This window comes from Edaphobacter acidisoli (genome assembly GCF_014642855.1).
In the GTDB taxonomy this organism is placed as follows: Bacteria; Acidobacteriota; Terriglobia; order Terriglobales; family Acidobacteriaceae; genus Edaphobacter; species Edaphobacter acidisoli.
In genome coordinates this window covers 2,534,339-2,592,009 of the sequence record NZ_BMJB01000001.1, presented here as the reverse complement: position 1 = coordinate 2,592,009, position 57,671 = coordinate 2,534,339, and the positions used below count along the sequence as shown (strand labels likewise).

Below are 57,671 nucleotides of genomic sequence, written 5' to 3'. Positions count from 1 at the left end.
AAGATGTGGCTATGCCCACGAACCTGGCGGCGGCTGGAACGACTTACTTTGCGGCCGCGGCACAGATGTCGGAGATGGCTCGCGCCAATGGCGGCAATGGTGTTGATCCCAAGACCGTACAGCCGAATGCTTACTGGGAACAACTGTTTGGCGCACTGGACGGGCAGGACATTGGGTTCGGGCCGGGTTGGACGGCAACACAGAACATCTATCAGCTCTACCAGGAAAATCTGTATAACGAAGCGAATGCGCTGTACGCGCTTGATATGCCGGACTCGTTGACAGGCGCTGGAATCAATCCGAATGGAGCGTATCCATCGAATCGCTTCTACCACGACCAGTTCTCTGCGCTCTATGCGTGGAGATCGATTGGCGCGTCAAACTACAACTCGCTGCAGGCGGTCTACCGGCAGCAGTTTGGGCTTGGGTTGCAGTTCGATCTGAACTATACCTACTCGAAGTCGCTGGACACGACGTCGCAGGCAGAGCGGCTGAGCAGTTCGGGTTCGACGAACTACGCACAGATCTTCAACACCTGGGAGCCGAACCAGCTCTACGGTGATTCGGATTTTGATGTGCGCCATCAAATCAACGCGAACTACGTCTGGAATCTCCCGTTTGGGCGGGGACAGCGGTATGCATCCGGTATTGGAAGGCTGACTGACGCGCTGATCGGAGGCTGGCAGACGACGGGGATTGTGCGCTGGACCAGCGGGTTTCCATTTGAGGTCAACAATGGAAACAACTTTCCGACGAACTACGATATTCAGGGATTTGCCACGCAGGTGGCGCCGATTCCTGGCGGACGGGGCAAGCTACAGCAGCGATTCGCCAATCCCAATGCTGTGTTTGCAGCGTTCGATTTCACCTTGCCAGGCTTCTCTGGAACTCGGAACCCGCTGCGAGGCGATGGGTATTTCTCCGTGGACTCGGGTTTGGGTAAGACTTTCAACGTGACCGAGCGCTACAAGCTGAAGACCGGCATTGAGGTCTTCAACGTAAGCAACAGCGTACGGTTTGATTCGCACTCGATTTCGGCGAGGGTGGACAACTCGAATGGCTTCGGCACTGCCAAGAATGAGCTGACGAACCCAAGGCTGGCCCAGTTTTATGCGCGGGTTCAGTTCTAGGTAAACCAGCGGAAGTTGAGTATATCGGGGGCTGCACGGATTTTCGTGCAGCCTTTTCTTTTTGTGCGGCAGCAGAGCCCTTTTATGACATGAATTATCCCAAAATTGAAGGCATATTTCGCATAAATCTGCCGGGTTTATGGGATAGCTATCACATTGTCCCATGGAGGTGCACAGTGCTTCGCTAGCGGTAACTTTATGATGAAAATGTCAAAATGTTGTTGACAATGCCTTCATCGAACGAGTACTTAAAGGGGACGATGTGGGAGCGCAATCATGCGTCTCACACGCGCTTCCTTCAAAAATCGGCCACGCAAGAAGCTTCAACCTATGTTTCGCTCAAAAGGAGTTGCCATGCAAAGAGCCACAAAAGCAACGCTAGGTTTCCTGTGCGCCATGATGACGGTCTGGGTGTTGATGACCGTCTCGGCGTATGCCCAGTCGGACGTGGGAACAATTACAGGCTTTGTGCGCGATCAGTCCGGCGCTGTGGTGCCGGGAGCGCAAGTAACGATCCTCAATGAGGCCACCGGCGAAAAGCATGCTGCTACGGCAGATGCGAGCGGGCACTATACGGTGACGAATTTGTCGCCGGCTGTGTACACCATGACGGCGGAGTCGAAGGGGTTCAAGAAGTTCACCAGCACGAGCAACAAGCTGAATGCCAGCACGACGCTTTCGCTGGATGCTGCGCTGGCAGTGGGCGCTGCGACCGAGACGGTGGAGGTGACGGCGACGGCGTCGGTGCTGCAGACCGAGTCAGGATCGGTGCAGAGCGAGGTGACTGGGCGGCAGATCTCGGACCAGGAGTTGAATGGCCGTAACCCGATCTACATGGGTTCGCTGCTGCCGGGGTTGCGCAGCGGCTCGACGCTGGGCGACTTCAACTTTGCGGTCGGCGGCGGCGTTCCGTTCCAGATCAACGGCGCCCGCACGCAGGATACGCTGGTGACGTTTGACGGCGCTCCCGCGGTGCGCACACGTGGCAGCGGCGCCATCATCGGCGTGGCCAGCGTGGATGCGACGGAAGAGATGCAGGTGCTGACGGCGGATTATCAGGCTGAGTATGGCGGCGCGGCGGGCGGCCAGGTGCGACTCGTGACGAAGAGCGGTACCAAGGACTTCCACGGTTCGCTGTATGAGTACCTCAGGAACTCGGCGATGAACGCCAACACGTGGTCGCGTAATCAGAGCGCTACGACGCGCTTTGCTTCGCCGTTCCGCTACAACAACTTTGGCTTTACGGCTGGCGGTCCGGTCTGGATTCCGGGCTTCCATGCGACCGATCCGCTTCGCAATAAGCTGTTCTGGTTTGTGAACGAAGATTGGATTCGCTATCGCTTTACCGATACGCAGACGCAGGCTGTTCCTACGATGAGGATGCGGTCGGGCGACTTCAGCGAACTGCTGAGCGCGAATTATTTTTATTCGGGAACGCATCAGATTTATGAGCCCTCGACGTGTCCGACGGTTGGGGCAGCGACCTGCGTAGCGTACACGGGCAACATTATCCCGAATGGTCTGAGCCCGAATGGCATAGCGATTATGAATGCCTATCCTCAGCCGACTCCGGGATATGTGTCCAACAGCAATCAGAACTGGATCGCGCAAGCGGCCCACCCGATCAACCAGCGCAAAGAGGTCATCAACGTTGACTTTGTGTTGAATGATCGTAATCACTTTCAGTACCGTCGGCAGGATGCGACGTATCTCGAGTATCAACCGTTTGATCAGGGATCTGGACTGACGGGGAAATACTTCAATCGGCCGAATCAGACGAACGTGCTGGGCTGGACCTGGACAGTGACGCCCACGATCGTCAACGAACTGCGCGGCACAGTGAGTATCGACCGCGTGTATATTCCAGTGAATGATTCCCTGCTTGGTTTCAATCGCCAGAAGCTTGGAATCAACTACCCGTATCTATTTCCGGCGGGCAAGCTGGAACCGAACAAGATTCCTACAGTGACCGTTCCCAACTTTTACGGCTTGGCTGGCGGCCCGTATCCTTCGCACTCGCAAGGACCGATCTATACGCTTTCGGACAGTCTCACGAAGGTTTGGGGGAACCACACGGTCAAGGGCGGCGTTTATATCAACTACCAGGGTGAAAACGACTTCGACCAGATCAACGTGTCGACCGTTCCAGGCGGCGCTAACAACCAGAACGGATCGTTTGTCTTTACCGATACGCGGAGTGGTCTTGGCGGAACGACTGGCATTGGAATGGCAAACCTCGCTCTGGGGCTAGCCGACAGCTATACGGAGATTGGCCCGAAGGCTTACACGGTCTGGACGGGTCAGCAGTATGAGTTCTTCTTGCAGGATTCGTGGAAGGTGACGCCGAAGTTCCATATCGACTATGGCGTGCGCTTCACTTCGATTACGCCGTACAAGCCTTCGTGGGGCAATTCGGTCTACTTCGACCCGGCTTCTTACAGCGCCAGCAGTGCACCTAAGGTTGATCCGAAGACGGGTTTTGTGATCCTGGGTACGGGCAACCCATACGAAGGCATGGTGATTCCAGGGTTTAGCCAGTTTCCAAGTTCGGCTGCGGCGCACGGTGTAATTGGCGCTGGTTCGAACTCGAATGCGTGCGACGGTGGATCGTGCAACGGCCTGTTCGCTCCGAAGCTTAACAAGGGCTACGTCAATGTTGAGAACACGTGGCAGCCGCGTTTGGGCATCGCTTATCAGGCCGATGAGAAGACGGTGTTCCGTGCAGGCGTGGGCGAGTTTGCGACGCGTATGGGCCTGCTGGACAACATCTTCCCCGGCGGCAATCCTCCATTCCAGCCGTTTGTGACGGTGGCTGCGGTTACAGGCAACCTGACCGGGATGGTAGACAATCCGGGTGCTTCGCTTAACTCGACTGTCGCGCCTTCCCTGACGGTGACGACGTTGAACAAAGACCTGAAGGCTCCGGTGCGATGGAACTGGAACTTCTCCATCCAGCGTGAGCTGCCGTTGAGCTCGAGCGTTTCAATCGCATACGTCGGTGCGCGCGGTACACATAACTGGCGCGTCATCGATATCAATCAGCCTACGATCGCTGCTGTCCAGGCGAACATTGTCACCAAATACAACGTGAACTACATCCGGCCGTATCCGGGCTACGCTGAAATCCAGCAGGAGCAGAGCAACGGCGGTGCAAAGTACAACTCGCTGCAGGCCTCCTGGAACCGTCGCTTTACCAACCGGTTGATGTTCGGAGTGAGCTATACGTGGTCGAAGAGCCTGGACGACAGCTCGAACTACCGCGACATCGTTCCTGATAGCTACAACACGACCAATCTGTGGGGGCCGTCGGAGTATGACACCCGTCACATGGTCGTCATCAACTACCTGTATGCCCTGCCATTCTTTGTCAATCAAAATGAGCTGGCTGGCAAGTTGCTAGGCGGCTGGCAGTTGAGCGGAAGTGCGCAGTTCCAGACGGGTGTTCCGTGCGGTATCGGAACCAACAATGACTACGTTGGTATGGGCGGCGAGGTAGGCAGCTTCGGCTGCGGCTCGGAAGGCCAGTTCTGGGTGATGAATGGCACGCCGCGTATCTCGAAGACGTTTGCGGGATATCCGGGGCAGAGTGGAAAGTACTTCTCGACGACCAATCCGGATGGTTCGGCAATCTTCACTGCTCCTCCATCTGGAACGTTCAACCTGCAGAAGGGCGTGCGTGACTCCATCTACCAGCCTGGATTCCAGAACTGGAACATCGCGCTCAAGAAGAGCTTCCCCATCAATGAGAGGAGTGGCTTCGAGTTCAACGCCGAGGCCTACAACTTCATCAACCATCCGAACTGGTCTGGTCCTAACCTCAGCCCAACGTCTGGGCAATTCGGCGAGGTGACGGGCAAGTCGACCAGCAACCCCCGTAACCTGCAACTTGGCTTGCGGTATAAGTTCTAACTGCAACTATCTATCGAGGCCCTTCTCCAACAGCGAAGGGCCTCATCACTTCACAACAGAATTTTCATGGCGGACTTCCGGTTGCGGGAGTCAGTGGGTAAGACATCATGCGATTTGTGGGCTCTTTGCGTTCCAAGGATAAGGCTCGTTCCGGATTCCGTGCAGCGAAGGTATCGGCGATCGTGGCCGCGTCGGCTTTGCTTGCGCCGGCGATTGGTCAGACGATGAAGGCGCCGGACATTACGACGACGCCAACGTTGTATGTGGTGCCGTATGCGCACCTGGATACGCAATGGCGGTGGGAGTTTCCGCAGACCATCAGCGAGTATCTGCTGAAGACGATGCGCGTGAACTTCGACTACTTCGATAAATATCCGCACTATGTTTTTAACTGGACAGGCGCGAACCGCTATCGGCTGATGAAGGAGTACTATCCCTCGGACTATGCGCGGATGCAGAAGTATGCTGCCGAGGGGCGGTGGTTTCCGGCGGGCTCGTCGGTGGAAGAGGGTGACGTGAATCTGCCGAGCGCGGAAGGTATCTTCCGGCAGATTTTGTATGGCAACGACTACTTCCGCAAAGATTTTGGCAAGGCGAGCAATGAGTTCATGCTGCCGGATTGCTTTGGATTTCCGGCTTCGCTGCCGAGCATTCTGGCGCATGCGGGAGTGAAGGGGTTTTCGACGCAGAAGCTCAATTCGGGCTGGCAGCCGGCTGCGCAGGTGGGCGGGTCTGACTCGCCGGAGCAGACGCCGGAGGGAATTCCGTTCAATGTGGGCCGCTGGATTGGCCCGGATGGAAACACCATAATCGCTGCGCTCAATCCTGGTGGCTATGGCAGCAACGTCTACACGGACCTGAGCAAGGAGCCGACGGCGCAGGTGATCTCGGCACCGCAGCTTACCAGCGAGGAGCGTGCGCGGCTGACGCCGCAGCAGTTGCGTATGCTTGCGCGTCCGCGCCAGACGGAGCCGGATTGGGTGAAGCGCATCGATCTCGACGGCAAGGTGACGGGTGTTTATGCGGACTATCACTACGTTGGCACGGGCGACGTTGGAGGCGCGACACAGGAGGCGACGGTCAAGCTGCTTGAGGCGATTGTGACGAAGAGCGAGACGGTGCTGCCGACGCCTCCGCGGTTTGCGTTTGCGATGGGCGAGGTGCCGAAGGCGCAGGAGAATGGCCCGATGGTGCGCGTGGGCGATGGGCCGGTGCATGTGATTGAGTCTGCCGCCGACCAGATGTTCAACGATATTACGCCTGCGATGGCGACGCGGTTGCCCTCTTACAAGGGCGACCTGGAGCTGATTAATCACTCGGCGGGCTCGCTGACTTCGGAGGCGTATCACAAGCGTTGGATTTTGAAGAATGAGATGCTTGCCGATGCAGCGGAGAAGTCGTCGGTCATGGCGGAGTGGCTTGGTGCGAGGCCGTATCCGATGGAGCGGTTGAACGATGCGTGGATGCTGGAGCTGGCTGGGCACTTCCACGATATCGGAGCGGGAACGGCTACGCCGCGCGCGTATCAGTTTGCGTGGAACGATGACATTATTGCTGCGAACCAGTTTGCGGGAGTTCTGGATAGTGCCACGGAGGCGGTTGCCTCTGGACTGAATACGGATGTTAAAGGCACTCCGGTTGTGGTCTTCAATACGCTGAATGTTGAGCGTGAAGATCTGGTTGAAGCGAAGGTGGATTTCCCGAATGGGCTGCCGAAGGCTGTGCGTGTGACGGGTCCGGATGGGAAGGATGTGCCCGCGCAGATTGAGGATGGCAAGGTGTTGTTCGTCGCGAAGGCGCCTTCGGTGGGGTATGCGGTTTATAGCGTTGCTGCTGCGGAGAAGGCGGAGCGGTCTGGGCTGAAGGTGACGAGTTCTTCGCTTGAGAATGCGCGCTATCGCGTGCGGCTCGATGCGAATGGTGATGTTGCCAGCATCTTCGACAAGTCGCTGAACAAAGAGTTGCTGGCTGCGCCGATGCGGCTGGCCATCTCGAACGATGTGCCGACGATCTATCCGGCGTGGAATATGGACTTCAATGATGAGCAGGCTGCGCCGCGGGCGTATGTCTCGGGCCCGGCGAAGATTCGCATTAAGGAGAATGGTCCGGCGCGCGTCTCGATTGAGGTCACGCGCGAGACGGAGGGTTCGCGGTTTGTCCAGACGGTGAGCCTCGCCGCTGGAGATGCCGGCAATCGTGTCGAGTTTGGCGACGTGATCGATTGGCGGACGCTTTCGGCTAATTTGAAGGCGGTCTTTCCGCTCACGGCCTCGAACGAAGATGCGACCTATAACTGGGGTGTTGGTACGATCCAGCGTCCAACTGCGATGGAGAGGCAATTCGAAGTGGCCTCGCATCGCTGGATTGATTTGACGGACAAGAGTGGCACGTTTGGCGCGACGATTCTTACGGATCTCAAGAATGGTTCGGATAAGCGTGACGACCATACGATTCGCCTGACGCTGCTGCGTTCGCCAGGGATGCACGTCTCGCCGAATGGACGTCCTTCGAACTATAGCGATCAGTCGAATCAGGACTGGGGGCATCACGAGATTCTTTATGGGTTGGCTGGGCATGCTGGCGACTGGCGCTCGGCGCAGACGGACTGGCAGGCGTATCGGCTGAGCGATCCGATGATTACATTTGCTTCTCCGAAACATGCAGGCGCGCTTGGCAAGGAGTTTTCGTTGATGCACCTGAGCAACTCGCGCGTGCGTGTGCTGGCGCTGAAGCGTGCCGAGGCGAGCAACGAGGTCATTGTGCGGATGGTCGAGTTGAGCGGGAAGCCTGCCGATGATGTGCGTGTGTCGTTTGTCGCTCCGGTGAAGGGTGCGCGTGAGGTGAATGCGCAGGAGCAGCCGCTGGGTTCGGCGACGGTTGACAATGGTGCGCTGGTGGCGTCGTTTACTCCGTATCAACTGCATACGTTTGCTGTGACACTGGATGCGCCGCAGGCACAGCTCGATACCGTTCATTCGCAGCCTGTGGCTTTGCACTACGATCTCGCTGTTGCCAGCAATGACGATACAAAGACAGTGGGCGGAGGCTTCGATGGCAAGGGCAATGCGATGCCGGCGGAGATGCTGCCCGCTGAGATTCACTATCACGATGTGATGTTCCATCTTGCGCCGGCGAAGACGGGTGAGCCGAACGCTGTTGTCGCGCATGGTCAGACGATTCAGTTGCCAGCGGGGCACTTCAACCGTGTCTACATTCTTGCCGCCGCTACGGGTGGAGACCAGAGTGCTGCGTTCCGCGTCGGGAGTCGCTCGGTCAATCTCACGATTGAAGATTGGGGAGGCTTTATCGGCCAGTGGGACACGCGCGAGTGGAAGCCTACGGATGAGCGCGATTGGGCCATCTCAGCCAATCATGCCGTGTGGCCCGCGCCTGATGTTGCGGAGCGCGAGCGGCGTGCGCCGTCGCCGCGGTATCCCGAGGACTACATTGGCCTGACGCCGGGTTACATCAAGCCTGCAAACCTCGCGTGGTATGCGTCGCATCATCACACGGCGGATGGGCTCAATGAGCCGTATCAGTACTCGTATCTGTTTGCCTACTCGATTCCACTGAGCGGCAGCGAACACACGCTGACGTTGCCTGATAACGACAAGGTTCGCGTGCTTGCTGTTTCGGTTGCGGATGAGAATCCGAGAGTGACGCCGGCAGCGCCGCTCTACGATACGCTTGGACGCACGGAGCCGACTGGCAAGTTGGAAGCAGCCCTCCCGTAGTTTGATTTGAATTTTCCCCTGGGCCTTGCTGTACGCTTTGAGCGTGTGGCAAGGCCGTTTTTAGTTGTTGCCGGAAGTAGAGGAGTCGAGCTGTCCGGCGAAGTAGCTTTCGCGGAAGCGTATGCGGGCGTCGGGGTAGTCGGGCACGTGTACGCGGATGCTGTGCATGCCGGGTGATGGTTCGCCGTTGGGGCCTGGCTGTGGCGTGAAGCTGAGCAGGTAGTAGTTGTGAACGTGGTTGGTGAGACGGTTGAGGCCCTGCTCGAAGCCCTTCTGCGTGGTGAAGTTGATGTACTCGCCGCCGGAGAGCGCGGCCAGCGTGTGTGCAGCGTTTTTCTTGAGCGCGTTGATGGCCATGACGAGCAGGCCGATTGGGCCGCTGCCGCCGCCGTAGCGGAGATCGTTGAGCACTTCGGTTTTGCCTGGGCCGAAGGCGACTGCATCCACGATGGTGTTGGTGCGGCCGAGCATGGCGATGACCTGCGCGGGTTTGGTGGTGCTGCCATGATCGCGCGTTTCGCTGATGAGGAGGATGGCGTGGCGGTTGTGATCGTTGCGCGCTTCCAGCATGCCGGTCGCGTAGGATACGGCGTCGTAGGTGGAGGCGTCGGGGTCGTTGTCGCAGGGCTGAATGCGTGAGAGCGCGCTGGCTGTGTGGTCGGGGTTGCGGGTGAAGCCGTCGACGAGCACGGGTTTGCCGCCGTATTCGACGACGGCGACTTCGTGTGGCGCGCCGCCGACCATGGCGTTGATCAGCGTGCTGAGCCCGCCGAGTTTCGCGTACTCGAAACCTGCCGAGCGGCTGCATTGCACGACGACGACGAGTGAGAGGCCGAGCGAGTCGGTGTCCTGATCGAGGTGGATTTTTTGGGGAACGCCGTCGTCTTCGACGACGAACTGGTTTTCCTTGAGGGTGTAGAGTACGTCGCCGTGTCTGGTCTCGACAGTGGTGGGGACCAGCACGATGTTCGACTGGGTGCGGAGCGTGTAGCCGGGGTTCTGCGCCAGTGCAGTGGAGGTGAGTAGCAGCAGGACAGGCAGGATGGGCCGCATGGGGAAAGTTTAGCTGAAATACGAGACGCTCAGGATTTCGAGCGCGCTGCGTTGATAAAGGCGGCGAGCTTGCTTGGGTCTTTTTTGCCGGGGGTGGATTCGACTCCGCTGGCTACGTCTACTCCCCACGGTTTCAGGCGCGAGATTGCTTCGGCTACGTTCTCCGGGCGGAGACCGCCGGCGACGATTAGCTTGAGTGGCCTCGAGTTTTCGGCGAGCGTGGCGCGGGCTTGCTCCCAGTCGAAGGTGATGCCGGTTCCGCCGGTGGCTGCGCCTGCTTTTGAGTCGATGAGGACGCGGTCTGCGATGTTTTCGCTCGCGATTTCGCGGAGTTGTTTTGCTACCGTGGTCGAGTTTGCGTCGTCCGCGTCTACCTTCCAGTGAACTGTCTGGATGATCTTCACTTCGCCGTGGAATAGATCATGGAGACGGCGAGCCAATGCGTGGTCGGGGTTGCTGTGGAGTTGGATAGCGTTGAGTCCGGCGGTGCGGACGGCGCGTGCGATCTCTTCTGCGTCGAGTGAGTCGAAGACGCCGACACGCTCGACGCTGGTGGGAAGATGCGGCGTGATGGCTGCGACCTGTTCGGCTGTGACGCGGCGTTTGCTTGGTGCGAAGACGAAGCCTACTGCGTCTGCGCCTAGCTGGGCGGCCAGTTGCGCGTCTTCAAGGTTGGTGTTGGCGCAGATCTTGATCCACATGGCTCAACCTGCCTGTGGTGCGCGCTCGCGACTGAGCAGATGTGCGAGCGCTTCGCCGGGGTCGGGCTGGCGCATCAGCGATTCGCCGATGAGGAAGGCGCTGTAGCCGGCGGTGCGAAGTGCGTTAATTTCTTCGGGCGTGCGCAGGCCGCTTTCGGCCACGAGCGTGACGTTGGACGGGGCGATTGCTGCGAGTTCGTGGAGCAGCTCGGGGTGCATGGTGAAGGTGCGGAGGTCGCGGCTGTTGACGCCGACCAGGGTGAAGCCGAGCGAGAGTGCGCGGTCCATCTCTTCGCGGTTGTGCGTCTCGCAGAGTACGTCGAGCGCGTGAGTGCGCGCTTCTTCGCCCAGGGTGCGGAGTTCGGTGTCGGAGAGCGCGGCGACGATGAGCAGGATTGCGTCTGCGCCGGATGCGCGCGCTTCGAGCACCTGGAAGGGATCGACCGTGAAGTCTTTGCGCAGGCAGGGAATCTGGACGGCTGCGGAGGCAAGTTCGAGATTCGCGAGCGAGCCTTGAAAAAACTTTTCATCGGTCAGAACGGAGAGCGCGGCGGCTCCTGAGGACTCGAGTGTGCGGGCGAGTGCGGAGGGGTTGAAGTCGGCGCGGATGAGGCCCCTGGAAGGCGATGCCTTTTTGATCTCGGCGATGATGGAGGGGCCGGTCTCGGCGACCTTTTTTAGGCCCGCGGTGAATCCTCGCGGCGTGCGTGCGGCGGCCTTCTGCTCGAGAGCGCGGTGGTTCGCGGCGGCTTTGCGGGCAGCGACTTCGATGCGCGTGTTGGCGACGATCTCATCAAGCCGGGTGGGCATGATGCTATTTTACCGGCTGGGCTAGTTCTGCGCCGGTGTGGCGGTGACGATGGCGTTGCCTGCGGGCACGTGGTACATCTCGGAGAGCTGGTGTTTGTAGACATCAATCGGTGGCAGCAGGGCGCGGGCGCGTTCGTGGTCGAGCGAGCCGGGGTCTTCGACGCCGTACATGGCGAGCGAGCCGTTGATGTATTTGAACTGCGTTCCATAGCGCTGGAGTTTGCCTTCGGAGACGAGTTCTTTGTCCACCACCAGAGCAAGACTAGATGGGTCGATTTTTCCGGCGTCGGCGAGTTGCTCAAGCTGGGGCAACATCTGCCGTTGCCAGGCGTGATCGGGACTGTGGGTAAGGACCAGCATGGCTGCGTTGGAGGCGTCGATGCCGACCATGGAGATGGTGGGCCAGCCTTTTTGCTGGACGATCTGCTTCAGCTCGGCGGTCAGATCGGCGTCGGTTGCGGGCAGCTTCTGCACCATTTCATGTTTGCTTGCGGTGGAGGGCGCGAAGCCGCGGGCGGCCTGGTCGGTGGCGCGCATCTGCATCAGCTGAGTGCGCAGTGCGGCGTCGGTGCCGTAGCCGTTCTTCTGGATGAGTTGTTGGCGGCGGGCTTCGATGGCAGTCTTCCACGCAGGCTCGGGTGTGGCTGGCTTGCTTTGTGCCGCGAGTGGGACAGTGATGGCGGCGAGTGCGACGAGGGCGGCAAGGCGTGGGTGCATGATGACGTATTCTAACGGTGTTGCCTGTCTGGAACGCGCGGCTTCTTGTGAGAGGTGCCGAGTGTGGAACCGCTGGGCCTGGAGGGTGTATTGGCCAAAGACTATTTTGCTGTGTTCGATCTGCCGGTGAAGCTGGGGATTGATGTGGCCGCGCTGGAAAAGTCGTTCTATGCGATGAGCCGGCGGCTGCATCCGGACCGCTTTGCCTCGCGGCCGGTTGAGGAGCAGGAGGAGGCGCTGGCTGAGTCGTCGCTGCTGAACGATGCGTATCGCACCCTGAAGGACCCGGTTCTGCGGACGCAGTATTTGTTGAAGCTTCAGGGGGTGGAGCTGGAGGAGCAGTCGAAGGCTGCGACGGATGCTGCACGTTCTACGGGTGTCGAGAAGAAGCAGGTCGTCCCTCCGGAGCTGCTGGAAGAGGTCTTTGAGCTGAACATGCAGTTGCAGGAGATGCGCGCGGCGAAGCAGATGGGTGAGGACGATCCTGACCTGCGGTGCGATCTTGTGGCGGCGAAGGAGTCGTTCGACAGGAAGATGGCCGAGACGCAGCAGGAGCTGGAAGGGTTGTGGGCTGCGTGGGACGCGGGTGTCGATGCTGGGGACGAGGCGGCGAAGGCGCGCGCGAGGGACGCGATGGTGGCTCTCCTTAATAAGAGGAGCTATCTTCGCAACCTGGTTCGCGATGTGAATGACGCGCTTGAGGCTTAGCTACTCGCTGGCTGCGAGGCGCTCGATCTGCTGCAGGTGGTTGATGTCGTGGCCGGCCATGGTTTCGACGATGGTCCAGAAGGTCATGGTTCCGCGCTCAGGGTGGGTGATGGGCTGGCGGCGGTCGGACTCGGTGACGGATGTGAGGAAGCGCAGGTTCCAGTTGCGTGCGGCCTGGAAGAGGGCGAGCGCTGAGGCGGTGTCGTAGGCGGCGTAGCGTGTGGCCCAGCGTTCCTGGTCGAAGGGCTGAATGATGTGGTGGTCTTCGGCGAGTGTCTGGCGGAGGCGAAAGCTGAAGACCAGTTCGCAGTCGGCCAGGTGCGCGAGTATCTCGCGAATGCTCCATTTGCCTGGTGCAGGTGTGCGGTTGAGTTGCGCTCCCGACAGGTTCGCAGTGAGGGCGTGAAGCTTTTCTGCGGTCGAGGTCAAGACCGGAATGGGGTCCTGACCGCCGAGGAACTGCGCATAGGGGTTGAGGTCCATGTTGACGACGGTATCACGGTAAGTGGCCGGGGGCTAGGGCTTTGGCGGTTCCCAGGGATCGTAAGTACCGATACTGAAGAGATGGCCCTCGGGGTCGCGGCAGGTGAAGGCGCGGCCGCCGTAGTCCATGTCGCGGATGTCGAGGACCATGGTGGCTCCGACGGCTTTGGCGGTGGCGTAGACGGCGTCGGCGTCGGGGACGACGAGGTAGATGCTTTGGGTATTGCGTAGCCCGACTTCGCTGGGGTGGACCATGAGGTGAGCGGTTTCGCCCCCGTTATCTGCGGAGCCGAGCATGATCATGCCGCCACCGAGGGTAAGCTGCGCGTGCATGACGGTCTTGTTGTCGGGGCCGAGGTAGACGGCGTTCTTCTCGAAGCCCAAGGCGCGGACGAGCCAGTCGATAGCAGCGAGAGCGTCGCGGTAGCGGAGGCTGGGAATGACGGTGGATTTGGCTGCGGTTGTCAATGATGCCTCCCGGTGCTTCGAGTGTCACGATTGTAGGACAATAGAAAGATAAGGATAAAGGGATTTTGAGATGGCGGAAGAACGGGTTGTAGGAATTGATCTGGGCACGACGAACTCCCTGGTGGCGTTCATGCAGGGGGATACGCCGACGGTGATTCCGGGCGAAGACGGCGACAGGCTGGTGCCGTCCGTGGTGGCGTGGACCGGCGATGGCGTCGTGGTGGGCAATGGCGCGCGCAAGACACTGATCGAAGATGCGGCAAGCGCGGTCTATTCGGCAAAGCGGCTGATGGGCCGTGACATCGCCGACGTGCAGGATGAGCTGAAGCTGTTTCCGTTCCGGCTGGCCGACGGATTGAAGCCGGGCGAGGTGCTGCGGGTGAATGTCGGCGGGCAGGTGCTGACGCCGCCGGAGATATCGGCCCATGTGCTGATGCAGCTTAAGAAGAACGCTGAGCGGTTCTTTGGTGCGCCGGTGACGAAGGCTGTGATCACGGTGCCTGCTTACTTTAATGATGCGCAGCGGCAGGCTACGAAAGATGCGGGGCGGATCGCGGGCCTTGAGGTGCTGCGTCTGGTAAATGAGCCGACGGCAGCAGCGCTGGCTTATGGGCTCGACAAGAACCGCGACGGCTTGATTGCTGTCTACGACTTTGGCGGCGGGACATTCGATATCTCCATTTTGAAGCTGCATGAGGGCATCTTCGAGGTCATTGCCACCGGCGGGGATACGCACCTGGGTGGCGACGATATCGACAACCTGCTCATTCGGATTGCGCTCGATGACATCGCGGGCGACCTGGGCGAGGATGTGCGCGCGAATGGCGAAGCGGTGCAGGCGATTCGCAAGGCCGTGATTGATGCGAAGATTGCGCTCTCGAGCGCGGACGTGGCACGGCTGGATGTGGCGCTGCCTTCTGGCAAGCGGTACACGCGCGAGATTTCGCGGACGCAGTTTGAGGAGTTGATTGCTGGTGTGATTGCGCGGACTGCCGGGCCTTGCAGGCAGGCGCTCAAAGATGCAGCGCTATCGCCAGAGCAGATTGACGAAGTGGTGATGGTCGGCGGCTCGACGCGGATTCCTGCGGTGCGTGCTTTGGTGGATGACCTCTTTCGCCTGAAGGCGCGAGGTAAGAAGCCGCACACGGAACTGAATCCTGATGAGGTCGTTGCGCTGGGCGCGGCGGTGCAGGCGCAGATTCTTGCCGGCGGCTCGAAGAAGACGGAAGACCTGCTGCTGCTTGACGTTACTCCACTCTCGCTCGGCATTGAAGCATTGGGCGGCGTGGTGGCGAAGATTATTCAGCGCAACTCGACGATTCCCGCGAGCGCGACGGAGCACTTCACCACCGGCGTGGACGGGCAGACGAATGTTGCTATTCATGTGGTGCAGGGCGAGCGCGAGATGGCGAAGGACTGCCGCTCGCTGGCGCGGTTTGACCTGAAGGGCATTCCACCGATGGTGGCTGGGCTGCCGCGCATCGAGGTGAAGTTTCTGATCGACGCGAATGGCATCCTGCATGTTTCGGCGCGCGAGCAAAGGAGCGGCAAAGAGGCTGAGGTCGAAGTGAAGCCGACATACGGGTTGACCGATGAGCAGGTGGAGTCGATGATTCTTGCCTCGTTCGATAATGCAGAGGAAGACCTGCGCGAGCGGCAGGTTGTTGAAGCGAGGAACGAGGCTGAGACGATTCTCGCTGCGGTAGCAAAGGGCAGAGGTCATGCAGTCTGGGCGATGCTTTCGAGCGACGAGGTTGCGAAGATCGAACGTGCCGAGACTTCCTTGCGCGAGACGATGAAAGATGCGGATTACAAGGTGATTCGTGCTGCGATCGAGCAGCTCGACCAGGCAACGCGCCGCTTCGCCGAGTTGATGATGGACTCGGCTGTTACCGGCGCGATGAAGGGCAAGACGATGGAGTCGGCGGGCGCGGACATGGGTGAAGGGCCTTCGGCGCCGCATCCGTTTGCGAAGGCGCAGATTGAGAGCACGAAGAAGTAGCGTTGCGATTCAGGAAAGAGTGAAGATAAAGATATGTCTGAGACAAACAACACTGAAGTCGATCTGTCGAAGCCCGTTGGCGAAGGCATGGTGCGGGTTACATTTTTGCCTGAAGGCAGGACGGTTGAGTTTCCGTTTGATTCGCTGCCCTACGATGGGCACGGCGAGCCGATGTCGTTTCTCGATGTGGCGGAAAACTACGGGATCTTTCTGGACCATGCCTGCGGCGGAGTTTGTGCGTGCACAACCTGTCACCTGTGGGTGAAGGAGGGCGAATCCGGTCTCAGCGAGGCCGAGGACAAAGAGCTCGACCGCATGGAGACCGCTGCCGACGTGCAATTGAACTCACGGCTCGGTTGCCAGGCCGTGATTGAGAAGCCCGGCGCTTATGTTGTGGAGATTCCCAAGTGGAATCGTAACTATGTGCAGGAAGGCAAGCCTGCTCATGGGCCTGGAGCGTAAGAGCGAAGATTTTGCCGAGAGGAGTTTGCGATGCCGCGTGAGATTGATTGGATGGATTCGGAAGAGATCGGGATTCTGTTGCAGGAGAAGTATCCGGAGATTGAGCCATACTCGGTGCGGTTCACGGACCTGCACAAGTATGTGACTGGTTTGCCAGGGTTCGTGGGCGACCCGGCGAAGTCGAACGAAGGCATTCTGGAGGCGATTCAGAGTGCGTGGAATGAGGAGTACGAGGACGCGAAATAGCTCTGTCTGACGGCCCTCCGGGCGAGATGTCTGTCATCTGGCTGTGAAATAATCGCCGGACAGCAGATACGCGCGCTGGCTGGAGTCCGGAATTCGGCGATGCACCTTGAACTCTTCACGGTCCTTATCTTTGGCGGCGCAGTTATCGCAGGGCTGCTGGGCGCGTTGACGGGACTTGGTGGCGGTGTCGTTCTCGTTCCGCTCCTGACGGTTCTCTTCCATGTGGACATTCGCTATGCGATTGGGGCTTCGCTGGTGTCGGTCATTGCGACCTCATCGGGTGCTGCTGCGGCGTATGTTCGCGAGGGGTTTTCGAGCGTTCGTATCGGGATGTTTCTGGAGATGGCGACTACGGTTGGCGCAATCTTCGGAGCGTTCCTGGCCGGTCGTGTTCCGACACGCGCTCTGGCGATGATCTTCGGTGTCGTGTTGATCTATTCGGCATGGCTTTCCTGGCAGCAATCCCGCCGGAAGCAAGAGGTGGATCATCCTGAGAGTCCGTGGTCGGATCGGCTTCGCCTCTCGGGTAGCTATCCCGACGGCTGTGGCGGGGAGCAGCATTACAAGGTAGACCGTATCACTGCGGGCTTTGCGACGATGTTTGGAGCGGGGACACTCTCGGGACTGCTCGGCATTGGCTCCGGCGCGGTGAAGGTGCTGGCGATGGACCAGGTGATGCGCATCCCGTTTAAGGTTTCGACGACGACCAGCAACTTTATGATTGGCGTGACGGCTGCGGCCAGTGCGGGGATTTATTTGCACCGTGGATATGTTGATCCCGGGCTGGCTTTTCCGGTCATGCTGGGGGTTTTGATTGGCTCGCTTGTTGGTGCGAAGTACCTGGTGCGCGCGCAGGTCTCGCTGCTGAGGACTATCTTCACGCTTGTCATTCTTGCCCTGGGGGTTGAGATGATCGTCAACGGTTGGGTAGGGAAGCTATGACCGGCCAAAGAAAATTCGACGATCAGCGGATGGAATACATCATGGGCCGGCTGTTGCAGGCTGGCGTGATGCTGGCCTCGGTGGTTGTGCTGGTGGGCGGCATCTTGTATGTCCGCGATCATGCTGCTGCGCCGATGAACTATCGGATATTTGTGAGCGAGCCCGCGTTCCTGCGTCACCCCGGGCAACTCTTTCGGCATCTGGCGGCGGGCGATGGCGCGGCCATTGTGCAGTTCGGCATTCTGCTGCTGATTGCTACACCGATTGCACGCGTTGTATTTGCGGTGATTGGGTTTGCCATCGAACATGATCGGCTCTACGTTGCCGTGAGCGTGTTTGTCCTGATGGTTTTGATGGTGAGTCTTCTTTATCTCTCCTGATATGTTGAGTCAGGAGCGAGCATCGAACTTGTATGAGCGGTCACTGGACAATCTCGGACATTCCTTCGCTGGCAGGTAAGCGCGTTATCATCACGGGAGCCAACAGCGGCATTGGCTACTATGCCGCGCTGGAGCTTGCGCGCAAGGGTGCGCAGGTTGTTCTTGCGTGCCGCGATCGCGACAAGGGTGAAGCTGCACTCGCCAGCCTGAGGCGCGAGGCTCCGGGATCGAGTATTGGGCTGGAGCAACTGGATCTGGCTTCGCTTGCTTCGGTGCGCGAGTTTGCCGCCAAGGAGTTGGAACAACGCCGTCCGCTCGATTTGCTCATCAACAATGCCGGGGTGATGGCTCCTCCGCGCCGGATGGAGACTGCGGATGGCTTTGAACTGCAATTCGGCACGAACGTCCTCGGGCACTTTGCCCTGACTGGCTTGTTGCTGCCTGTGCTTCAGCAAGCGGCTGCAGAGAGCGCGGAACGTCCGCGCATCGTTACGATTGCTTCGATTGCGCACAAGCGGGGGAAGATCAACCTTGCCGATCTGCAATACACCACGGGTTATGCGCCGATGAAGACGTATCAGCAGTCGAAGCTGGCAAACCTGATGCTTGCGTTTGAGCTGGATCGGCGCCTGCGCGCCGCTGGATTGCCTATTATGAGTGTGGCGGCGCATCCGGGTGTGGCGCACACGCCGCTCTTCAGCAAGGGGGATTATTCTGCCATGGAAAAAATTGCGCGCAGGATGCTGGGGGCGGCTATCGAGATTTTCCTGAATACTGCCGCGGATGGCGCGCTGCCTACGCTCTACGCGGCGACATCGCCTGAAGCCAAAGATGGCGGCTACTATGGCCCGCAGGGCTTTGAGGAGATGCGCGGTAAGCATATCGGTCCTGCAAAGGTGGCGGCGCAGGCAAGGGATAAGGCGGTCTCTACTGAACTGTGGCATCGGTGCGAAACTCTGACGGGTGTTCGCTACCTTGAGGGTTCGGAAGCGGGTTCCGGTTTGCGGCGTTGATCGAATTTTGGAACCACGGCAGATGAGAGCTTGACTGAAGGCTATGCGGTTGTGGTGTACTGCGAAAACGGTTGCATGGACGGTGCATTGGAAAGTGAGATGGGATATGAAGTTTGGCAGAGTGTTGGCGTGGACGTTGGCAGCAACGGTTTTGTCGGCTTCGGGCTGGTCGCAGGCTTCGTCTGGACGATGGACGGAGCAGAAGGCGAATGAGTGGTATGCGCAGCAGCCGTGGCTGGTTGGGGCCAATTACATTCCGTCGAGCGCGATTAACGAGTTGGAGATGTTTCAAGCCGCTACGTTTGATCCGGCTATCAACGATCGCGAGCTGGGGTGGGCAGAGTCGATCGGGATGAATACGGCTCGGGTGTTTCTGCAGGATCAGCTCTGGCAGCAGGACCCTGAAGGTTTCAAAAAGCGCCTGAACACCTTTCTTGACATTGCCGCCAGGCATCACATTCGACCGCTGCTGGTATTGTTTGATTCCTGCTGGGAGACGAACCCGCATCTGGGCCCGCAGCATCCGCCGATTCCTGGTGTGCATAACTCGGGATGGGTGCAGAGTCCGGGCAAGGAGCGGCTGATGAATCCGGCAGACGAGCCGCAGTTGAAGGCCTATGTGATGGGAGTGGTTGGGGCGTTTGCCAAGGATGATCGCATTCTGGGCTGGGACATCTGGAACGAGCCGGACAACCGGGGAGGCGATGTTGCAAAGGATGTGCCGGCCAAGGTGAAGCGCGTGGATGAGCTTCTGCCGAAGGCCTTTGCCTGGGCGCGCGAAGCTGGCGCAACGCAGCCTTTGACCAGTGGGGTCTGGACTGGAGACTGGAACGACCCGGCCAAGGAGAGCGAGACGACGAAGATCCAGTTGGCTGAGTCGGACATTATCACGTTTCACAACTATGGCTGGCCGGAGGAGTTCGAGGCGCGAATCCGCGAGCTTGAGCCGCTGCATCGGCCGATCATCTGCACGGAGTATATGGCTCGCGGTGCGGGCTCGACCTTCGACAATGATCTACCCATTGCCAAGCGGTACCATGTGGGTGCGATCAACTGGGGGCTGGTGGCGGGAAAGACGCAGACGTATCTGCCGTGGGATTCATGGCAGCGTCCGTATGTGCTGATGCAGCCTACGGTGTGGTTCCACGATGTCTTTCATCAGGACGGCACACCGTATCGTCAGCATGAGGTGGACCTGATTCGAGAGCTGACGGGTCGCGGTACAGCGGTGGCGGTTGGGGGAGCGGTGCGGTGAAGGCTGGTGTGATTCAGCGCAGGAGAAGCAGATGGGTGAATGCATGGTGGGTCATGCTGACGATCTGCTTTCTTCTGCGAGGTGTGACGACAGCTCTGGACGCGCAGAGCCCTGCGAATGATACGGCTGCACAAGGAAGCTCAGGGCCTCCGGGATATTTTGTCGATTCGACTGCAAAGATGGGGGTGAACTTCACGGGGGTCGCTCAACACACTCCTTCGAAGTACCTCATTGAGACCATGGGTTCAGGCGTTGCGTTGTTCGACTACGATAACGATGGTCGGCTGGACATTTTTCTGGTGAATGGAGCGTCGATCACTGACCCGGAACCTAAGGGTGCCGTTCCGGTGAAGAAGGGACCAGCGGAGTGGAACCGGCTCTACCACCAGCGCAAGGATGGCACCTTTGAAGATGTGACTGCCAAGGCTGGGCTGCAGGGCACGGGCTACGATATGGGAGTTGCCGTTGGAGACTATGACAACGATGGATACGATGACCTCTACGTCACGGGTTATGGCGGCAACCATCTATATCACAACAACGGCAACGGCACGTTTACCGATGTGACGGCGAGCTCGGGTACGGGTGGCGTGACGACTCCGGGGGAGACGTGGTACACGTCGGCTGCATGGGTGGACCTGGACAACGATGGCTTGCTGGACCTAGTGGTTTTGCGCTACGTGAAGTGGGATTGGGACGATGTGTGGTGTGGTGAACATCGTCCGGGGTATCGAGCGTTCTGCCATCCTGATGTCTTTCCAGCGATTGCTCCGCTGGTCTACCACAATGATGGAAACGGCCACTTCACTGAGGTCTCGAAAAAGATTGGCCTGAACTTGCCGGGCAAAGGGTTGGGTATTGCCATCGCGGACTATGATCGCGATGGGAAGATTGATTTAGCCGTGGCGAACGATTCGATGCCCGAGTTTCTTTATCACAATAAGGGCAATGGAACGTTTGAAGAGACCGGCATGATGTCGGAGATGGCTGTTGATGGTGACGGCCGGACCTACGCCGGCATGGGGATCGATTTTCAGGATTACAACAACGATGGCCTGCCAGACATGGTGATTACTGATCTTGCCAACCAGAAGTATGCGCTGTATCGCAATAATGGCGATGGCTCCTTCAGCTACGACAGCTATGGAAGCGGGCTGGCGAGGGCTACGCTGCTGCACTCGGGCTGGGGCATCAGCTTTTTGGACTATGACAATGATGGGTGGAAAGACCTGCTGGTGGCGCAGGGACACGACCTGGATACGGTGGAGCTGAACTATCCGCAACTTCATTACAGGGAACCGATGCTGCTGATGCGGAACACCGGCAAGGGTTTTGTGGATGTTTCGAAAGAATCGGGTGCGGTGTTTTCCGAGCCATGGGTTGGTCGCGGGATGGCTGTGGGTGATCTGGACAACGATGGGCGTGTGGATGCTGTAGTGACGACCAATGGTGGGCCGGTTCACATTCTGCATAACGAGACGCCAACGAAGAATCACTGGATACTACTGGAGCTCGTTGGACACAGATCCAACCGCGATGGGATCGGCGCGGAGATTACGATCAAGACCAGCAAAGGGATTCAGTTCTACACGGTAACTACTGCAGGCAGTTATCTCTCTTCAAATGACAAGCGGGCGCACTTTGGTCTGGGTACGGATACGAGCGTGAAGGAGATCAAAATTCGCTGGCCCAGCGGAATTGTTCAGATTCTCAAAGACGTGCGAGCGGACCAGGTGCTCAAGGTGGACGAGCCCGCAAAGTCAGAGGCGGCCTCGCAGGGAGCCAGTTCGAAGTGATAGCCGCCCACTTGCGTAGCTTGTGGTTCTGGAGATAGCTCCGGTAGACACCATCTAACTTGCAATGTGCGATGCAGAAGTTTGCTTGTTGACGGCTCTACTATACATGTAGTAAATATTCCTATACGCATAGGAGATTGAATTGCCTGAGCCAAAACTGTCGAAACTGGAATTCCAGATCATGGAGGTCCTGTGGGCCAGGGGAGAGACCTCGATCCGTGAGATTCAGGAGTCTTTTCCAGCCAGAAAGAGACCGGCCTATACCACGGTCCAGACGACCGTGTACCGCATGGAGACGAAGGGTGTCGTGCGCCGGGTAAAAAAGGTTGGGAACTTTCATCTTTTTGCCCCGTATATTTCGCGGGATGCGGCACAACGGCGACTTATCGATGAACTGCTGATGATCTTTGGTGGCCGGCCTCAGCCAGTCATGGCCCACTTGATCGAATCAGGCAAGTTGTCGTTGGAGGATGTAAAGGAAGCGGAGAAGGCCCTGAAGCAGTTATCTGCAAAGGAGAAGTAGCGATGGTGTTCGCAGGATTCTGGAGGGAAGTCTGGACGGTGGCACTCGTGAATCATCTCTGGCAGTCGACGCTCGTGGCGTTGTTGGCGTGGCTGCTCACATTGGCGCTGAAGAACAACCATGCGCGGGCCCGGTACTGGATCTGGATGGTCGCTTCGGTCAAATTTCTGGTGCCATTCTCCGCTTTCGTTGCAATTGGCGAGTCGCTCCGTCCTGTCGCCGCGGCGCCTATGCAGAGCACCGCATTCACCGTGGTGGCAGAGAAAGTTGCGCAGCCGGTTCAGTCACTCACGATCGATTTTAGTGACGCATCCGTTGCGGCAGCTTCGCACCCTGCACATTCTGTAGCTGCAATCCTTTTTGTCATCTGGGCTTGCGGATGTCTTTTTGTGTTGCTGCGTTGGGCGCGGAGCTGGTGGGCTGTCCGCTTAGCCGTGCGTGCTTCTTCTCCGATGGCGCTCATGGCTGATGTGCCCGTTCGCATGTCTTCGGAGCTGTTGGAACCAGGTATCTTTGGAATCTTCCGGCCCGTGATATTGCTGCCGAAGAGCATTATAGACCGGCTTACCACGCCGCAGATCGAAAGCATCCTCGCTCATGAGATGTGTCATCTCCGCCGTCGCGACAACCTGACGATTGCGATTCACATGCTGGTGGAAGCCGCGTTCTGGTTTCACCCTGCGGTGTGGTGGATCGAGGCGCGGCTGCTTGAAGAGCGCGAGCGCGCCTGCGATGAAGCTGTCTTGCAGGCAGGTAATGAAGCAGAAGTTTATGCAGAGAGTATTTTGAGCGTTTGCAAATTTTATGCGGAGGCACCAATGGCGTGTATGTCTGGCGTAACTGGCTCGGATCTGAAACGGCGCATCGTGCGCATCATGACGAGCCCGATGGCTCGTAAACTCGACCTGCGCCGCAAACTCCTGCTCGGGGTAGTTGCTCTTGCGGCAATCTCCGCTCCAGTCATCTTCGGTTCGCTGCACATCACGCAGGTGAATGCGCAGGCTGCGGCCCCGGCAGTTGCCGACCAGGGTCTTGCAGGTACGTGGCAAGGGACACTGCATCCAGGGCACGACCTGCGCATCGTGATAAAGGTTACGAAGGACGCGAGCGGCTACAAAGCGACCACGTACAGTATTGATCAGGGCGGCGCACCCATTCCCGCCACTGCAGTCACACTAGATGGCTCGAATGTGAAGATCTCGATCGTGGCAATCAACGGCTCCTATGAAGGCAAGCTCAGCCCGGATGGCAATACGATTACCGGCACCTTTACGCAGGGCTCGCCGCTGCCGCTTGTGCTGACACGCGCGACACCTGAAACGGCGTGGACGATTCCTGCGCCTCCACCAAAAATTCCGCGGATGGATGCAAACGCATCGCCCAGCTTCGACGTGGCGACGATAAAGCCTAGCAGAGCGGATGAACCCGGGCCAGCGTTCCTGGTACGAGGGCGCAGATTCGAGACGCGCGCCACCACGCTCACACAGCTTTTGATCTTTGCCTACGGCGTCAACCAGAAACAGCTCATCGGACTCCCTACATGGGCCGACAACAAGTTCGACATTCAGGGACAGCCCGATGCTCCTGGCGCACCAAGCAGCGATCAGTGGAAGGGCATGATGCAAAAGCTGCTTGCCGAGCGCTTTGGCCTGACCTTCCACCGCGAGAAGCGCGTGATGCCGGTCTATGTGCTTTCTGTAGCCAGCGGCGGCCCGAAGATGACAAAGAATGATACTGATCCGAATGGCCTGGGAGGAATGTTCTTTCGCCAGCTGGGACGCTTGACGGTTACCAACTCCTCCATGGATGCCTTCACTTCGATGATTCTGCAGGGAGCCGTGCTTGACCGGCCGGTATTGAACCAGACAGGGCTGAACGGAAAATTCAACTTCACCTTGAACTGGACACCGGACGATTCACAGTTCAGCGGTATGGGAGCGCGCGTTCCTCCGCCGACAGATGGCGAGAACGCGCTGCCAAATCTCTATACGGCGCTTCAGGAACAAGTCGGGTTGAAGCTTGAAGCGACGAAGGCTCCGGCAGAGGTGCTGGTGATCGACCATATTACCGAGCCTTCTGCGAACTAACGACAAGCGATATCTTCACTGACTTGAAGAGGACTTGCTTCATGAGCATCTTTCGACAAACCTGGAGTAGATTGCTGCTTCTAGCCGTGGTGCTGGCTGGGATGCAAGCAGTTGTTCCGGGACAGCAAGCTCCAGCGCAGCCATCGAGTAGCTCGATGGTGTCTCCGACTTTTGACGTAGCTTCAATTCGGCAGAACAAAGAAGGCGAAGGCCATTCCGATATATGGAGTAATCCCGCAAACGGAAATTTCAGAACAAACAACGTCTCCTTGCGGGCGCTTTTGCAGGTGGCATACTCGCTGCCACAGAGCCGTATTGTGAATATTCCATCTGCAATGGACAAGCTGAGGTTCAACATTGAAGCTAAGTCCGATCCTTCAATCAACGATCGTCTAAGCAAGCTCCCGGCGGATCAAGGCGTGGCGGAAAAGCGGCAAATGCTCCAGGCGCTGCTGACCGATCGTTTCCAGTTGAAAACGCATCGGGAGAATCGCGAGTTACCTGTCTATGTTTTGGTCGTTGCAAAGAGTGGCGCGAAGCTTCAGGCCTGGAAGTCGAATGGTACTACCGTCAATGCAGGAAACGGCTACATGCATATTCAAGGAGGCGCGAATTCAGTTGATGTACTTGGTGGGACGCTGGCGACTTACCTTGGACGGCCTGTCCTGAATAAAACCGCCATCAAGGGGACTTATAAGATCACGCTTACATGGACACCGGATGATCAGGCCCCAACTTCATCAGCAGCTTCGGGGCCTTCCCTTTTCACGGCAATTCAAGAACAGCTCGGCTTGAAACTAGAAGCGGCAAAGGCGCCCGTAGAAGTTCTAGTGGTCGATCATGTTGAACCGCCTTCGCCTAACTAGGAGTGGAGAGCAGATGATGGCCCGGCGGCACACATGTTGGTTTCTTCACTTGTTGATCGTATCTGCGGTGCTTCTTTTCTGCCGTGGTGCGCTTGCTTCCGAATATCGTGGACAGGTCATATTTGCCGGCTTTCCTGTGCCCGGCGCTATGGTGAGCGCTACTCAAGGTGCGAAGAAGTTTACGACAGTTACCGATCAGGATGGCGCATACTACTTTGCCGATTTGCCTGATGGAGCGTGGAAGATCGCTATCGAAATGCAGTGCTTCTCAACGCTGCATGAAGATGTGACGATCGCGCACAATATGCCTCCAGCGAAATGGGAACTGCAGCTGATTCCGTTGAACGAGCTGATGGCCCGCACAAAACTGATGCAGGCGCCGCCGGTGCTTCCTCCTTTGTCGAACGAAGCCTCGAACGGATCTCAGGTGGCAGCAAACGGCAATGTCGCTTCTACCCCTCAAGTCGATGCAAGCCAGGCCAACGATGGATTCCTGATCAATGGCAGTGTGAATAACGCAGCGACCTCGCGTTTCTCGCTGGAGCAAGCTTTCGGCAATCGCCGGCCGAACAGCAAAAGCCTTTATAACGGCGGTCTCGCCCTGATTCTGGACAACTCTGCGTTTGATGCGAGGACGTACTCGCTGAGTGGGCAGAATACTCCAAAGCCCGCTTACAACCGCATCACTGGAGCATTGTCGCTGGGCGGCCCGCTGAATATTCCTCACCTGATGCCGAAAGGACCTACGTTCTTTGTCGGCTATCAGTGGACACGAGACCACACCGCCGCAACCGAGTCGGGCCTTGTGCCGACGCAGGCGGAGCGGACCGGCGATCTCTCTGCTCTTCCGGTAACGATCTTCAATCCGGCGACAGGTGCTCCATTCGCGAATAATGCCGTTCCGGTAAGTCCACAGGCGCAGGCGTTGTTGCAGCTCTACCCATTGCCGAACATCGCTCCTGAGATCAACTCGCGCTACAACTATCAAATTCCTGTTCTCAACAGCAGCCATCAGGACGTTGTGCAATCGCGTTTAGAAAAAGAACTTGGACGCAAGGACAATATCTACGGCGGGTTTAATCTGCAAAGCACACGTGCTGGCGGCACCAATCTCTTCAACTTTGTAGATACAACTGACTCACTGGGTATGAACACGAACGTTCATTGGTCGCATCGCTTCAGCCAGCATCTCTTTACCTATGCCGGTTATCAGTTCAGCAGGCTGCGAACGCAGGTGAGGCCGTGGTTCGAGAACCGCGAAAATATCTCGGGCAATGCAGGCATCGGTGGTAACAATCAGGATCCAACCAACTGGGGCCCCCCAGCGTTGAATTTTTCGAGCGGCATTGCAGCGCTCAGCGATGCGCAAAGCTCATTCAATCGCAACCGCACCGACGCCTTTTCCGGTTCTGTTGCGCTGTACCATCGGCACCACAACGTCACGATGGGCGGGGATATTCGCAAGCAAGAATATAACGACTTCATGCAGCAAGACCCACGTGGCACGTTCACTTTTACCGGCGCGGCAACTCAAGGCGCGGGTGTCACCAGCGGCTCTGACCTGGCGGATTTTTTGCTCGGTGTGCCGGACACTAGTTCAATCGCCTACGGTAATGCCGACAAATATCTGCGCCAGACGGTCTACGATCTCTACGCGTCCGACGACTGGCGCGCGCTGTCAAACCTGACACTCAATGTTGGAGTGCGCTGGCAGTATCAGGCCCCAATTACGGAGTTGCGCGGGCGCCTGGTCAACCTCGATGTGGCGAAGGGGTTCTCTGCGGTAGCTCCGGTGGTCGGTAACGATCCGGTAGGAGCACTGACGGGAGACCATTATCCAACCTCTCTGATTCGTCCGGATAAGTCCGGTATTGAGCCGCGCGTTGCGCTGTCGTGGAGGCCGTTTGCTGCTTCGACTGTTGTGGTTCGCGCGGGCTATGGCATCTATCACGACACTTCTGTATACCAGTCCCTGGCGCTCTCGCTTGCACAGCAGGCTCCGCTGTCGAAGAGTCTAAGCGTCGACAACAGCGCCGCATGCCCGCTCACGCTGGCGGACGGGTTCAATCCTTGCTCGTCAATTACGCAGAACACCTTTGCGGTCGATCCCAATCTTCGCGTGGGCTACGCCCAGACGTGGCAGCTCACCATGCAGCGTGATCTTCCTTTCGCGCTACAGATGACAGCCAGTTATCTCGGGGTCAAAGGCACACATGGGCCGCAACAGTTTCTGCCCAACACGTATCCGATCGGAGCGGGCAATCCCTGCCCCGCGTGTCCGGCTGGATTTGTCTACCAGACATCGGGCGGCAATTCGACGCGGCAAGCAGCTCAGCTCCAATTGCGCCGAAGACTGCGTAGCGGCTTTACCGCTTCGCTGATTTATACCTATTCAAAGTCGATGGATGACGATGCGTTTCTGGGCGGGCAGTCGTCGTCAAGCCCGCAAAGTTCGCGCGGCCCGGAGGCTCCACCGACGGTAGCCGCGGCCTCGTCTGCAGCAGTGATTGCGCAAAACTGGCTCGACTTGCGTTCCGAACGCTCGCCTTCGAGCTTTGATCAGAGGCATCTCTTGAATGCGCAATTGCAGTACACCAGTGGTGAAGGATTGGGAGGCGGCACGCTGATGAGTGGGTGGCGCGGGAGACTGCTGAAGGAGTGGACCTTCATGACGCGCATCTCTGCGGGAAGCGGACTGCCGCAGACGCCGGTGTATCTGGCGGCTGTGCCTGGAACGGGATATACCGGCCCGATCAGGCCCGATCTCACAGGTGAACCCATCTCTTCATCGCAGCCTGGCGTGCATCTGAATGCTGCGGCCTATGCCGCTCCGATAGCTGGACAGTGGGGCGATGCAGGGCGGAACTCGATTACGGGTCCGGCCCAGTTCAGCCTTGATGCGGCATTGGCCCGCACCTTTCGTCCTAGTTCGCGCTTCTATCTCGACGCACGCATCGACGCAACGAACGTGTTGAATCGCGGCGTATTTACTGGATGGATTACGACGGTAAACAGCGCGCAGTTTGGATTGCCCCTGGCTGCAAATCCAATGCGCAGTCTTGAAACTACAGTCAGGCTGAGGTTCTAAGTTGAGCGCTCGCGTCCAATACGATGCAATTGTGTTGCGGAAGCTTATGACAATCGCTCCGTCTCTCATGCGCGTACCATGCAAGGCAAGCACGAGAAGATGGATCGCGTTTCTTCTGACGTGTTTTGTGGCAGCCTCAGCATCGGCACAACAGATCGGGCAGAATAAAGGGCCCGGAGGGGCGACGACATACACGCTTTCCGTGCAATCCCACCTTGTTGTGGAGACGGTCACGGTAAAAGACAGTGCAGGTAAATTCATCCCCGGACTCACTGCAAAAGATTTTGCAATCACAGAAGATGGCGTGCCGCAAGAGGTCCGAGTCTGTGAGCATGAAGACCTCACGCATGCGGAGCTGCTGCCTGCCTCGAAACAGGACGACGAAGAGATCAAAATTTATAAACGTCTTGCGCGCACGCAGATTGCCGCGGAAGCCGAAGGAAGCGAGCGTTATAAAAATCGCCGTCTGCTCGCTCTTTACTTTGATATGTCGGCGATGCGGCCCGACGATCAACTGCGTGCACTGACCGCTGCCGAAGAATTTCTGCGCACGCAGATGACCACAGCAGACCTGGTTTCGATCCTGCGCTATCAAGGCGGATCGGTTGATATCCTGCAAGACTTTACCGCCGATCGTAACAAACTGCTAAGTGTTCTCCAGACAATGATCGTGGGCGAAGGTCAGGGATCGGACGAAGACATCGACGATGCTTCCAGTGCAGACACAGGCGCGGCTTTCGGGCAGGACGACAGCGAGTTCAACGTCTTCAACACCGACCGGCAACTTGCTGCTCTACAGACTGCAGCCGAGATGCTCGGACATTTGAGCGAGAAGAAATCGCTGATCTATTTCGCAGGCGGCCTGCGGTTGAATGGCATCGACAATCAGGCTCAGCTACATGCGACGGTGGACGCTGCCATCAAAGCAGGCGTTTCATTTTGGCCTATCGATGCAAGAGGTCTCGTGGCCTCGGCCCCGCTCGGCGACGCCACGCAGGGATCGCAGGGCAGTTCAGCCATGTATACCGGCGCGGCAGCAATGGCCGTGACTACCAACTTCAATCAGTCGCAGGACACGCTCTTCGCGCTGGCCGGAGACACAGGCGGCAAGGCCCTCTTCGACAGCAATGACCTGACGCGCGGTATTGTGCAGGCGCAACAGGCTGTCTCGGACTATTACATTCTCGGCTATTACACGACCAATACCGCAGAGAACGGGCGCTTCCGTCGCGTCAAAGTCTCCTTGACGCGTACGATGAACGCAAAGCTTAGCTATCGCGAAGGCTATTACGCCGAGAAGAAGTTCAGCAGTTTTACAGCCGTCGACAAGGAGCGGCAACTTGAAGATGCGCTGATGCTTGAAGACCCGATCACTGAGCTGTCGATCGCGATGGAGATCGACCACTTCCAATTGAATCGTGCTGAATACTTTGTCCCGATTGTCGTAAAGATTCCCGGCAGCGAGCTTGCGCTGGCGAAACGCGGTGGGGCCGAACACACGCTGATTGACTTTGTTGGTGAGATCAAGGACATGATCGGAGGCACGACCGTCACCAACGTCCGCGACAACGTCAACATCAAGCTTTCCGACGCGACGGCGACCGAACTGGCGAAGCGGCCCATCGAATATGACACGGGCTTCACGTTGCTTCCTGGAAAATACAGAATCAAGTTTCTCGCGCGGGATGATGAGACAGGCAGAATCGGGACCTACGAGACAATCTTCACCATTCCCAATCTCAACAAAGAGCTGAAGCGCGTTCCCATCAGCTCAGTGGTTTTGGGCAGTCAGCGTGTTGAACTGACCGATGCACTCTTCAATGCAGGTAAGACTAAAGATCGTGAACAGGAAGCTGCCGTTAACCCATTAGTGCAAGGTGGAGAGAAACTGATCCCCAGCGTAACGCGGGTTTTTAGAGCAGGGCATGAGATGTATGTTTATCTGCAGGCATACCAGCCGTCGACGCAGCCGGCTGAAGGAGCGGCTTCTGCACACGCTCCCGCACAGCCTGTCTTTGCTTTTGTCAGCCTCTATCGCAATAGCACAAGAGTACTCGAAACCCCGCCAATTGCAGTTGCCCCTACTGCTTCAGGATGGTTGAAGATTGCTCCATTCAGCTTTCATGTGAACCTCGGCGGCCTGCCTTCCGGCGAGTATGATTGCCAGATCACTGTAATCGATCCGGCTACGCAGAAGACCAGCTTCTGGCGCGCTCCTATTGCAGTTGTGCCCGGGCAATGAGCTTGATTCGGTTGCCTGTAGCGATCACAGCACCGCGCTTCGGTAGCGGAAGCCCTGCTTGATCTGGTTAATCTCGTTGAGCTTGTACTGGAAATAGATTCCACCAAAGAAGAATGTCATCACCGCACTCAGCCGGAGACCAATCGGCTCCGCACCGTTGTAATGCTGCAAGAGTGTCTCGCGTAATACGAAGCGGGCAATCAGTCGCACCACCCAGCTTGCAATTCCGATCAACCCTCCCACAACGTTCTGGTGCGGCTGATGGTGATGAGCCATAGCGACGAACGTACCGAATGATCCACCGAAGTTCAGTACGATCAGGACGGTCGCGATGATGTAGTACATCAGCGCCTGGCTGATAGGTTCGATGCGCTTGGCCCAGGCCGCCAGCACTAGGTTCCACACCACGACGAAGAGTCCGAGGGTGAAGAAGCCCAGCAACAGTTCCAGCGCCCAATGGAGGTTGGGCGGGTTCTCAAATGCTGCGCCTGCACCTGGCGCGTATGCCGTAGGCGCAGCAGGAACGCCAGCAGAGTCCGTTATCGGTGCAGCAGCCATTCCGAGAATTTGGGCCACCGGAACCCACTCGGTTTGTTCTTCAGTGCGTGCAAGATCGCTCGGCAGAATATGGCCGGAGGCTACATACCGCTGTAAATCTTCGAGAGTATAGGGGCCATATGTCTGACCATTGCGGGTAACTTGATACTGCATCGTGCGCTCCTGTTCAGTCCTGATCGCGATCTGTAGACAGATGAAAACACGTACGTGCGTTTCGCACAAATAGTTTCGTGAGGGTTGCGATAGCTATAAGTGAAATCCGCTATATCCTGTTTTCTATTGGGAAACTATTTCCAAATAAATCGAAAACACTGTATAAAGCTGTTCGAGGCTATTCTGCCTCGGAGCATGTTCATGCAATCGATTCGACGCTTTGCCGTAGCTGCGCTGGCCGCGGCGATGCTTTTCATCCCCACGTTTGCCAATGGTCAGCAACCCTGGCAGAAACTCCAGATGCCGACCGCCGCGAAAGCCGCTGCTACATGGAAGACGCCTCCGCCCGAGTACGGCCCAGAGCCGTACTACGGTCTCAACGGCCCAGTCGATCTTACGGTCATCGACCGCGATCTCGACACCATGCAGCATTTGGGCTTCCGCGCCGTTACGGTACAGGCAGGTTTCGGAATGCCTTTTGCGTATCTGTCGCCTGACTACTTCCACTTCTTCCGCACCTTTGTCGAGGAGGCGAAGAAGCGCAACATGCGCGTCTGGATCGTCGATGATGCTGGATATCCCAGCGGATTCGCAGGCGGCGAGTTCACTTCCGAGAAGCCCGAGCTGCGTATGCAGGCCCTTGAACTGACGCAGACAATTCCTGTCGCGGCGGGTCAGACGATCCAGAAGGCCATTGACCCCGCAACGGTGGCTGTTGCGGCCATCAATAAAGACGATGGCAAATTTATTCCTATAAAAGTTACAAATAACGAGATCGACTGGACAGTGCCGTCCGGCGACTGGCAGATCATGCTTGTTGAGCACCAGTTCCGCACTTCGCCGACACGCTCCGACACCAATCCTCGCCGCGTCAAAGACACCGAGCAATCACTCGAAGACTATCTCGACCCCGCCGCGACGATGCAGTTCATCGCCTTCACGCACGAGCAGTACAAGAAGTACGTGGGCGATGAGTTCGGCAAGACCATCATGGGCTTCCGCGGCGACGAGCCGGACTATTCGATTCGTGGCCTGCCCTGGACGCCGAAGTTTTTCGAGCGTTTCGAGCAGATCAAGGGCTACGACATTCACCCATATCTGGCCGCGCTTTTCTTGCAGAAGCTCACACCAGAGCAACAGCGCGCCAAGGCCGACTACTACGATGTCTTCTCCCAGATGTTTCGCGATGGCTTTTTCAAGGTGCAGGGCGAATGGTGCGCCGCCAATCACCTGGAGTACCAGGTCCACCTCAACCACGAAGAGATGGAGATGGCACTGACGCGCTCGGAGGGAGATTTCTTCCGCGACATGCGTTATGTTGAAGTGCCGGGCATTGATGCCATCTGGCATCAGATTGATCCTGATACGGTCTCCGACTATCCGCGCCTTGCGTCGTCGGTCTCGCACGTCTACGGCAAGCCACGTGCCTTCACCGAGAGCTTCGCTGCATATCGTCCCACACCAACACTGGAGCAGGCGCGCTACATCCTCAATGAGCAGTTCGTTCGTGGAGTCAACCTCGTTGAGGCGATGTACTTTCCTGCGACCAGCCGCGGCGTTCGTCCTCCGCCTGCATTCATGGCCGATCCCGGATTTCCTGCGCTCATGCAATACACACAGCGCGTCAGCTATCTGATGGCGATGGGCAGGCCTGCAGCGTCAGTTGCGCTGTACCTGCCATCAAGCTCGATGTGGATGGGTGACAGCGCTGCAGATGCAGCCTTCGTCTCCACCGAGCGGATGCTCTCCGAGCGGCAGATCGACTTCGATATCATCGGCGAAGATGCGCTGGCGCGCGATCTCATTGCAGGGCCCGGTTCTTTCATGACTCTCAGCGGCAACCGCTACACTACGGTGATTCTGCCGAGCATCTCGCTGTTATCGGAGGCTGCGCTTGATCGCTTGCGCGCCTTTGCTGCGAAGGGTGGACACGTCGTCTTCCTTGGACGTACACCATCGCTCATCGCAGGACGCACGATCCTCGACGGACGCGCTGCGACTGCGACTGATTTCTCGTGGGCCACGATTGTTCCCGGCGAACTTTCGCCAACACCTACCCCGCCGATGCAGCCTCCCGCAGCTCCGCCTGCGCTGCAGGTCGTTCCCGAAGCCTTCAGGCAAGCCATCGCTGCGACCGTTCCTGATCCCGACATCACACTCGATCAATCCACCACGGCGCTCCGCTACATGCGCCGCAGATTGAAGGACGCCGATGTCTATTTCTTCTTCAATGAGTCCGCTGAGCCTCTCGCACGCGCCGTTGCACTCCAAACTACGGGCAGACATGCAGAAGTATGGGACCCGCAAACAGGAGCGGTCGCGGCAATCAAATCCAGTGGAGCCAAAGGTGCTCGCAAGCTGCAACTTGCGCTGAAGCCCTACCAGACGGAGATCATCGTCATTCGCTGAGCGCAAAACAAAAGCTCCGTCTGCCACTGCAGGCGGAGCTTTTCAGATTGCACTTACTTAGATTGTCTTGCCGTCAGCGGATTCGAGCACAGTATCCTTTGCGGCACGGCTCAACAGAACGCGCAGATCTGTCACTTTGTTCAGCGAGAACGCCGCAGGGTTTGTCGGCGCAGTCACAGCGATGAAGTCCGCGCGGTTCACATCCTGCAACGCAAACGCAGGACGCGGATCAGGATTCATCGGTGCAACCTCAACGTGACTCATCTCCAGGTTGCGCACATGGCGGAAGAAGAAGCCCTGCGCAGGCATCGGCCCGAACATTCCGGGGTCAGGATACTTATCAACATTCTCCGGCGGAACGATACCGACCTGGCTCGCATAATCGCCTCCCTGGTGCTGAATGTAGATGTTCGACATCTTGATGTCTTTGATCTCGTAGCCAGGAATGCCGCTCAGGATTGAGCAGACGCGCGACTCGTTGTTGTAGCTGACGAAGTTATCGACAACGATGCGCTGTAGCGTGCCGACTTTTGTAGTATCCTTTGGCCCGCGAAGCCGCGCGCCCAGGCGAAAGAAGATCGGCGACTCGTGCACGTCGCGTTGTGTGATGTTGGTGATGGCAATGTCCTCGCACAGCGCTCCGTCCTCGCTTTCAAGCGCGAGTCCATGGCATCCGTCGAAGACGCAGTTTGAGATCGTGATGTTCTTGAAGCCGCCATTGGACTCAGTACCGCATTTGATGCGGCCCGTGTACCCCGAATGCACGTCAGGCGGAAACTTCTTCCATGTTCCATCTAGCACCGTGCCCAACTCATACGTGCCTGTAACGTAGCAGTTGGTGATGGTCACATTCTCGGTGGCGCGAGCATAGCCCAGCGCGTAGCTCGACTTCGGGCAGATGCCGTCGTCCCACGGTGAGTTGACCATGCAGTTCGACACGCGCACGTTCTTGCAGCAGTCGATGTCCATGCCGTCGCGGTCGGTATCGATCTTGAGGTTATCGATCGTCATGTTGTCGACGCCGGTGAGCAGCAGACCGAAGTGTCCGCCCTTCAGAATCGAAAAGTCGCGCAGAATCACGTTGCGGCAGTTCTTGAGCGCAATGGACTTGTTACCGACACCTGCCTGTTCGGCCTGAAACATGACATAGTCGCCACGTTTGTGCGGTACGTATGGCCTCGCTCCCGCAGGCCGCGGAGGTGCGCCCGGCGGACGGCCCGGTCCTGCGCCAAAGCTCAAGCCTTTGCCATAGATCAAGCCTGGCCCAGAGATGCCGATGTCGTGCAGATTCTCGCCCCAGATCAGCGAGTTGTGCCAGTGGTTGTGGCCGTAGTCCTGATAGTCCTCCCACGGCGCGTTCGATTCGGCTGCGTCATACGTGCCACCGTTGTAACCGGTCGTTTGGCCAGGTAGAGGAGAATCCGCCGCGAGCAGCACAGCACCTTGCGATAAATACAGATCTACATTGCTCTTCAGACGAATGGAGAACGATAACCATGTTCCAGCAGGAAAGAAGACGGTACCGCCGCCCGCTGCTGCCGCGGCTTCGATCGCTTTGTTGATTGCGGGACTGTCGACTGCCTTGCCGTCGCCGACTGCACCATAAGTGCGGACATCGAAGAGTTGAAGTGCGCTGCTACGCGCTGAGGATTTGGTGGAGGCGTAAGCCGAGGGCATGGATGTGGCTGCAACGGCCAGTCCCATGCCGCCGAACTTCAGGAGTTCACGGCGTGCAGAATTGAAGGCGTCCATAGGTAGGACCAATCCTAGCAGTCAAAACACACAAGCCGGAAGGGCTAATTTGAAAAATTATTGGGTTTTTGCCCCGTTCAACAATTTGTGAGGCTGGTATCTGCCGAAGCAGTTCATTCCAGCTCAAACCCGTTGAGGTATGGCCTCTTTCCGTGTGACCTGTCTTTAGAGCTTAGGAAGTTTGCTCGTATCCCATCCGCCGCCGAGCGCCTTGACTAGCAGGACGCTCGCATCCATCTGCCGCCGGACAATGTCGATATCGTTGCGCTCATTTGTCAGCGCGGCTGTCTGTGCCGTCACTACTTCAAGATAGGTGCCGATTCCGCCGACATAGCGATTGTTGAATATCTGCTGGGCCGATTGCGCTGCTTGTGTTGCTTCATGCTGATGCGCCGCCTCCTGCTGCAGAATGCGCAACTCGGCGAGATTGTCCTCAACCTGCTGCAGCGCGGTCAGCGTCGTTTGCCGGTAGTTGGCAACTGATTCGTCGTAGCTTGCTTCGGCTCCCTCTTTGGCAGCGCGGCGCCTTCCCGCATCGAAGATTGTCTCCGAGAGCATCGGTCCAATCGCCCACATGTAGCTGGAGGCGTTGAGAACGTTGGCGAAGCTCGTTCCTTCAAATCCTCCAACGCCGCTCAGCGAGAGCACAGGGTAGTAGGCAGCTTGTGCGATGCCGATACGATCGTTTGCCTCAGCCACGCGCCGCTCTGCCGCAGCGATGTCGGGGCGCCGCTCAAGAAGCTCCGAAGGTAGCCCTGCGGGAATTGCCGGCGGTTGCGCCTGAAGCGGCTGAGCAGGCAGAGTGAAGTTTGCCGGAGGCTGGCCCGTCAGCACAGCGATTGCGTGTTCATACTGAGCACGCTGCAGCGTGATATCGCGTGCTTCGACGCGTGCCGCTTCGAGCTGCGTTCGCGCCTGGTCGACGTCCGACTGTGGAGAGACACCGCCTGTAAAGCGGTTGTTGGTGATTCGATAGGCTTCTTCGTAGTCGTGCACGGTATCGTTCAGCAGCTTTTCCTGCGCGTCGGCACTGCGTGCTTCGAAGTAGTCGACTGCCAGCTCCGCTTGCAGACTCAGCAGCGCCGTCTGCATGTCTGCCGCGCTGGCCTGTGCCTCTTCTCGTGCCGCGTTCACTCCGTGTCGAATCTGTCCCCACAGGTCGATCTCGTAGTTCAGGTCGAGCGGAAGCTGAATATCGCCGGTGCCGTTGTTGGCACTCGACGAGTTGAAGTATGGCTTGTTTGCCGAATCGCGCAAACCTCCTGCAAACGGAGATGCCCCCACCGTCGGCAACAACAGCGAACGGTTGTATGGAATCTGCGCGCGAGCCTCGCGGAACCGTGCCTCAGCGATCTTCAGGCTCTGGTTCTGTTGAGCGACTAAAGCCTCCAGCCTGTTCAGTTCCGGGTCGTTGAAGAGCGCCCACCACTCACCCTTTGCCGCCGCATCGGCAGGCAACGCCTTTTGCCAGTCAGAGTTTTGTAGCGAAGCGGTGTCGGCCTCTTTGTAGGCGGGCGCAAGAGGCGCGGTCGGCTTCACATACTTTGGCCCCACCATGCATCCTGTGAGCAGTAGTGCAGCCATGCTGGAAACAGCGACAGGCGTGCGGCTCATTCGCCACCCGCATTCTGCGCCGAGGTTGAACCGGCAGGCGCGGGATGGTTTGCAACGATCACCTGCTGGCCCTCCGTCAGCGAGTCGGATGGATCGAGGATGACGGCATCTTCAGGCGTCAGCCCGGAGGAGATTTCGACCGTTGCGCCCGCGTCCTTGCTGATCGTTACTGGAACCAGATGCGCGCGTCCGTCGCGTACGACTCCTACGCGCAGGCCCTCGGAACGGAACAGCAACGTATCTGCCGGCAGCATGAGCGTTGAGGAGCCTACAGGCAGCTTGAAGTGAACGAAGACGTATGCGCCAGGTAGCAGCTTGCTGTTTGGGTTGTCGACATCAACCTCCACATTCAGCGTGCGCGAGGATGGATCGATGGCGCTGGAGTTGCGCGCGACTGTGCCGGTGAACTTCTGCCCCGGATATTCGTCGAGCGTCAGCGTCGCCTTCGCACCATCTTTAATGGCAGGCGCGTAAGCCTCCGGCACCGCAACGTAGACACGCAGCTGGCCGATGGCTGCCAAATGGAACAACTCCTTCGGCGTGGTGTTCTCGCCCGCCGCGATCAGCGCGCCAATGTCGGTATTACGCGCCGTCACAATGCCGTCGAACGGAGCGTAGACCTTTTCGAACGATTGCAGCTTTTCAAGCCTGCGCACGTTCGCCATGGAAGCGTCCACTGCTGCCTGCTTTGCAGCAGCGTCACTGACGGCCTGGTCGGTCTCCTGCTTCGAGACGGAGTTGGTCTTCAACAAATTCTGATAACGGGCAGAGGTCGTATTCGCCAGCGCCAGATTGGCTTCGGCGCTCTTCAGGTCAGCCTGCGCGACCTGCAACTGCTGGTCAATCTCCGGCGTCTCGATGATCGCCATTAACTGTCCCTTGCGTACGTGCGCGCCGATATCGAAGAACCACTGCTTCAGATAGCCATTCGTGCGCGAGTAGATCGGCGTATCTGTATATGCCTGCGTGCTGCCAGGCAGTGCGAGATCCGATGAGAGCGTTGAGACCTTTGGATAGACGATGTTCACTGACGGAATGGCAGCTTCCTTCGTCTCTTTTGTCAGGTTCTCTTCGGCGACATTGCGTGAGTGAATGCCCTTGACCACGACAAAGAGCAGGATGAGCGCAACGACGACGATGCCTACCCATGCGCCCTTTGACAGGCCGCCTTCATCCGGGCCCGGTACGTGCGGCGGCGCGGTGCGGTGCACGCCGGAAGGCTCTGTCATCGTCGCGTTCTGTCCTTCTTCAATCTCGGTGCTCATTCTTGCCTCTTGATCTTCCATAGCGCCCTCAAATTCCCGCCATGTTCTCGTCTTGCTCTTCATATGCCAACTCTTCCCGCACGAGCTTTGTGTGCCGGTGCAGGAAGCTGAAGACTGCCGGTACAAACGTCAGCGTCGCTACCGTGGCGCACAGTAGTCCGCCGATAACGGCGCGGCCCAGCGGGGCATTTTGTTCGCCGCCCTCGCCTGCTCCCAGAGCCATTGGAATCATGCCGATGATCATCGCAAGCGCAGTCATAAGCACTGGCCGGAAGCGCGTCGAGCCCGCTTCAATCGCCGCAAGCGCCGAATCACCATGGTGTAACAACCGCTCCTTGGCGAAGGACACCACCAGGATGCTGTTCGCTGTCGCCACGCCCATGCACATAATCGCGCCCATCAGTGCGGGAACGCTGAGCGTGGTGTGCGTAGCGAAGAGGAAGAGGACAATTCCGGCCAGCGCTGCAGGCAGAGCCGTGATGATGATGAACGGATCGAGCCACGACTGGAAGTTCACCACGATCAGCAGGTACACCAGCACGATCGCAAAGCCAAGCCCGGCAAGCAGTCCAATGTAGGAGTGCTGCATCGTGGCGGCCTGTCCGCGTATCCGCATGAAGGTGCCACGCGGCAGCTCTTTGTTGTGTGCTGCGACGATCTTATCGATCTGTTTGCTCACCGCGCCCAGATCACGGCCCTCAACGTTGCCATAGATATCGAGCACGCGGCGGAGATTGTAGTGCGAGATCACAGGCATCTCGGTGCTGCGAGAGATGCTTGCCACGTCAGCCAGAATCTCCGGCTGCTTCGCGGTCGGCGACGCGATCGGGATATTCTCGAGATCGCTCATCGACTGGATGTCATACTGCGGAGCCTCCGCCAACATGCTGTAGTTCACACCATTCTTCTGGTTCAGGAAGAACATCGGAGCTGTCTGGGCGCTTCCGCTCAGAGTGTCCAACAGGCTCCCGCCGATATCCCGGAAGGTGTAGCCGCCCTGAGCAGCCTTCGTGCGATCCACATTGATCTTCAGCACCGGATAATCGTCCGGCTGTTGAATGCGCAGGTCGACCAGCCCAGGAACCTGCTGCATGTCTGCGAGCACCTTGTTGGCAACTATGCGGTTCGCTGCAATATCCGAGCCTTCAAACTGCACGTCGATCGGCGATGGCAGACCAAAGTTCAGGACCTGCGTCACAATGTCCGACGGCAAAAAGTAGAAGGTTACGCCGGGAAACTCTCTCGATAGCGTCTTGCGCAGGTCTTCGACGTACCCTTCCGTCGGATGGTGCTCCGGCTTCAGCGAGACCAGAATGTCTGCATCGCCCGCTCCGATCAACCCCGAAGTCGAGTGCTGAAAGTTCATCGGACTATACGGCAGCCCAATGTTATCGAGGATGTTGTCCATCTCTCGCTCAGGCACTGTCTTGCGAATGCTTTGCTCCACCAGGTCGCACAGCCGCGCTGTCTCTTCGATCCTGGTGCCACTCTTCGCACGCAGATGCAGGATGAACGACCCATTGTCGGAGCTCGGAAAGAAGTTCTGCCCAAGATACGGCGCCAGCAGAAACGTCACGGCGCACAGAGCAAGAAACACCGGGATGAAGACTTTGCGCGCCTTCACCAGACGTTCCAGCACACCAAGATACCAGCTACGTATGCGCTCAAATCCGCGCTCGAACGAACGTTGAAAGCGCGCGAAGATGTTCCGCGAAGGCGCAACCCGTGTGTCATGTACCTTCAGCAGATACATCGCCATCGTCGGCACCAGCGTGCGCGACAGAACGTACGAGGCCAGCATGGCGAAGACCACCGCTTCCGCCAGCGGCACAAATAGATATCGCGAGACGCCGCTCAGGAAGAACATCGGCAGAAACACAATGCAGATGCACAGCGTTGAAACCAGTGCCGGTACGGCGATCTGAGCTGCGCCTTCAAGAATCGCGCCGTGCAGGTCGCGGCCTTCTTCCAGGTAGCGCTCGATGTTTTCAATCGTCACCGTCGCGTCATCCACCAGGATGCCGACCGCAAGCGCCAGACCACCCAGAGTCATGATGTTGATCGTCTGGCCAAGCAGGCCCAGCACAATCAGCGACGACAAGATTGACAGCGGAATCGAGACTGCAATGATGAGCGTGCTGCGCCAGCTTCCCAGAAACAGCAGGATCATCAGGCCGGTCAACACCGCGGCAATCACCGCCTCGCGCACTACGCCCTCAATTGACGCCCGCACGAAGATTGACTGATCGCCAATCTCCTTGATCACCAGGTTCGGCGGCACCATGGTCCTGACTCGCGGTAGCACCGCCTTCACGCCATTGACCACGCGCAGCGTCGAGGCGTTGCCTGATTTCAGGATGCTGATGAGCACGCCACGGTGCCCATCCTGCCGCACCACGTTTGTCTGCGGAATTGACCCATCGCTTACCGTTGCAACGTCATGAATATAGATGGTGGCGCCGTTTACCTGCTTGATCGGCAGATTGCTGATGCCCTCGATGGTTGCTGGAGTCGAGTTCACCCGCACGTCGTACTCATTCATGCCGATCTTCACCGTGCCGGATGGCTCCACGATGTTCTGCACAGCCATCGCGTTCAACACGTCCAGCGGTGAAAGCCCCTTCGCCTGCAGCCGCTTCGGATCAAGGTTCAGTATGACGGAACGCTGCTTGCCACCATAGACATTCGGCACGACTGCCCCGGCCACAGTCACCAGTTGTGGCCGAATAAAGTTAAGACCGTAATCGTTGAGCTGTTGCTCGGAGAGCCCCTTGCCCGAAAGCCCTAATTGCAGAATCGGCACGCTCGACGCGCTGAAGTTGATGATCTCCGGAGGCTCAATGCCCGGCGGCAGGCTCTTCAGCATAAACTGCGAAACGCTGGAAACCTGCGCGTTCGCCGTGTCGACGCTCGCGCCCGGCTGCAGATAAATCTTCACCACCACGATGCCCGATACCGTGGTCGACTCGATGTGTTCGATGTTGTCGACCAGCGCTGTCAGCGCCTTCTCATACGGCGTGGTCAGGCGGCCTTCCAGCTCCTCCGGGTTCAGCCCGTTATACTGCCACGCTACCGAGATCACCGGAATATTGATGTCGGGGAAGATGTCTGTCGGCGTGTTCAGAATGACCACGGGCGCCGCAATCAGAATCAGGATCGCCAGAACAATAAACGTGTACGGCCGGGTCAGGGCGAGTTTAACGATCCACATACGTCGAGGCCTCTGGCGATTGCGCGCGTTGCTTCTTTCAGGGTAAGCCAGCAGAGGTCGTTGCTGGATACCGCCAATAGAAACACCATTTCTAATTAGTCTAAACTTTGGATGATTCCCGGTCTGAAAACCGACCAAACAGATCGATAAACGAACGCCCGGATTCCGCTAATTTTAGGCTCTTAAAGAAGAACGCCCATCCCCTGCGCAAAGTTTCACGCGGCGGATGGGCGATGAGCAACGAGAGCCTGTTTTACTGGTCGGCTTCAACATCAATCGTGATCTGTACCTCGTCGCCGAGCATGGCCGCAGCGTACTTCGGCGCAAAGTTGAAGTCGCTGCGTTTGATGGTTCCTGTAGCCGAAAGCCCAATCACTGTCTTGCCGCCCATGCCCTTCTGCGGAGCCGTCGGGCCGTCTACATCCAGTGTCACACTCTTCGTTACGCCGGCTAGTGTCAGGTCGCCTGTCACCTGGAGCTTACCGTTCGCGCGCTTTATCGAGGTGGATTTGAATGTGATCGTCGGGTACTTCTCCACATTGAAGAAGTTCGCCGACTTCAGGTCCTTGTCACGATAGTCGTTGTTGGTGTTTACGGTCGTGGCATCGAGCGTCGCATTCACACTCGACTTGCTCAGATCGTTGCTGTTCCACACAACCGTGCCCTTCACTCCGCTGATCGCACCGCGCACCGTGCTCACGCCCATGTGCTTGATGCTGAAGCTGCTCTCTGCGTGGTTGGTGTCGATCGTCCAGGTCGTGCTCTGCGCGAAGGCGGCCGTTCCCGTCAAAAGCAGCACCGAAAGTGCTGCTGAGAAGATTCTGCGATTCATACTCTCTCCCTTGAATTAGTTGCTTCTAAAACCCTGATTGCTGCTGTTGTTTTGCATTACTTCCATCCCGTCGCGAAGTCTGCATTCCCGGGTGACCCTCCATCGCGCCCTTCGCGATGGAGGAAATCCTCACGCCAGATCAAACAGAAGCACTTCGCTGTTCTCCGCGCCTGTTGCGGCTACGGTCAACTCCTGCTCGTCGTCCAGAGCCACGGCGTCGCCGGCGTTCAGCTGCTTGCCATTGGCCGTTACTTCGCCGCGAACCACCTGCAGCCAGGCGTGGCGCGCACTGCCCAGCGGATACGTCAGGCTCTTGCCCGGTGTCAGTTCCGCAACCGAGATCTTCGCGTCCTGATGCATCGTTGCTGCACCGGCCGGCGGATTCGGCGAGGCCAGCACCTTGAAGCGGTTCAGCTTCTCTTCCGGCTCGAACTTGTACTGTTCGTACGCCGGAGTGAGGCCGCGCGTCTCCGGGATGATCCAGATCTGCAGCAGATGAACCGGCTCCGTCTCCGACGGGTTGAACTCGCTGTGCACCACTCCGGTTCCAGCCGACATCTTCTGGATCTCGTTCGCACCAAGAGTCTCCGTGTGCCCCATGCTGTCCTTGTGTGCAAGCTGGCCGCTCAGGACATAAGTCAGGATCTCCATATCGCGATGCGGATGAGCCCCAAAACCGCGTCCCTTCTCGATCCAGTCCTCATTAATCACACGCAGCGACCGATACCCCATGTGCTCGGCATCGTAGTAGTTCGCAAACGAAAACGAGTGGTACGAGTCCAGCCAGCCATGGTCGGCATGGCCCCTTTCATTGCTCTTGCGAATCGTCAACATAATTGTTCCTCCATCTGCGCCGCAAAATCGCGGTCGCCGTTGCTTCTGCGCCTGCTCTTCCAGCTCGTCATTCCCGCAAAGGAAACCTGCTTTTCATCTGGCTACCGTCAACTTTTGCCAGTGGCCTCCTTCGCACGAAAACCGAGCTTCTTCATCCCTTCATAAATCGCCCTTCGTTCTGCATCCGAAAGGCCCTCCACAAGAAAATCCAGGTCACGCTCATGCCTGGCATAAATCCCGCTAATGAACTTCCGTCCAGCAGCAGTCAGTTCCACATACCGCACCCGCCGGTCGCTGTCGCAGGTCTTCCGCACGACCAGCTCACGTTCCTCCAGCCGGTCGATCGCCGAGGTCATCGAAGCACTGGTCAACAGCACCTTCTCACCAATCGCCGAGATGGTCAGCGGTCCCTTGTGCAGCAGCACCTCCAGCACCATGAAGTCACTCATCCCGATCCCTAACCCGCTCATGCGCGTCTCGACGTAAGCCGCAATCGAGCGGTGCGCCTTCATCATGACCAGCCACAGCCGGTCGGCTGAGATACGTTGTGCATTGCTCTTCATCTCAACTCCTACGACATCAGATATCTCGATATCGAGATAAGATTCAAAAGTTATAAATCTCTCAGTGCCGCAATTTCGCGTCTCAGCTAAAAGAAAGAAAATAGCGACCCTGATCCATAAAGCGGACGCGGGTCGCTAACTTGTGTTACGGTTTTCGAAAGCCTACTTCTTGGGGTTAGAGATAGGCACGCGTTCGTGTTCCGTCGTACGAGGATGCCGGATGGCATACTCGGGAGTTACGAAACGCCCCGTAATTGCACTGCGATCTATGGGTTTTGTCGGAATCGACTTTGCCATTGGTCATACTCCAGTGTGGGCATCTCCGCCCACCGGCTAATGGTGAATGGTGGCGCTCCGGCCTAGGTGGTGAGACACCTTGGTCGGGGCGGTGCCGCTGCCTGTCCCCAATGAGACAAGAATCTTCAAAAACAAATCTTGACAGGAAGCCACGAGAAGGGGATACTGGGGGTCGTTCAACGTCTGTACCCCAACTAATGGTGCCCGAAACCTATACTACCTATCCGTAGTATAGGTTTTCCCGTTTGCATCAGGCAGTTGTGAAAGTACCGCGTTAGGTGGGGTGTGTCAAGCATGAACGGGAAAAATGAGTGAGTTGCACTCACATTGGTGAAACCAACCCATATCTTGCTGGAAAGTTGGCGGACTTGGTTGTTCCGTGTCTCTTATTGCCAATTATTGCCAATCGGCCTATGATGGCTCGAATGGAGGCCATGAGCTCATGCCCACCCGCAATATCAATCTCACTCCAGAGATGGACGGCTTCGTCGATGCCAAGATCCGAAGCGGCCAATACGCCAACGCCAGCGAAGTGCTCCGCGCTGGCCTGAGGGCGCTGGAGGAGGACGAACGGGAGGACCAGGCAAAGCTGGAGGCCATCCGTGCCGCCGTCCAGGCCGGTGAGGCGAGCGGGGTCGCCGAAGGGGACGTTCTGAGCGAAATTCGCGAGCGCATCCGAAGACGGGCCTTGGCGACAGGAAGGTCTGTTGCCTGAATACCGGCTCTCCAAACTGGCCCGGCTCGATCTGATAGAGATTGCCGACTATACGGTGGACACCTGGGGCCAAAAGCAAGCTACCTCCTACCTTGACGGACTCTTTGCCTGCTTCGGCCGCATTGCTCAATCGCCGGAGATGGGCAGGACGTGCAACAGGATTCGGCCAGGTTATCGTCGCGTGGAACATGAGAAGCACGTTGTCATCTATCGCGCCGAAGCCTCCGGCATCTTTATCAGCCGGGTTCTCCATCAGCGCATGCTTCCACGCCATCAGATCTTTGAAGATGTCTAAGTAGAATCACTCTTCCTTATTCAAAGGCTTACGGGCAAAGTAGAAGAGCGAGTAAGCCAGCAGCGCAAACATCACCACACTCACCCAGTCGTGGTGCAGCGGGTTGTGATCGCTGAACCGCGGGAAGGCCTTCTCCGTCGCCGCCTCATACAGCTTGATGCAGACACCAATCAGCCCCACAATTCCACCGGCCGCAATCAGTCCCGAGGCATACAGGTTCCCTGGACTAATCTCAGATTCACCCTCCGCTTCCGGGTTGTCGCGCTTCACAGCCCAGTCCACCAACCACCGCACCAGGCCGCCAATAAAGATAGCCAGCGTCGTAGCAATGCTGAGATAAGCCCCCACCGCCAGCGTCAGCGACCGGATGCCCAGCATCTCCACCGTAATCACCAGCGCCACACCGAGCAGCACCAGCGCCCACGGCAACTTCCGGCTCAGGATGCCGTTGATGACGGTGGCCATCAGCCGTCCCTGCGGGGCCGCCGCCTTCTCGCTCCCAATGCCCTGGTTCCACTGAATCTCAATCTTCCCTGTCGCGGGATTGTAGAGATACTTGCCGTCGGCCAGCGTCGCCGACCCGATCGCATTCAACACAATATACTTTCCGGCATCCGACACCTCGCCGTTGATCCCGCCGCTCTCATCCCGTGACGAAAGGGCAAAGTGATCGCGCTTGAAGTGGCCCTTGCTCTCGACGCCGTCCGGCAGGTGGTCCAGCGACAGCGTGATTGGGGCGGGCATGCGCAAAAACTCCTCCAGCCCTTTATTCATCGCGTTCAGCGTCGCGCCGACAGAAAAGATCGAGACGACCACCCCCACCATAATCGCGAGCTGCTGCTTCCACGGAGTCGCACCGATCAGGTAGCCAGTCTTCAAATCCTGCGAAGTATCGCCAGCATTCGAAGCCGCAATGCAAACGACTCCGCCAATCGTAATCGCCAGCGCACCAAACGCCGGAGCGGTCCAGCCCTTGACCAGAAAGATCGCCGCCGTAGCCATCAATGTGGCAATCGTCATCCCCGAGACCGGCGAAGCCGAACTGCCGACAATCCCCACAATCCGCGAGCTCACCGTGACAAACAAAAACCCAAACACCACCACCAGCAGCGCCGCCGCGAAGTTCGCCATCGCGCTCACCTGCGCTCCCGGTACCGGCTTGAACTCCAGAAACAAAAACATCAGCAGCACCAGCACCACCGACCCGCCCATCACAACCGAAGGCGGCAGATCATGCTCAATCCGCGAAGGCCGCTCCTTCGCCGCGGCATTCTTCGCGCCGATGTTCCGCAATCCCTGCGTCAGCGCGCCAAAGATCGTCGGCGCAGTTCTGAGCAGCGTAATCAGTCCGGCAGCCGCGACGGCGCCCGCACCCATGGGCCGCACATACGTTCCCCAAAGGTCCGACGGAGACATGTCCTTAATCGGTACCGTCCCCGGATACAGCGGCGTCGTCAGGTGCGAGCCAAAGAAGTAGATCGCCGGCATCAGCACCAGCCACGAAAACACGCCCCCGGCGAGCATAATCGCCGACACCCGCAGCCCGATAATGTACCCCACGCCGAGATACTCCGACGTGCAATCCGCACGAATAGCCGAGCCCTTCAGCAGATGCTGGTCGCCGTAGTTCGGCTCGTAGTTCGGCTGACTAGGCCAAAGCGCAAACAGATTGTCGTTCTGAAACAGCGTATAAAGCCCGCCCAGCCCCAGCCCCAAAAATACACGCGAAGCAAACGACCCGCCGCGCTCGCCCGCCATCAGCACATCGGCGCAAGCCGTGCCCTCCGGATACACCAGGTTGTCCGCCTCCTCCACAATCAACTGCCTTCGCAGGGGAATCATGAACAGCACGCCGAGCCATCCGCCAAACAGCGCCAGCGCAAAGATGCGCGTTGACTCCAGATCGAAGCCGAGAAAGATCAGAGCAGGCAGCGTGAAGATCACGCCCGAGGCAATCGACTGCCCCGCATTTCCTGTGCTCTGCACAATATTGTTCTCAAGAATGCTTGACCGCCCAAACGCCCGCAGGATCGAGATCGAGAGCACCGAGATCGGGATCGAAGCAGCAACCGTCAGCCCAGCGCGCAGCCCGACATACACGGTCACTGCGCCAAAGAGCACGCCAAAGATCGAGCCCAGAATCAGCGCGCGTACAGTCAGCTCCGGCCGCGTTACGGTCGCCGGAACAAAGGGTTTAAAGCCTACAGATGCCATGTCGAAACAATCTCTCCGCTCAGGGCGCCGGTTCCAGCGCCGATTGAGTGTACCAGCCATGACGCCTGCGCGTGTACCACTGCATATTGACGCCCTCCACCTGCCGAGGACTATACTTCAGGCAATGGCGTGGGAGCCGCCCACCGCCAGCGAGTGAGGTGCGTCTTCAGCTCATGCTTGAATGACAATGCGCTCGGAAGCCTTACCGGAGCCCCACCCGGTATGCCGCTCAGTGGTGCGGTGCGAAATCTGCTTCAAAGGCCGGGACGGGTGGTCCGGGCCATGCTGGACGACCTGTCTACAACTTTCTTTCCAACTGATTGCAGAGTATGTGCCGGACCGCTCGTTCGTGCCAGTGCGGTTCCGGTCTGCGAGGGATGCGTCGATGCAATTCTGCCGCAGTCTGCGGCGCTGTGCAGGGTGTGTGGGGAAGCTCTTGATATGGAAAGTGTGCGGTATGCGGGGCAGTTTCCCGTTGAAGGGCTGCTCTGCTCCCCTTGCCGCATGGTTGCGCCTCCGTTTGAGCGCGCCGTGGCCTACACCATCTATCAGGATGAGACCCGCGAGATGGTCCATCTGCTCAAGTACGAGCGAATGCGCTCGCTTGCGATGCCGCTCGGCACGCTGTTGGCGCGAGCTATCGAAACGCTCGAAGACCAGGCAGGCCGCGATCTCGTCATCGTCGCAGTGCCGCTGTTTTCCTCCCGCGAACGTCAGCGAGGCTACAACCAGAGCGTGCTCCTGGCCGAATCCGCGCTCAAAGAACTCCGCCGCACAAGGCCAGCGTGGAAGCTCGTAGCCGCGCACAGCACCTTGCGCCGTGTGAAGAACACACAAAGCCAGTTCTCGCTCACGCCAAAAGGACGCAGGAGAAATCTGCAAGGCGCATTTGCCGTGGCGCACGAGCAGCCGATTAAAGGCCGCGAGGTCCTGTTGGTGGACGACATCTACACCACCGGAGCCACGGCGCGCGCATGTGCGAGTGTGCTCAAGCGAGCGGGAGCAACAAAAGTTTGGGTAGCGACAGTATCGCGGGCGCAGCCAGAGATGATTGCAGCCTGGGACATGGAGACCCACGAACGAAACTGAGGCCGGAGGAAGCAATGCATTCGGGAAAACTGGGCAAGATGGGCAAGCATGGGCACAACGCGAAGCGCCACCTCGGACATGCAGGACACGCCCACGGACACGCATCGTCTCCGTCTGAAGCCGACCCTCGCATAGGCGTCTTTCGCCAACCGGCCATGCAGACGCCGGTCCTCGTCCTCAATGCCTCCTATGAGCCGATTAATATTTGTGGCGCACGCCGCGCACTTGTCCTCGTGCTCAAAGGTGTCGCCCGTACGGAAGAAGCGCAGGGAGCTACGCTCCATGCCGCGCGTATGGCGATTGCCATGCCCAGCGTCATCCGCCTGCTGGAGTATCGCCGCATCCCGCACCAGACGCGCGCTCTCTCGCGCAAGAACATCCTGCTCCGCGACCGCAACGCCTGCCAGTACTGCAATATAGTTCTGACGGCCAGCGAACTGACGCTCGACCACGTGATCCCGCGTTCGCGCGGCGGCCTCTCCACGTGGGAGAACCTCGTCGCCTGCTGCCACGACTGCAACCGCCGCAAGGGCAACCAGCTGCTGCACGAGCTGACCGATATGAAGCTCCAGCGCGAGCCGCGCCCGTTTACGCTCCACACCTCGCGCCACATCATGCGCATGATCGGCAGCGCCGACGCCACCTGGCGCAAGTATCTCTACTTCGAAACCGAACCCGCCGCCTGAACCTATCTTCGTGAGAGCAGCTGACGCGGCAGCTTCGAGCCAGTCAGCATCAGCGCGCCCCATGAGAGTGCTGCCCAGACGACGCTTGCCGCCGCAATGATGAGCGCATCGCCCAGATACGCGCGTGGAACATGGACAGAGTGCGCCACGATGATGAGCAGGTTGCCTAGATGTCCGTGTGAAACGTGGACATAGCGCACCACGGCTGTCACTCCGGCAAAGCTGATGAGCGCAGCCAGCAGCGAGCGTGCAAGCTCTCCGCCCTCAAGCCCCGTGATGGGTACAAGCTTGCGCCGGTGCAACAGCACAGCCAGCGTGACAGTCTGGGTCACGATGCCCACGTCCGACGCGATGGCCAGCCCCGCCATACCGACCGAGTGGAAGAAGTAGCGGTAGATCGGAATCGAGACGAGCGTGATGATCGACCCGGCGACGGCTGGCGTCAGCGTATTGCGCGCAGCGTAGAAGGCGCGTGCGTAGATGCCCTGCGAGGTCCATAGCGCAAGCGTGATGGCGAAGATGGCGAAGTACTGTGCCGTGTCGGCGGCATCCAGGCGGCTGTAGTGCCCTCCGCGAAACAGATCGACGATGGGCGCGGCGAGTGCAATCATCCAGGCCGCGGCGATCAGCGACGCGCAGAACACACGTGAGACAGCGCGGTTCACCGCTCCTGAGAAGTCGCCGAGGCGCCGCTGGCTGAACAGGGTCGAGAAGAACGGCAGCGACGCAGCCCCGGCAGCCTGGCCCAGGATGCCCATTGGAGCATTGAAAAGCGCCTTGGCGACGTTCAGGTGAGTGACGCCACCGTTATCGAAAGAAGCGAAGGTGCTCAGTATCCACTTGTCCGCCGTCACCAGCGAGACGCCGATCATCAGTGGCAGCGACAGCTTCAGCCACTCGATAAACGCCGGATGCCGCAGGTTGAAGATCGGGTAATAGCGCAGTCCGATGCGTCGCGCGCCAAAGGCGTTGAGCGCCGCCGGGCCGAGAATGACTCCGGCCAGCACGCCGATCGCCAGCGAGTAGATGCCGAACCGCCGCGCGAGGAACACGGCCCCGAAGATAATGCCGAGGTTGTAGATGAGCGGCGTAATGGCCTGATAGATGAAGATTTTGCGCACCAGCAGCTTCGATCCGATGACGCCGCCGATGAAAAAGAAAAGTTGCGCGGGCAGCAGCAGCCGCGTCAGCGAGGTAGTGAGGGCGGCTTTCGCCGGAGGGAAGCCGTGAAACTTCCAGTGAACATAGATAGGCGCGAAGAATTCGGCCAGCAGGACTGCGGCGCCGAAGACGATAATCATCGCGTTGAGAACGGCGGAGATGGCGCGGTCGCCGCCCTCTTCGTCGCCTGCCGCGCGATAGCGGTCGAGAATCGTGACCAGAGAAATCGACGCAACGCCGCCGACCAGAAAATAGGCGAGCATGTCAGGCAGCTCAAAGGCAGCGTAGTAGGCGTCGGCCTGCGGCCCTGCCCCGAAGATGTGGTTGAGGATCTTTAACTTGACCAGGCCCAGCACGCCGGAGCAAAGCGTCGAGACCATGATGAGCAGCGTGGCCGAGTACGCCGAGTGCTTCGCTGAAGGCCGCAGCCACGAAAACAATCCCTGGCTCGGGGTCGGAATATTCTGGATCGCTGCTTCAGGCGTCGGTTCGGGCGTGAGTTCAGGCTCAAGCTCCGGGCCATTTTGCGGGGTCGTGTTGGAGTCTGGAGTCGATGGCAAGGGTGGGGAGTCTCGTTTGTTCAGAGCAGTAGCTTTGGTTGATTCTATCGGGTGTGCGCTTCGGGGGCTTATGCTCGTGAGGTAGCGGGTGTGGTTCGCCCTCGGCAATATCAATGGGCTATCAGTGCGGTGAGGAGCGAGGGATTGGAGAACTTTCGGCTGAGGGTCTTTCGTGCGGTGGCGGACGAGATGAGTTTCCGCAAGGCGGCCGAGTTGTTGCATCTGAGCCAGCCCGCGGTCAGCCAGCAGATCCGCGCGCTCGAAGAAGAGGCAGGTGTCCGCCTCTTCGACCGCGGCGCAGGCGAAGGCCACGGCACGCAGATTGCTCTCACCGAAGCCGGCCGTGTTCTGTTGCGCTATGCAAAGAAGGCCGCCGCGACCATGGACGAAGCTCGCCATGCACTGGCTGCGCTCCAAAGCGGCGTGACCGGCGACCTGCACCTGGGGGCCTCGACGACCGTGGCGCAGTATGTCCTTCCGCGCATCCTCGGCGCGTTCCTGCGCCAGTATCCACAGGTGGAGCTCTCTCTAATCAGCGGCAACACAGAACACATCGTGGAAGCGGTTGCCGAAGAGAAGATCGCACTTGGCATCATCGAAGGCCCGGCCATGCGGCGCGAGGTCAAGACCGAACGCATGACGCAGGACGAGATGGTGCTGATTGTGAATCCCAACCATCCCTGGGCAAAGGCTGGCGCAATCTCCCCTGGAGAGCTAGCCAGCGCCCCCATGCTTCTGCGCGAGCGAGGCTCCGGTTCACGCCGCGTGGTCGAGCGCGCATTGAAGCAGGCCGGCCTCCCGCTCCGCTCACTGCGCGTGGCGATGGATCTCGACTCGACCGAGGCCATCGTCTCCGGTGTCGAGGCAGAGTTAGGCGTAGGCTTCGTCTCTCGCTTCGCCATCGGCAAGGCGCGACGGCTCGGCACAGTGCGCGTGGTGCGGGTCAAGGGCCTGGAGATTGTGCGCGATTTCAGCTTTGTCTGGCTCGCCGGCACTGAGACCCATGGAGCAGCGGCAGCGTTTCAGCGCTTTGCCCAGGATAATCATGCCGATAAGTAATTCTTATCGGTAATTCAAAACTCCGTCTCGACTATGCACGGCGACACGGCCATGCTGAGTACATGGTACGGACGCTCTTCTTCATCGGCATCATCGTTTCAGCCAGCGGTCTGATAGGGCCTCCGCTCGCACTGGCCCTGGGGTTGGTTTACGGATTGACGACAGTGCACACGTTTCACTCCGAGAGCCGCGGCCTGTCGAAGTTCCTCCTGCAGGCGGCGGTGGTCTGCCTGGGCTTCGGTATGAACCTGAAGGAAGTCGTACACGCGGGGCGGTCGGGCTTCATGTACACCGCCATCAGCATCACATTTGTGCTCAGCCTGGGGATTCTTCTGGGAAAGCTGCTCAAGGTAGGTAAGACGCAGTCTCTGCTGATCAGTTGCGGTACGGCGATCTGCGGCGGCAGTGCTATCGCTGCTATGGCTCCGATTGTTCAGGCTGATGACGAGGAGATGGCGGTCTCTCTCGGTACGGTGTTTGTGTTGAACTCCGTCGCTCTCCTCCTGTTCCCGTTCATCGGCTGGCGTCTGCATCTCTCGCAGACACAGTTCGGTCTCTGGGCGGCGCTGGCGATTCACGACACGAGTTCCGTCGTCGGTGCCGGAGCAAAATACGGCAACATCGCGTTGGCTGTGGCGACTACAGTAAAGCTCGCCCGCGCACTGTGGATTGTGCCGCTGGCCATCGCAACGGCCATGATGAAGAAGAGCAAGGCGAAGATCAACTGGCCCTGGTTCATCCTCTACTTCTGCCTGGCCGCGGTGGTGGCGACCTATCTGCCGCGCTACATTCCGCAATCAGTCGGTGCGCTGGCTTCGCTCAGCCATCTTGGCAAGGTAGCTTTGACGGTGGTGTTGTTCCTGATCGGTACCGGAATCACGCGCAACACGTTACGCGAAGTTGGCGTAAGGCCCATGGTTCAAGGTGTTGCGCTTTGGATCGTCATCGCCACGCTGTCGCTGTGGGCTATCCACACGGGCTGGATTGCGTTGTAACGCTACTCGTCGCGTCGCGGCGGCTGCATTGCGACGTGAGCGCTACTCTCGCTCGGTTCAGTCCAGTGCTTCCAGGAATCTTCTGTGCGAGCGGGCCGAGGATGGTGTGTCAGGGATGACAGTGAGAGTCCCGCAACCGTGAAGCTGACCATCTGGCGTTGGCTGCAGCGCAGACACCGCACCGGGTAGCGCATCAGGAACAACTGCCAGAAGTCCTCCCCACGCAGCCGCGACCTGCGAAAGCTCTGGCCAGAGCAGTACTGGCATTGAATCGGCAAAGCCCCTCCCCCTGCATTGAGGTTGACGGTCTTGCGCGCGCCCGACCGGGAGCGGTGTTTTCTGTTGGAACGGCCCGCAGTCGGATTCGAAGAATCGGGTGCGCCCATAGCTAGAGCTTTCTATCTTCCGGGGATAGCGACATATCAAACAGTCCTGCAGTTGTGCGTCGTGGCGCAGCAGGCGGACGCGGAGCGCGAATAGGCTGCACCGCCCTCCGCGCCGTGGCCGGCTTTGAAAGCAGATCGAGAAGATCGCGGAGTTCCTTTTGCAGCTTGCGCAACGAACGCGCATCTCCACCGGCGTTGGTAGCGTCAGCAATGCCAAGCGCCAGTTGCGGCTCTTTCTGCTTCGTCTCCAGCTTAAAGGCCTGCCGCGCGCCTGGGATGGTATAGCCCTCGGAGTAGAGCAGCGACTTGATGCGCAATGCTGTCTCGACATCACGGCGACGATACAGCCGCTGACCGGTGCCTCCCTTGTGCGGTTTCAGGTTAGGAAACTCGCTCTCCCAGAAGCGCAGCACGTACGCAGGAACATCCACCAATCGGGCAACTTCGCCGATGCGGAAGTAGAGCTTGTCCGGAATCTCGGCCCCGGAGGGTGGTGACGATCTGCGGATTGGCTGGTGCTGCGCCATGCCAGAAGCTCCGTGCGCGCGAGCGATGCGGGATGCTGTCGTCCGGCTGCATGTAAGTATAGGCCACCAGACGCGGGATGACTGGCATTTATTTGACGCAGCACACAACTCTTGCAACTTAAGCCGTTGGTGTCGAGACCGGCCGGCGCGTCTCTGGCTTGGTGCGCGCCGCGCGCAGATACTGCACCGGCCACGCAATCTGCTGCTGCAACTGCTCCGCAGCATGGAGCGGCCAGTACGGATCGCGTAACATCTCTCGCGCCAGCAGGACCAGGCTTGCCTGGTCATTGCGAACAATCTGGTCAGCCTGCGCTGGAGCGGTAAGCATCCCCACCGCACCCGTCGCAATCCCTGCCTCATGATGAATGGTCTCCGAATGCGTCACCTGATAGCCCGGCCCGAGAGGAATCTGCTGTGCCGGATGGTTCCCTCCGGTCGAAACATCAATCAGGTCCACGCCGGCCTCCTTCAGCAGCCTGGCAAAGGACACCGACTCCGGCAGCGTCCAGCTCGCGCCCAGAGATTCCGGTGCCCAGTCCGTAGCCGAGATGCGAACGAAGACGGGCAGGTGTTGCGGCCATATCGCCCGCACGGCTCGGACAACCTCAAGCGGAAAGCGCACTCTGTTCTCAAACGAGCCACCATACTTGTCGGTGCGATGATTGGAGAGCGGCGAGAGAAACTCGTGCAGCAGATACCCATGGGCTGCATGGATCTCCACCACATCGAAGCCAGCCGACAAGGCCCGCTTTGCCGCGGAAGCAAAGTCGGCAACGACCTTCTCCAGTCCAGCAGAGTCCAACTCCACAGGCATCGGGTAGGCATCGGCAAACCGTATCGCCGAAGGAGCCACCGCCTGCCATCCGCCATCCGCAGAAGCAACAGTGTGGGTCTTCTCCCACGGCACAGCCATACTCGCTTTACGTCCGGCGTGTGCCAATTGCATTCCCGCATACGCTCCCTGTTGGTGGAGGAAGTCCGTGATGCGCCTGAACGCAGGGATGTGTTCATCCTTCCAGATACCGAGGTCGCCCGGACTGATACGTCCCTCCGGACTGACGGCGGTCGCCTCGGTCATAACGAGCCCTGCGCCGCCGACAGCGCGGCTGCCCAGGTGGACCAGGTGCCAATCGCTGGCAAAGCCGTCAGCCGAGGAGTACTCGCACATCGGCGAAACCGCGATGCGGTTGGGAAGAGTTAAATTGCGTAGTTTCAAGGGGGCAAACAGATGGCTTGCGTTCTCGGTCACGGAGGGTTGGATGCTGGTAAGCATGGTTTAGCCAGTTTATTTTGGATAGACTGCCGCATGAACCAGATGCCCATAAATGGCGTATCGTTTCTGAAGGAAAAAGTGGAGGAAGCAGAATGAAGCGGACGCTGGCAGTGACAATGATAGTTAGTATGGCACTCCTGGCCGGTTGCCACGTCTCGTCCGATAAGCAGGGCGACAAGGAAGTAAAGATCTCGACTCCATTTGGAGGCATGCAGGTTAAGACAGATGACGCTGCCGTGCTCCAGAACATTGGCCTGCCCCAATACCCCGGTGCCACGATTGTCAAAAACGACAATGACAAGGGGGCAGCCGACGTAAACTTCAGCTTTGGCAAGTTCCAGCTGAAGGTGAACGCTGTCAGCTATCGCACAACAGACAGCCCCGAGATGGTGCAGGCTTTCTACCGCAAGGCTCTTGAAAAGTACGGTGACGTAATCGAGTGCAAGGGCAGCAAGGTAGTCGGCACGCCTGTGCAGACCTCTCAGGGCCTGACCTGCGATGACAACGGCGGCGGCCACATCAGCGTCAACGATGACAACTCCGGCAAGACCCAGCTGAAGACCGGCTCCAGGCAACATCAGCACCTCGTCGAGATCACCCCGGATGGCTCCGGAACGAAATTCGGCCTCGTCGCTCTCGACCTGCCAGGAGATATGGGCAGCCACAGCAAATCGACCGAATAGGCCCATGGTCTTCACCAAACGTCTTCGTGAGGGAGTTCGCCGAGGAGAGATTACCTGTAGCGTTCGCATCTGGATGCGGCCTCACGTAGTCGTCGGTCACCGCTATCAAATGGAAGAAGGCCAGATTGAGATCGATTCAATCACGCCCATCGGGCTGCCCGATATAACTCCGGAGCTGGCGCGTGAATCAGGCTTTCTTGGCGTCATTGACCTGCTCAAGGTCGCAAAGCATGGCCCGGGCGAGAAAATCTACCTGATCCGGTTTCACTACATCCGTCCGCGCAAAAAGCGGGTATCTGCGGTGAAGCCTTGAAGGCACGGATTCCGCGCACGCATGGAAGGTGCAGAGGCCAGTCAAGGCTTGCCCGCCCACTCCGCCTGCGGTAGCTTCAAGATATGCATCAATATTGTCACCGTTGTGGCGGCGAGCTCCCTGGCGGTGACGGCATCTCGCCATTTTGCCCCCACTGCGGTTCGCCGCAGCTCTATCTTCAGGAATATCAGCAGCAGACGAGTCTCTCCGACGGTGAAACCACCGGCACCCTCCCACCTCCGCACCCGCAGCGGGTCGAATGGAAGACCGCCATTCGCTGCGCCTTAGCCGTTGCAGCAGTTGCAATCGTGCTCAGTCTCGCATCCTCGCGCATAGCAGTGGTCTCGCCTCTGAGCTGGCTTTGGAGCATCTCCGGCTCGATCATTACCCTCGGCTTTTACCGCCGCCGCCGTCCTGAGGCCTGGATGGACGCCGCCATCGGCGCCCGGATTGGGCTTGTTGCAGGGCTGATGTTGGTGGTCGGACTGGCCGTCTCCGGAGCCATAGCTGGTCTCGTAGCCCGCTATGGCCTCCACAACATGGCCAACTTCGACGCCCAGCTCACCACCCAGCTTGGCCAGCTCCGCGACCAACTCCAGCGCAGCGGGGCCGACAGCCCCGAGCTTCCCCAAATACTCAAATTCATCACGACGCCTGAGTTCCGGTCAGGCTTCATGCTCACAGGAGTCTCCATGGCCGGTCTCTTCCTGCTGGCTCTGTCCATTTTAGGAGGAGCAGTCAGCGGAATGCTCCGCACTCGCGGCAAGACCTCGTCCTCTATAAGTTGAGGGGCGCCGTCGTCTCCAAACCCACGCGCTTTCGATCGGACACTCCCATACACTCCCAGACCACGTCATCCCGACCGGGGGTGAAGGCCGTAAAGAGACCCCCGTATTTTGCTTTTTGAACCCTGCGCTTGACCCTCTAATTCAAGGACCTTGGCGACTGCACTGAATAGGGTGCGCCGTCGGAAAAAATTGTAATATGGGGTTTTGTCGGGGTTTTCGACCGTTTAGCCAGCTAAGGCTAATCCTTTCTATAAATTGACAATTTGATCCCATCAAAACCCCGCCATCCGCCAGCTTCAAGCCACAATTTCAGGGTTGACAAACCTTTCTTGCTGTGGTCGTCTGTTGGCGTTTTTTCAGTCGAAAGTATCCCGTATCTGGCTTGAATTTCTTATACTTAAGGGTATGGAAATCTCACTCGGAAGACGTACACGAACTCTGCCAGGAGTGTACCGGACCGCCTGCACCATCGCGGCCATGGTCATCATGACAGCCTTCGCCAAGGACGCCATCCCGGTGTTCGCGCGCACCTCGCCCACCACGGCAGTCCGACGCGACCAGGAACCGACCTTGGCAAATATGGCCGCGAATGCGCCCAAGCTTCGGGTCATCGGTCGCATCAAGAGCGGTCTGGCAAGCTTTTACGGGAAGATGTTTCAGGGCCAGCCCACCGCCAGCGGCCGTCCGTTCGACATGCATGAGCTCACCGCCGCCCACCGCACGCTGCCCTTCGGCAGCAAGGTGCGGGTGACGGACCTCCGCAACAAGCGCTCCGTAGTCGTAACGATCACCGATCGCGGTCCCGTTCCCGATAGCCGGGTCAT

46 protein-coding genes (2 of these 46 running past the window's edge) are annotated in these 57,671 nt (G+C 58.4%); 28 read left to right on the top strand and 18 right to left on the bottom strand.

What is annotated here, in order from left to right; translation table 11 throughout:
- The 3 genes from IEX36_RS10460 to IEX36_RS10450 all read left to right on the top strand — a co-directional run.
- Positions 1-1,130, top strand: partial view of a TonB-dependent receptor gene (locus tag IEX36_RS10460; protein ID WP_188759260.1) — the final stretch only. It extends 2,584 nt beyond the left edge of the window; the window shows 1,130 of its 3,714 coding nt (coding positions 2,585-3,714); the start codon falls outside the window, past its left edge; it ends in the stop codon at positions 1,128-1,130.
- Between the two features lie 354 nt (positions 1,131-1,484).
- A complete protein-coding gene (locus IEX36_RS10455) occupies positions 1,485-5,039 on the top strand; it encodes a TonB-dependent receptor (RefSeq protein WP_229668865.1) in 3,555 nt (1,184 codons plus the stop codon).
- A gap of 182 nt (positions 5,040-5,221) precedes the next feature.
- Positions 5,222-8,773 (top strand): alpha-mannosidase, encoded by a 3,552-nt coding sequence (locus tag IEX36_RS10450; protein ID WP_308422295.1) that lies wholly within the window; start codon positions 5,222-5,224, stop codon positions 8,771-8,773.
- A gap of 60 nt (positions 8,774-8,833) precedes the next feature.
- Here the strand turns inward: IEX36_RS10450 and IEX36_RS10445 are convergent, their stop codons facing one another.
- Genes IEX36_RS10445 through IEX36_RS10430 form a run of 4 tightly spaced genes read right to left on the bottom strand, consistent with a single transcriptional unit; the run spans position 8,834 to position 12,054 of the window.
- Positions 8,834-9,826, bottom strand: coding sequence for a VWA domain-containing protein (locus tag IEX36_RS10445; RefSeq protein WP_188759259.1), 993 nt, complete (start codon positions 9,824-9,826; stop codon positions 8,834-8,836).
- Positions 9,827-9,855: 29 nt separating this feature from the next.
- On the bottom strand, positions 9,856-10,527 hold the full coding sequence (locus IEX36_RS10440; protein WP_188759258.1) for a phosphoribosylanthranilate isomerase: 672 nt from the start codon (positions 10,525-10,527) through the stop codon (positions 9,856-9,858).
- A 3-nt stretch (positions 10,528-10,530) separates the two neighbouring features.
- The gene (gene trpC, locus IEX36_RS10435; RefSeq protein WP_188759257.1) at positions 10,531-11,337 is read right to left on the bottom strand and encodes an indole-3-glycerol phosphate synthase TrpC; all 807 of its coding nucleotides are present in this window, start codon (positions 11,335-11,337) and stop codon (positions 10,531-10,533) included.
- A gap of 21 nt (positions 11,338-11,358) precedes the next feature.
- Positions 11,359-12,054 carry a DUF6624 domain-containing protein gene (locus tag IEX36_RS10430; protein WP_188759256.1) on the bottom strand — a complete coding sequence of 232 codons (696 nt, stop codon included), beginning with the start codon at positions 12,052-12,054 and terminating at the stop codon, positions 11,359-11,361.
- A 90-nt stretch (positions 12,055-12,144) separates the two neighbouring features.
- On the opposite strand from IEX36_RS10430, the gene hscB reads away from it, so the two are divergent.
- Complete coding sequence (gene hscB / locus IEX36_RS10425; protein WP_229668864.1) at positions 12,145-12,762, top strand: Fe-S protein assembly co-chaperone HscB; 618 nt, start codon at positions 12,145-12,147, stop codon at positions 12,760-12,762.
- Here hscB and IEX36_RS10420 read toward each other — a convergent pair whose 3' ends face one another.
- Together IEX36_RS10420 and IEX36_RS10415 are read right to left on the bottom strand one after the other, a co-directional pair.
- The gene (locus IEX36_RS10420; protein WP_188759255.1) at positions 12,763-13,245 is read right to left on the bottom strand and encodes a DinB family protein; all 483 of its coding nucleotides are present in this window, start codon (positions 13,243-13,245) and stop codon (positions 12,763-12,765) included.
- 33 nt (positions 13,246-13,278) lie between these two features.
- Positions 13,279-13,713, bottom strand: coding sequence for a VOC family protein (locus tag IEX36_RS10415; protein ID WP_188759254.1), 435 nt, complete (start codon positions 13,711-13,713; stop codon positions 13,279-13,281).
- Between the two features lie 70 nt (positions 13,714-13,783).
- Between IEX36_RS10415 and hscA the strand changes: the two genes are divergently transcribed.
- The 13 genes from hscA to IEX36_RS10350 all read left to right on the top strand — a co-directional run bounded on the left by hscA (position 13,784) and on the right by IEX36_RS10350 (position 30,615).
- On the top strand, positions 13,784-15,715 hold the full coding sequence (hscA, locus tag IEX36_RS10410; RefSeq protein ID WP_188759253.1) for a Fe-S protein assembly chaperone HscA: 1,932 nt from the start codon (positions 13,784-13,786) through the stop codon (positions 15,713-15,715).
- 33 nt (positions 15,716-15,748) lie between these two features.
- Positions 15,749-16,177 carry a 2Fe-2S iron-sulfur cluster-binding protein gene (locus IEX36_RS10405; protein WP_188759252.1) on the top strand — a complete coding sequence of 143 codons (429 nt, stop codon included), beginning with the start codon at positions 15,749-15,751 and terminating at the stop codon, positions 16,175-16,177.
- 30 nt (positions 16,178-16,207) lie between these two features.
- Positions 16,208-16,423, top strand: a complete 216-nt coding sequence (iscX, locus tag IEX36_RS10400) for a Fe-S cluster assembly protein IscX (RefSeq protein ID WP_188759251.1) — start codon at positions 16,208-16,210, stop codon at positions 16,421-16,423.
- Positions 16,424-16,522: 99 nt separating this feature from the next.
- Positions 16,523-17,365 (top strand): sulfite exporter TauE/SafE family protein, encoded by an 843-nt coding sequence (locus IEX36_RS10395; protein ID WP_188759250.1) that lies wholly within the window; start codon positions 16,523-16,525, stop codon positions 17,363-17,365.
- The gene (locus IEX36_RS10390) at positions 17,362-17,745 is read left to right on the top strand and encodes a DUF1634 domain-containing protein (protein ID WP_188759249.1); all 384 of its coding nucleotides are present in this window, start codon (positions 17,362-17,364) and stop codon (positions 17,743-17,745) included. The genes IEX36_RS10395 and IEX36_RS10390 overlap by 4 nt, the downstream gene beginning before the upstream one ends.
- 32 nt (positions 17,746-17,777) lie before the next feature.
- Positions 17,778-18,758, top strand: a complete 981-nt coding sequence (locus IEX36_RS10385) for an SDR family oxidoreductase (RefSeq protein ID WP_188759248.1) — start codon at positions 17,778-17,780, stop codon at positions 18,756-18,758.
- 106 nt (positions 18,759-18,864) lie between these two features.
- Positions 18,865-20,013, top strand: coding sequence for a cellulase family glycosylhydrolase (locus IEX36_RS10380; protein ID WP_188759247.1), 1,149 nt, complete (start codon positions 18,865-18,867; stop codon positions 20,011-20,013).
- Positions 20,014-20,048: 35 nt separating this feature from the next.
- On the top strand, positions 20,049-21,809 hold the full coding sequence (locus tag IEX36_RS10375; protein WP_229668863.1) for a CRTAC1 family protein: 1,761 nt from the start codon (positions 20,049-20,051) through the stop codon (positions 21,807-21,809).
- A 142-nt stretch (positions 21,810-21,951) separates the two neighbouring features.
- Positions 21,952-22,332, top strand: coding sequence for a BlaI/MecI/CopY family transcriptional regulator (locus IEX36_RS10370; RefSeq protein ID WP_188759246.1), 381 nt, complete (start codon positions 21,952-21,954; stop codon positions 22,330-22,332).
- Between the two features lie 2 nt (positions 22,333-22,334).
- Positions 22,335-24,419, top strand: coding sequence for a M56 family metallopeptidase (locus IEX36_RS10365; RefSeq protein ID WP_188759245.1), 2,085 nt, complete (start codon positions 22,335-22,337; stop codon positions 24,417-24,419).
- A 41-nt stretch (positions 24,420-24,460) separates the two neighbouring features.
- Positions 24,461-25,285 (top strand): TIGR03435 family protein, encoded by an 825-nt coding sequence (locus tag IEX36_RS10360; RefSeq protein ID WP_188759244.1) that lies wholly within the window; start codon positions 24,461-24,463, stop codon positions 25,283-25,285.
- A 148-nt stretch (positions 25,286-25,433) separates the two neighbouring features.
- Positions 25,434-28,373: an outer membrane beta-barrel protein gene (locus tag IEX36_RS10355; protein WP_229668980.1), complete on the top strand. Its 2,940-nt coding sequence runs from the start codon at positions 25,434-25,436 to the stop codon at positions 28,371-28,373.
- Positions 28,374-28,419: 46 nt separating this feature from the next.
- Complete coding sequence (locus tag IEX36_RS10350; protein WP_308422294.1) at positions 28,420-30,615, top strand: VWA domain-containing protein; 2,196 nt, start codon at positions 28,420-28,422, stop codon at positions 30,613-30,615.
- 24 nt (positions 30,616-30,639) lie between these two features.
- On the opposite strand, the gene IEX36_RS10345 is transcribed toward IEX36_RS10350, so the two are convergent.
- Positions 30,640-31,326: a DUF4339 domain-containing protein gene (locus IEX36_RS10345; protein ID WP_188759242.1), complete on the bottom strand. Its 687-nt coding sequence runs from the start codon at positions 31,324-31,326 to the stop codon at positions 30,640-30,642.
- A gap of 201 nt (positions 31,327-31,527) precedes the next feature.
- On the opposite strand from IEX36_RS10345, the gene IEX36_RS10340 reads away from it, so the two are divergent.
- Positions 31,528-33,735: a glycosyl hydrolase gene (locus IEX36_RS10340; protein ID WP_188759241.1), complete on the top strand. Its 2,208-nt coding sequence runs from the start codon at positions 31,528-31,530 to the stop codon at positions 33,733-33,735.
- Between the two features lie 57 nt (positions 33,736-33,792).
- On the opposite strand, the gene IEX36_RS10335 is transcribed toward IEX36_RS10340, so the two are convergent.
- The 7 genes from IEX36_RS10335 to IEX36_RS10305 form a co-directional block, all read right to left on the bottom strand.
- A complete protein-coding gene (locus tag IEX36_RS10335; RefSeq protein ID WP_188759240.1) occupies positions 33,793-35,487 on the bottom strand; it encodes a rhamnogalacturonidase in 1,695 nt (564 codons plus the stop codon).
- A 165-nt stretch (positions 35,488-35,652) separates the two neighbouring features.
- Positions 35,653-37,101 carry an efflux transporter outer membrane subunit gene (locus IEX36_RS10330; RefSeq protein ID WP_188759239.1) on the bottom strand — a complete coding sequence of 483 codons (1,449 nt, stop codon included), beginning with the start codon at positions 37,099-37,101 and terminating at the stop codon, positions 35,653-35,655.
- On the bottom strand, positions 37,098-38,366 hold the full coding sequence (locus IEX36_RS10325) for an efflux RND transporter periplasmic adaptor subunit (RefSeq protein ID WP_229668862.1): 1,269 nt from the start codon (positions 38,364-38,366) through the stop codon (positions 37,098-37,100). The genes IEX36_RS10330 and IEX36_RS10325 overlap by 4 nt, the downstream gene beginning before the upstream one ends.
- Positions 38,367-38,394: 28 nt before the next feature.
- Positions 38,395-41,577 carry an efflux RND transporter permease subunit gene (locus tag IEX36_RS10320; RefSeq protein ID WP_188759238.1) on the bottom strand — a complete coding sequence of 1,061 codons (3,183 nt, stop codon included), beginning with the start codon at positions 41,575-41,577 and terminating at the stop codon, positions 38,395-38,397.
- A 253-nt stretch (positions 41,578-41,830) separates the two neighbouring features.
- Positions 41,831-42,409, bottom strand: coding sequence for a YceI family protein (locus IEX36_RS10315; protein ID WP_188759237.1), 579 nt, complete (start codon positions 42,407-42,409; stop codon positions 41,831-41,833).
- A 129-nt stretch (positions 42,410-42,538) separates the two neighbouring features.
- The gene (locus IEX36_RS10310; RefSeq protein ID WP_188759236.1) at positions 42,539-43,243 is read right to left on the bottom strand and encodes a pirin family protein; all 705 of its coding nucleotides are present in this window, start codon (positions 43,241-43,243) and stop codon (positions 42,539-42,541) included.
- A 107-nt stretch (positions 43,244-43,350) separates the two neighbouring features.
- Positions 43,351-43,806, bottom strand: a complete 456-nt coding sequence (locus IEX36_RS10305; RefSeq protein ID WP_188759235.1) for a MarR family winged helix-turn-helix transcriptional regulator — start codon at positions 43,804-43,806, stop codon at positions 43,351-43,353.
- Positions 43,807-44,545: 739 nt separating this feature from the next.
- On the opposite strand from IEX36_RS10305, the gene IEX36_RS10300 reads away from it, so the two are divergent.
- Together IEX36_RS10300 and IEX36_RS10295 are read left to right on the top strand one after the other, a co-directional pair.
- Complete coding sequence (locus tag IEX36_RS10300) at positions 44,546-44,818, top strand: type II toxin-antitoxin system ParD family antitoxin (RefSeq protein ID WP_188759234.1); 273 nt, start codon at positions 44,546-44,548, stop codon at positions 44,816-44,818.
- Complete coding sequence (locus IEX36_RS10295; RefSeq protein ID WP_188759233.1) at positions 44,811-45,113, top strand: type II toxin-antitoxin system RelE/ParE family toxin; 303 nt, start codon at positions 44,811-44,813, stop codon at positions 45,111-45,113. Before IEX36_RS10300 ends, IEX36_RS10295 begins: the two co-directional genes overlap by 8 nt.
- A 6-nt stretch (positions 45,114-45,119) precedes the next feature.
- On the opposite strand, the gene IEX36_RS10290 is transcribed toward IEX36_RS10295, so the two are convergent.
- Entirely contained in the window at positions 45,120-47,327 is a 2,208-nt protein-coding gene (locus IEX36_RS10290) for an OPT family oligopeptide transporter (RefSeq protein WP_188759232.1), read from the bottom strand.
- Positions 47,328-47,768: 441 nt separating this feature from the next.
- Here IEX36_RS10290 and IEX36_RS10285 point away from each other — a divergent pair, with 441 nt between their 5' ends.
- Positions 47,769-48,416: a ComF family protein gene (locus tag IEX36_RS10285; RefSeq protein ID WP_188759231.1), complete on the top strand. Its 648-nt coding sequence runs from the start codon at positions 47,769-47,771 to the stop codon at positions 48,414-48,416.
- Positions 48,417-48,430: 14 nt separating this feature from the next.
- Entirely contained in the window at positions 48,431-49,102 is a 672-nt protein-coding gene (locus IEX36_RS10280; protein WP_188759230.1) for an HNH endonuclease, read from the top strand.
- 2 nt (positions 49,103-49,104) lie between these two features.
- On the opposite strand, the gene murJ is transcribed toward IEX36_RS10280, so the two are convergent.
- Entirely contained in the window at positions 49,105-50,823 is a 1,719-nt protein-coding gene (murJ, locus tag IEX36_RS10275; protein ID WP_229668861.1) for a murein biosynthesis integral membrane protein MurJ, read from the bottom strand.
- A 144-nt stretch (positions 50,824-50,967) separates the two neighbouring features.
- On the opposite strand from murJ, the gene IEX36_RS10270 reads away from it, so the two are divergent.
- Both IEX36_RS10270 and IEX36_RS10265 read left to right on the top strand, forming a co-directional pair.
- Complete coding sequence (locus IEX36_RS10270) at positions 50,968-51,882, top strand: LysR family transcriptional regulator (RefSeq protein ID WP_188759229.1); 915 nt, start codon at positions 50,968-50,970, stop codon at positions 51,880-51,882.
- Positions 51,883-51,944: 62 nt separating this feature from the next.
- Complete coding sequence (locus tag IEX36_RS10265; protein ID WP_188759228.1) at positions 51,945-52,877, top strand: YeiH family protein; 933 nt, start codon at positions 51,945-51,947, stop codon at positions 52,875-52,877.
- A gap of 388 nt (positions 52,878-53,265) precedes the next feature.
- Here IEX36_RS10265 and IEX36_RS10260 read toward each other — a convergent pair whose 3' ends face one another.
- Together IEX36_RS10260 and IEX36_RS10255 are read right to left on the bottom strand one after the other, a co-directional pair.
- A complete protein-coding gene (locus tag IEX36_RS10260) occupies positions 53,266-53,790 on the bottom strand; it encodes a MerR family transcriptional regulator (protein WP_188759227.1) in 525 nt (174 codons plus the stop codon).
- Positions 53,791-53,908: 118 nt separating this feature from the next.
- A complete protein-coding gene (locus IEX36_RS10255; protein ID WP_188759226.1) occupies positions 53,909-55,063 on the bottom strand; it encodes an NADH:flavin oxidoreductase/NADH oxidase in 1,155 nt (384 codons plus the stop codon).
- Between the two features lie 128 nt (positions 55,064-55,191).
- Here IEX36_RS10255 and IEX36_RS10250 point away from each other — a divergent pair, with 128 nt between their 5' ends.
- The 4 genes from IEX36_RS10250 to IEX36_RS10235 form a co-directional block, all read left to right on the top strand.
- The gene (locus IEX36_RS10250; RefSeq protein WP_229668860.1) at positions 55,192-55,746 is read left to right on the top strand and encodes a hypothetical protein; all 555 of its coding nucleotides are present in this window, start codon (positions 55,192-55,194) and stop codon (positions 55,744-55,746) included.
- A gap of 4 nt (positions 55,747-55,750) precedes the next feature.
- The gene (locus IEX36_RS10245) at positions 55,751-56,059 is read left to right on the top strand and encodes an ASCH domain-containing protein (protein ID WP_188759224.1); all 309 of its coding nucleotides are present in this window, start codon (positions 55,751-55,753) and stop codon (positions 56,057-56,059) included.
- 83 nt (positions 56,060-56,142) lie between these two features.
- Positions 56,143-56,847 carry a hypothetical protein gene (locus IEX36_RS10240; protein ID WP_188759223.1) on the top strand — a complete coding sequence of 235 codons (705 nt, stop codon included), beginning with the start codon at positions 56,143-56,145 and terminating at the stop codon, positions 56,845-56,847.
- A 579-nt stretch (positions 56,848-57,426) separates the two neighbouring features.
- Positions 57,427-57,671, top strand: partial view of a septal ring lytic transglycosylase RlpA family protein gene (locus IEX36_RS10235; RefSeq protein WP_188759937.1) — the 5' portion only. Its footprint extends 91 nt past the window's final position; 245 of the gene's 336 nt are visible here — the first part of the coding sequence; the start codon lies at positions 57,427-57,429; its stop codon lies off the right edge, out of view.

Coding starts and splice junctions, on each gene's coding strand:
- IEX36_RS10455 (WP_229668865.1), top strand. CDS start 1,485: ATGCAAAGAGCCACAAAAGCAACGCTAGGTTTCCTGTGCGCCATGATG.
- IEX36_RS10445 (WP_188759259.1), bottom strand. CDS start 9,826: ATGCGGCCCATCCTGCCTGTCCTGCTGCTACTCACCTCCACTGCACTG.
- IEX36_RS10440 (WP_188759258.1), bottom strand. CDS start 10,527: ATGTGGATCAAGATCTGCGCCAACACCAACCTTGAAGACGCGCAACTG.
- trpC (WP_188759257.1), bottom strand. CDS start 11,337: ATGCCCACCCGGCTTGATGAGATCGTCGCCAACACGCGCATCGAAGTC.
- IEX36_RS10430 (WP_188759256.1), bottom strand. CDS start 12,054: ATGCACCCACGCCTTGCCGCCCTCGTCGCACTCGCCGCCATCACTGTC.
- IEX36_RS10420 (WP_188759255.1), bottom strand. CDS start 13,245: ATGGACCTCAACCCCTATGCGCAGTTCCTCGGCGGTCAGGACCCCATT.
- hscA (WP_188759253.1), top strand. CDS start 13,784: ATGGCGGAAGAACGGGTTGTAGGAATTGATCTGGGCACGACGAACTCC.
- IEX36_RS10405 (WP_188759252.1), top strand. CDS start 15,749: ATGTCTGAGACAAACAACACTGAAGTCGATCTGTCGAAGCCCGTTGGC.
- iscX (WP_188759251.1), top strand. CDS start 16,208: ATGCCGCGTGAGATTGATTGGATGGATTCGGAAGAGATCGGGATTCTG.
- IEX36_RS10395 (WP_188759250.1), top strand. CDS start 16,523: ATGCACCTTGAACTCTTCACGGTCCTTATCTTTGGCGGCGCAGTTATC.
- IEX36_RS10390 (WP_188759249.1), top strand. CDS start 17,362: ATGACCGGCCAAAGAAAATTCGACGATCAGCGGATGGAATACATCATG.
- IEX36_RS10385 (WP_188759248.1), top strand. CDS start 17,778: ATGAGCGGTCACTGGACAATCTCGGACATTCCTTCGCTGGCAGGTAAG.
- IEX36_RS10380 (WP_188759247.1), top strand. CDS start 18,865: ATGAAGTTTGGCAGAGTGTTGGCGTGGACGTTGGCAGCAACGGTTTTG.
- IEX36_RS10365 (WP_188759245.1), top strand. CDS start 22,335: ATGGTGTTCGCAGGATTCTGGAGGGAAGTCTGGACGGTGGCACTCGTG.
- IEX36_RS10360 (WP_188759244.1), top strand. CDS start 24,461: ATGAGCATCTTTCGACAAACCTGGAGTAGATTGCTGCTTCTAGCCGTG.
- IEX36_RS10355 (WP_229668980.1), top strand. CDS start 25,434: ATGGTGAGCGCTACTCAAGGTGCGAAGAAGTTTACGACAGTTACCGAT.
- IEX36_RS10350 (WP_308422294.1), top strand. CDS start 28,420: ATGACAATCGCTCCGTCTCTCATGCGCGTACCATGCAAGGCAAGCACG.
- IEX36_RS10345 (WP_188759242.1), bottom strand. CDS start 31,326: ATGCAGTATCAAGTTACCCGCAATGGTCAGACATATGGCCCCTATACT.
- IEX36_RS10340 (WP_188759241.1), top strand. CDS start 31,528: ATGCAATCGATTCGACGCTTTGCCGTAGCTGCGCTGGCCGCGGCGATG.
- IEX36_RS10335 (WP_188759240.1), bottom strand. CDS start 35,487: ATGGACGCCTTCAATTCTGCACGCCGTGAACTCCTGAAGTTCGGCGGC.
- IEX36_RS10330 (WP_188759239.1), bottom strand. CDS start 37,101: ATGAGCCGCACGCCTGTCGCTGTTTCCAGCATGGCTGCACTACTGCTC.
- IEX36_RS10325 (WP_229668862.1), bottom strand. CDS start 38,366: ATGAGCACCGAGATTGAAGAAGGACAGAACGCGACGATGACAGAGCCT.
- IEX36_RS10320 (WP_188759238.1), bottom strand. CDS start 41,577: ATGTGGATCGTTAAACTCGCCCTGACCCGGCCGTACACGTTTATTGTT.
- IEX36_RS10315 (WP_188759237.1), bottom strand. CDS start 42,409: ATGAATCGCAGAATCTTCTCAGCAGCACTTTCGGTGCTGCTTTTGACG.
- IEX36_RS10310 (WP_188759236.1), bottom strand. CDS start 43,243: ATGTTGACGATTCGCAAGAGCAATGAAAGGGGCCATGCCGACCATGGC.
- IEX36_RS10305 (WP_188759235.1), bottom strand. CDS start 43,806: ATGAAGAGCAATGCACAACGTATCTCAGCCGACCGGCTGTGGCTGGTC.
- IEX36_RS10300 (WP_188759234.1), top strand. CDS start 44,546: ATGCCCACCCGCAATATCAATCTCACTCCAGAGATGGACGGCTTCGTC.
- IEX36_RS10290 (WP_188759232.1), bottom strand. CDS start 47,327: ATGGCATCTGTAGGCTTTAAACCCTTTGTTCCGGCGACCGTAACGCGG.
- IEX36_RS10285 (WP_188759231.1), top strand. CDS start 47,769: ATGGAAAGTGTGCGGTATGCGGGGCAGTTTCCCGTTGAAGGGCTGCTC.
- IEX36_RS10280 (WP_188759230.1), top strand. CDS start 48,431: ATGCATTCGGGAAAACTGGGCAAGATGGGCAAGCATGGGCACAACGCG.
- IEX36_RS10265 (WP_188759228.1), top strand. CDS start 51,945: ATGGTACGGACGCTCTTCTTCATCGGCATCATCGTTTCAGCCAGCGGT.
- IEX36_RS10260 (WP_188759227.1), bottom strand. CDS start 53,790: ATGGCGCAGCACCAGCCAATCCGCAGATCGTCACCACCCTCCGGGGCC.
- IEX36_RS10255 (WP_188759226.1), bottom strand. CDS start 55,063: ATGCTTACCAGCATCCAACCCTCCGTGACCGAGAACGCAAGCCATCTG.
- IEX36_RS10250 (WP_229668860.1), top strand. CDS start 55,192: ATGGCACTCCTGGCCGGTTGCCACGTCTCGTCCGATAAGCAGGGCGAC.
- IEX36_RS10245 (WP_188759224.1), top strand. CDS start 55,751: ATGGTCTTCACCAAACGTCTTCGTGAGGGAGTTCGCCGAGGAGAGATT.
- IEX36_RS10240 (WP_188759223.1), top strand. CDS start 56,143: ATGCATCAATATTGTCACCGTTGTGGCGGCGAGCTCCCTGGCGGTGAC.